The organism is Adonisia turfae CCMR0081, from assembly GCF_011009555.1.
GTDB lineage: Bacteria > Cyanobacteriota > Cyanobacteriia > Phormidesmidales > Phormidesmidaceae > Leptothoe > Leptothoe turfae.
On record NZ_QXHD01000004.1, the window covers coordinates 6,621,821 to 6,673,073 of the forward strand.

Genomic DNA, 51,253 nt, shown 5'->3' on the forward strand with positions numbered 1-51,253 from the left:
CCATTACCACCGTCTCACCTATCCAACGTTTATCTCAGGATGTGATCAGCCTGATTGCTGCTGGGGAAGTGATTGATTCCCTGGCGGCTGTTGTGCGGGAGCTGTCGGAAAATGCGCTGGATGCTGGGGCTACCAGGATTGTGATTCATTTGTGGCCAGAGGTGTGGCGGGTCCGGGTGACGGATAACGGCATGGGTATCTCCCGTGCTGACTTAGAACAAGCGGCCACGGCCCATAGCACGAGCAAGATTCGCACCTGTGATGATCTGAGTCAAATTCAGAGTCTGGGGTTTCGGGGTGAGGCGCTGCATAGTTTGGCGCAGCTATCGGACTTAGAAATTCGTAGTCGGGTGGCTGGGGCTGTGGGTTGGCGTGTGAATTATGGTGTAGAAGGAACGGTGACAGATATTGAGGAAGTTGCGATCGCGCCTGGCACTGTTGTCACCGCTGATGCTCTTTTTACACGATTGCCCAATCGTCGACAGGTGTTGCCGTCTGTGGCCCAACAGCTACGCCAGGTGCAACAAACTGTGCAGCAGTTAGCCCTGTGTCATCCCCAAGTTACCTGGCAGGTGGCCCACACTGACCGCGACTGGTTTACCCTGTGGCCGGGGTCTACGGCGAAAACTATTTTGCCTCAGATTCTGCGGGATGTGACGGTCCATGATTTAGCGAACGTAAGTTTGACGGCTGATGATTTGGGGTGTGCGCATGGGCAGTTGAACCTGTTGGTGGGATTGCCGGATCGCTGTCATCGAGGACGTCCGGACTGGGTACGGGTGGCGATTAATGGACGAACGGTGACGGCTCCTGTTTTAGTACAGTCGTTGATCTATAACTTTCGCCGTACGTTACCCCGCGATCGCTATCCCGTGTGTTTTTTGCATTTGCGGGTACCGGCTGAGCAAATTGACTGGAATCGTAATCCGGCTAAGTCGGAGATTTATTTGCAAGATACGGACGTGTGGTGCGATCGCATTGCCCTTGCGGTTGAGAAGACGTTGCGGCTGTCTAATTTGACGGACAGTGCTCAAACTCAGCGTACTAAGCAGCTGTTTAAGGCGGCTGAGGTCGCTGGTAGTTATGGTCCTAGTAATCATAATCTGCCGAGTCAGCTTAAGGCTGTTGCCCAGGTTCAGGAGACCTATATAGTGGCTGAGCACAGTGGTGGCCTGTGTTTAGTGGAGCAGCACATTGCCCATGAGCGGGTTATTTACGAACAAATTAAATCGCGTTGGCAAACGGTTGAGATCGAGCCAGCGATTATTTTGAGTCAGCTTAGTGCCCGTCAGGTTGAGCAATTGAGGCGGTTGAGTTTAGAGGTAGACCTATTTGGTGAAAATCTTTGGGCTGTGCGTTCGGTACCGGTACCGTTGGCGGAGCGAGACGATTGCGCAGATGCTCTGCTGGAGTTGAGTTTAGGTGGAGATGTTGATGAGGCGATGGTAGCAACGGCTTGTCGTACGGCAATTCGCAATGGGACGCCGTTGACGTTAGAGACAATGCAAACGTTGTTGGATGATTGGCAGCGGACTAAGAATCCAAGGACCTGCCCCCATGGGAGGCCGATTTGTTTGACGTTGGAGGAGTCGAGTTTGTCGAGGTATTTTCGGCGGCATTGGGTGATTGGTAAGAGCCATGGGTTGAGGCAGTAGGGGCATGTTTTATACATGCCCTGAGATAACGCCTGCTATTTGACAAAACTCTCTGGTACGAGGGTTGTAGGGCGACGTCCCGCCCTGCCCAGGGGGTGTGGGCTTCGACGTGAGCTCAGCCGAACGTGAATACGGAGGGACCCCACGCAACCGGTTTTGGTTCCAGCCGAGAAGCTACATAAATGAAGACTTACAGCTACCCCTTCAATCAATGCGTTCAGACTACGAGGCTGTACGAAATCCTGACTGATAGCGCCTGTTATCGCAGGGCATCCACAAGGGAATGCCCCTACAAGATTGTCCATTTTTAGGGGCTAAGGAAAGAAGGTCCCCCCATAACCGGTTTTGCATCCAACCCAACAAGCCGATCAGACACATAATCCCAAACCCTATCAATCAAATCAGGTGCATTAGCATCAAACCACTCAATCGCCTTTTCCTTCCTAAACCAAGTCCGTTGCCGCTTAGCAAACTGCTGCGTATGACGAATCACCAAAGCAGCCGCTTCCGCTAAACTTACATCCCCAGCTAAATGTTGTTTAATCTCCGCATACCCTAGCGTGTTTAATAATGGCAAATCCGCACCGTAACGATTGATCAAGGTGTGCACCTCGTCTACCAAACCAGCATCTATCATATGGTGGGTGCGTTGGGCAATGCGCTGACGTAGGTCCTCACCACAGTCCAAGCCCACATATATAAGGGGATAGTTCGGCGGATTTTCGCCTTGTTGGGCCGAAATAGTATGTCCAGTCGCATAATAAACCTCTAATGCACGCAGGGTGCGAACGGCATCATTGGGGTGAATCCGCTGAGTCGCTGCCGGGTCTACTTGGTGTAAAAAGGCATAACACTGGGGTTGACCTAACTCAGTCAGTTGCTGACGCAGGTTTGGTTGAGGTGCAACACGAGGAATAATTAAACCTTTTGCGATCGCATTCACATACAACCCTGTCCCACCTACCAACAAGGGCACCTGCTCTTGCCGTACGTGTATCTGCTGAATTAATTCCTGGGCCTTGGCTTGATAATCAGCAACTGTTAAAGTTTCAGTCGGCTCACATATATCAATTAGATAGTGAGGTACCTGCTGCTGTTCTGCTAAGGATGGCTTTGCCGTACCAATATCAAACTCACGGTATACCTGACGTGAATCTGCTCCCAAAATCACCCCATTTAACCGCTGAGCTATCTGCAACGCTAGGCCAGATTTCCCCGATGCCGTTGGGCCAACGACTATAATAAGGGATGGTACATAAGCACTAAATTTTAAACTGATTTTAGTCAATGAAAATTGTCCGTATATTTTACGTGTAAATTTTTTTGATCCATCCCTAATAAATACGCTTTCTAAAATCCATTCAGAATCGCTTTTAACACCGTTGTGCTAGAATTCGGGGGCACAATTTCATTTCTAATGCTATTGCGGCTTTACGACCGTCTTAGGAGATAGGAACGCATGACAACCGATTATGGTGCTGATCAGATTCAGGTGCTTGAAGGCCTGGAACCTGTGCGCAAGCGACCGGGTATGTACATTGGTAGTACGGGGCCGCGTGGTTTGCATCACCTAGTTTACGAGGTTGTTGACAACTCCGTAGACGAAGCGCTTGCGGGTTATTGCAAAACGATTACCATCGACCTTAATGCCGACGGTTCTGTCACCGTTACTGACGACGGACGCGGTATTCCCACGGATGTCCATGCCCGTACCGGTAAGTCTGCCCTGGAAACCGTCATGACGGTCCTCCACGCTGGCGGTAAGTTTGGCGGTGGTGGCTATAAAGTATCTGGTGGTCTCCATGGTGTGGGTGTTTCAGTGGTTAACGCTTTGTCAGAATGGGTGGAAGTTACTGTCTGGCGTAATCAAAAAGAGCATCTTCAACGCTACGAGCGTGGTGAAGCCCAAGGAGAATTATCAGTAAAAAGCGGTGCTGGTAGTCAGACGGGTACATCGGTCAGCTTTAAGCCCGACCAGCTGATTTTTACGGAGACCGTTGAGTTTGATTACAGCACCCTGGCCGGTCGTTTGCGAGAGTTAGCGTACCTCAATGCGGGTGTGGATATTACGTTCACGGATCATCGCTTAGAACTGCTCAAGGCAGATGAACCTAAAGTAAACCGCTACTTCTATGAAGGCGGTATCCGTGAATACGTTGAATATATCAATAAAGAGAAGCAGCCTATTCACCCAGACATTATTTACGTGACTGGCGAGAAAAACGGTGTCCAAGTAGAAGCCGCTCTGCAATGGTCTGTCGATGCCTACTCTGATAACTTGATGGGCTTTGCAAATAATATTCGCACTGTTGATGGTGGTACACATTTAGAGGGACTCAAAGCGGTGCTCACACGCACCATGAACAATTTTGCTCGCAAGCGTAATAAGCGTAAGGATAATGAGTCCAACCTTGCTGGTGAGAACATTCGCGAAGGCCTAACGGCGGTTATTTCCGTTAAGGTGCCAGAACCCGAATTTGAAGGCCAGACTAAAACTAAGCTGGGTAATACCGAGGTGCGCGGTATTGTTGATTCGCTGATTGGGGAAACCCTGAGCGAGTATCTAGACTTCAATCCCAATGTGGTGGATTCTATCTTAGAAAAAGCCATTCAATCCTTTAATGCAGCGGAAGCTGCCCGTCGTGCCCGAGATCTGGTCAGACGTAAGTCAGTTTTAGAGTCTTCCACACTGCCGGGTAAGTTGGCAGACTGTAGCTCCCGTGACCCCGCTGAATCAGAAATCTTTATCGTAGAGGGTGACTCTGCGGGAGGTAGTGCCAAGCAGGGGCGTGATCGTCGTTTTCAAGCCATTCTGCCGCTGCGAGGCAAGATTCTCAACATTGAGAAAACCGATGACTCGAAGATTTATAAAAACAACGAAGTCCAGTCATTGATTACGGCTTTGGGATTAGGTATCAAGGGCGAAGAATTTGATGCATCCCAGCTACGCTACCATCGCATTTGTCTAATGACAGATGCAGACGTGGATGGCGCTCACATTCGCACACTGCTGCTGACGTTCTTCTATCGCTATCAGCGAGCGTTGATCGATCAAGGCTTTGTATACATTGCTTGCCCACCCTTATATAAGTTAGAGCGGGGCCGCAGTCATACCTACTGTTATAGCGAGCAAGAACTCCAGCGAGGTATTAGCGCATTGCCTGCTAATGCAAAATACAATGTGCAGCGATTTAAGGGTCTGGGTGAAATGATGCCTACTCAGCTGTGGGATACCACCATGAACCCGGAGAGTCGCACGCTGAAGAAGGTGGAGATCGAAGATGCAGCGGAGGCCGAGCGGATCTTTACGGTGCTCATGGGTGATCGTGTAGCACCTCGCCGTGAGTTTATTGAGACCTATGGTCCAAAGCTGAACATGGCGGATCTAGATATCTAAAGTCTGACAACTGTCGGAGGGCTCAGTCGGTGATTGCGAAAATACAATACGGCTAAAGTCATTAGCCATTCCATCAATAGATAATAGAGCTGATTAGAAGCATAGTTGATTCCTTGCTTCTAATCAGCTTTTAGATTGTTAGCTGATGAGTATTTTGATGGTAGAGGTAGTCTGAGTGAGAAAAGACTATAACAAGCTTGTACGGGATAAGGTGCCGGACCTCATTGAGGCGGCAGGTAAAAAGTTTTTGACACTGCGACTTTCTGAAGATAAGTATAAAAGAGCTTTGAAACAGAAACTTCTGGAAGAAACTAGGGAAGTTCAGGGAGCTGAGTCTATAGCTGAGTTGACAGAAGAACTTGCTGATGTGGCGGAAGTGATGGATACATTGATTGTTGTTTTGGGTATTAGTTGGCAAGAGGTGCGAGAGGCCCAAAAACAGAAGAGGCTGGAACGTGGTGGATTTGAGGAACGGTTGAAATTGATGTGGGTTGAAGAAAAGGATTAGGAGTTGAGCACAGATGTGACGTTACAAGATGTAGCTATTCATGAGGATTATCGGAGCGATCGCAACGATCTAATCTGTGATTTTTATGTGCCTTGCCTGAGTCAGTCGGTGCGGTATGACCGAGCGGTGGGCTTTTTTTCGAGTACGTCGATGGCGGCGGTAGCATGTGGGCTGGCGACGTTTATTCGGGCTGAGGGAAAAATGCGGTTGATTGCGTCGCCTCAACTATCGGCGGAGGATGTGGAGCATTCAAAATGTGGATATGATGTTTTGAGGATAGCGTGACTTGAAGAACCTTGAAAGCGTTATGGGTAATACCCTCGAAACATTAGAATTACTAGACTTTTATGGCAAAAAATTTCAGAAAATCCGGGTAGACCGTGCTCATGGTATCGCGCCTCATAAGCCAATTCTATTATTGTCTGTTATTGAACATATTCAAAAACACCAGATTCAGGAAAACAAAATATTCCTACAACCTCAGCTGATTCACACTTTCCTCAAATACTGGTTGTATCTAGGTTCAAACACCCATAACCCTGATATTTCAAAGCCATTCTTCTTTATGAAAAGCGGTAAGTTCTGGCACCTATGGCCTAATCGTCAATTTGAGTCAGTGCTCTCTTCTAAGGTGAAACTTAAAACCTTTGCTGAAGTAAAGCGAGTGATTAAATATGCTTACTTAGATGAAGATTTATTTGAACTGCTTCAACAGCCTATTCCCAGGGAAAATTTATTACGGGTATTAGTCAGCAAATGGTTTCCTGGACAGATAGACAATATTTTTGATATTGCAGCGATTGACAAACTAGATGATACAGAATCTAAGTTGTTGGAAAAATATGCCCGTTTCTATACCCAGGACAATGTAGGGCCTATTCTGAAAACGGTTTTAAGCTGATGTCTTCAGATCTTCTTTACTACGCTAAGAAGTTTTCTAAACTTCGAGTCAATTATAACCGTCAGCGTGGTGTAGCGCCCCATAAGCCAATATTATTGCTTTCAGCAATTGAACACCGTAGCCTCTAAGACTAAAATCAGAGGATTAAATGCTCTGAGGAATGTTGTGAAATATGCCTACGTTGATGACGCTTTGTTCTCTCTTTTAACAGCCAGTGAAACTAGGCGAGAGCTGACTGATGTACTTATCAACAGTTGGTTTAACCATCAAGCAGAGACAGTTGAGGAATTATTGTCCTACGATGAATTTGAACAAACCCAGCTCAAACTGTTTGACAGTGGTGGAGCGACGTATACCGTAGAAGATCTGAAAGATCAACAACGCATCTTTGTCCGCAATGCCGCGTTTAGACGCATTGTTACATCCTTATATAATCAGCAGTGTGCTTTCTGTCACCTCAGAATTGTTAGCGATAATAATCACAATATTGTCGATGGCTCCCATATTTTGCCCTTTGCAGAATTTCGGGATGATCGTTTTGATAATGGTATCTCCCTTTGTAAAAATCATCACTGGGCATTTGATCATGGCTGGTTTGGCATTGATGATAATTATCGAATTATTGTTGCCAGGGATCGTTTATATGAGGAACCCTCTGAGTACACAAGACAGATAAAGGATTTTCATGGTGAACAGATTCTTCTACCTGTTGAAACTGAGTATGAGCCCCGTTTATCAGCCATAGAGTGGCATCGTGAGTACTGGGGAATTGCCAGCTGAAACAACTCAAAGACCTTAGAGGTCTTTGAAATAAAGCGCTTTAAATTCATCAGCGGCTTCTGGCTGAATCTGTTTGAGAGCCTTAATTAGACTAACCACCGTTTCAGAGCTAGGGTCACGCACCTCATTGGCCCAGCGATAAATATTGGATGCACCGATACCCATCACGGCCGCCAATCGTCCCTGGCTAATGCCGTGGTTCTCCATCACCGTTTTTAGTACTTTACCTGCTCTGCCCATGCCTTTGATCCTTACAAAGGTCATAGCGTTTCGTATACAGTCCAATTGGACTGTGATATCTTGAGTAAGTCCAATTGGACTGTGCCTATTCGATGGATAGGTAATGAAAAGTGAAGAGATGGAGAGTGACAGTAGGGGCATTGCATGCAATGCCTGGAGCAGTGGTATGGAGTGGGGATGAAGGGTAGTGGATGAAGTACCGCTAGTGAAATACCTACCCCGTTAGTAAACTATTGAAAGCTTTTCGCTAACTCCCTTATGGCTCGCTGGTTTAACACAACAGGCCCTTGTGTCCAAACAAAGCACTACACATTGACCACAGCTCGCTGGTCAATGCCTGGATTAAAGCGCCTAATAGACCAGGAAAACTACTTTGTCCTCCACGCCCCGCGCCAAATCGGCAAAACCACAGCCATGCTTGCCCTGGCCAAACAACTGACCGACTCAGGGCAATATGCCGCACTGGTCGTCTCCGCCGAGCTAGGGGCTCCCTTCTCAGATGATCCAGGGGCCATGGAGTTAGCCCTACTAAACAGCTGGCGTGGCAATGCCAACATGTACTTACCTGCAGATTGCCAGCCACCCCCCTGGCCAGAGTCAACGGCTGGTCAACGGATTGAAGCAGCCCTAAATGCCTGGAGTCAAGCTATTCCAAGGCCGTTGGTGCTCTTTATTGATGAAATAGACACCCTACAAGATGCTGCACTGATATCAGTTTTACGGCAGTTGCGTAACGGGTTTCGTAGCCGTCCCCACGGGTTCCCCCAGTCTGTGGCACTGATTGGTTTACGGGATGTGCGAGACTACAAAGTAGCATCTGGCGGCAGCAACCGACTGACCACATCGAGCCCGTTCAACATCAAAGCCGAATCCATCACGATGCGAAATTTTACAGCGGCTGAAGTAGCAGAGCTGTATCAACAGCATACGGATGAAACAGGTCAGGTCTTTTCAACCGCTGCCACAAATTTAGTGTTTGAGCTAACCGATGGCCAACCCTGGTTAGTCAACGCCCTGGCCCGTCAGCTAGTAGAAGTGTTAGCACCAGACTCCGCCATTACCATTACGCCAGACCTGGTGCAGCAAGCCAAAGAGATTCTCATCAAGCGTCAGGACACCCACCTGGATAGCCTGGCCGAGCGCTTACAAGAAAAACGGATCAAAGCCATCATCGAACCCATGCTAGCGGGTTTACCACTACCGGTCACGTCCAATGATGATCGTCAATATTTGGTGGATCTGGGTTTGCTCAAGCGTTCTCAAGCCGGTGGATTAGTGGTCACAAACCCAATTTATCGGGAAGTACTGGTGCGCTTTTTAGTGCAAGGCTCCCAGGACAGCTTGCCCATGATCGCTCCCACATGGCTAACGGCTACGGGCGAGCTGGATACTAAAGCGCTGTTGGATGCATTTTTAGCCTTCTGGCGACAGCATGGTGAGCCATTGCTCAATAGTGCGGCTTATCACGAAATCGCCCCCCATTTAGTATTGATGGCATTTTTGCACCGGGTGGTCAACGGGGGTGGCACGTTGGAACGAGAGTATGCCATTGGTAGCGATCGCATGGATCTTTGCCTACACTATGGCAATGTCACCTTGGGCATTGAGCTAAAAGTATGGCGAGACAAAAGGGCAGATCCGCTGGAGGCAGGTCTAGAACAGTTAGACAGCTATCTAGACCGATTAGATCAGAACCATGGCTGGCTAGTTATTTTTGATCGCCGAACCCAGGCACTTCCTATGGCAGAACGCCTAGCCACGAAGACCATACAGTCAAACGGACAGAGATTAATTACCGTCATTCGAGCATAGTATTTGTTCGTTCTCAATCGACTGGCTGGCCAATACCATGAACATTACCGTTATTTATGTTGAGGCAGATGTCCCAAACCTGATTACCCCATAAAGGTTTATGACTAAACGCTGCTATGCCGATACAGTGCCCCTATGTCATTTAGTCCACACACCACAGTTTACAAATTTGAGGTACTGTCAGCTTCATGAATCAGAACAACATGGCAGAAAACGTTAGCCCTTTGCCCTCGCAAGTTGAGGACGTGATACAGCAATGCAAAAAAGTCCTTGAGCAGCATTATCAGCAGCGTCTTACCGATGTGTTTCTGTATGGTTCAGCAGCTCCCTAAACATCGGCTATCTGCTGGAGAGCAACAGCTCTTAGCCATTGCCCTGCTGTGGGGGCTGGCCAATGCTTCAGGGCGACAGCTTCCTGTTGCTATTGATACTCCCCTGGGACGGCTAGATTCGGAACATCGTCAACACCTGGTTGAACGCTACTTTCCCCAGGCCAGCCATCAGGTGTTGTTGCTGTCTACGGATACTGAGATTCGAGAAGAAGAGGTGGGGGTGTTGCGATCTCAGTCCTCTATTGCCCGTGAGTACCTGCTTGATTATCATCCCAAGAAACGACAGACCACAGTGAAACTAGGATATTTTTGGTAGACATGCAAGCCCCCAGTGACCGAATCAAACTCTCACAGCCCGCAAAAGATCAGCTGATTAAACTCAAGCGAGTTACCAAGATCCAAAACTGGAATGTTCTTTGTCGCTGGGCACTTTGTCGATCATTGGCTGAAAAGTCCCCACCATCACCTGTGCCTATTCCTGCGGACAGTAACGTAGAAATGACATGGCAAGTATTTGGTGGTCCTATTGCTGATTTGTTACTAATTGCCCTTAAGCAGCGTTGTCACGATGACGGTATAGATACCGATGATGAAACCCTTGCTCAGCCACTAAGGTTACACCTACATCGAGGAATCGGCTATCTTGCTGGTGATCCCAACATCAAAAAACTTGAAGATTTTATCGAGCTAACAACGTTGTAGAGATTGAATGAAACGCTATAGTCTTTCAGAAACCTTCTTCTGCTCATCAGTCGATGACTTTTTCTCATAGAAAATAAGCCCGACTCGATTAATGTGATCAATCACATCTGGATCTTCAATATGGCTAAAAATCGACAGGTCAAATAGATACGGCAACAATAAATCATCTAACTGATGTTCAATGGATAACAACTGCTCGTGAGAAATTTGCTTACCTACGAGAGTTAAATCAATATCTGAACCGGCTCGATAGGTACCTTTAGCTCGTGAACCGTACAAAATAACCCGTTCAATTTCAGTATATTGCTGAAAAATACTTGAAATATCCTCAATAGTCTTCGATTCAAGGCCAAATTTTAGGTTTTTACTCTCCATTCTGTAGTTCCTCAGTCTGTAGAGCCTGCATCTTGACTTGCAGTTTTACAAACAAATCAAAGAATCGACCTTTTATATTGGCTGCGATCGCTTGAGCCGTTGTCTGATTGTAAGTATGGCTAGTACGATTTCGCTCTTTAATCATATCCATCCAGCTACCACCATCTTCAATTAGACCCACATTAAAGGCAAGACGGGTGGCATCGCGAGAACCATAGATGTTTTGATTTCCTTGATACTGTAAATAATCTTTCAAGACATTCCAGGCTAGCTCATGGGTATATTCAAACGCCTGGATTAACCCTTGCTCTTCCAGTTCATTCAATTCACCCTTATCAATAAACTTCGTAAGCTGAGCCAAGGCTCGTTCATAGTTTGCAAATCGCTGCTTCCATCGAATATCTGGATCCGTCATAGAAATGAGCCTAACTTACCTCTTGTTTTAGCGCATATCGCTTATCAGGAAGTTTAGTAAACCATGCAGGTGATACCGTCCGCTTTTTCCCTTCACTATCACACCGCCGCTCAATTGCCGAGCGTACAATTTGCCTCGGGCTTTTAGCATTAAATGTATAGAGATTTTTCGCTTGGATAACTTGACGCCCTTGTTTTTTCGCTAGGGTGCCATCTTTACGCAGTTCACCATGTTTTCTTAGCCGATACTGGGGTTGCTTAATTCGCCAATACAAAGGTCTTAGTTGCTGTAACGGAGCCAAATATGCCCACTTAGGATTTGCTACCACACGGTCTAAAGCAGAGTCCTTCTGTACCAGCGGGCATCCAATACATCCCGTTCGAGCATTCATCGGCTCCGTCTCACCTAGCTCATCTTGAGGATCGTGGCCGTATACTTCCGCGATCGCAAACGTCGGATAACCCAGATCCACATCCGCCTGCACCAGCCAGTCCCAAATATGACACACACGCCAGTGCAGCAAAGGAGCCAGTGTATCTGCCACCGCATTGGCCGATGAATGCTGAAACCACCCCTGACCGCATTCACCGCCATCCTTCGTGCAGCTCATGGCAATCCGCTGGTCTCGCGCCGCGCTCTCCCCAATGCGCACACCCGTCAGCATCAAAAACTTTTCACCCCTTTCCTGCCGCAGCGTCTCCAGTTCCCGCTCCATGCTCATCACCTTGAGCTTAGGCGTACACCAACGGAACGTATTACTCGGTGGCGGTACACCACGCCCGAGCATGTAAACAAAGTAGCGATGGTCCAGCTCAGGCAGCACTACACGAGTATCGAACCCTTGAGAACGCAGCTTATCCAGCAGGTTCATTGCCGCATTGTGCAAAGGGGGTAACTCTTGACGAGTATCAGCGTACAAAATCGTGACGCTCTCGGGCTGTGGAATTCTACCTATTTCTAACAAATGAGCAACTAGCGTTACAGTTGCTGAAGAATCCTTACCACCGCTAAACGCAATGGCCCAATGCTTGTATAAAGCTCCATAGGCGGCCAGGGAGTCGATGGTCAGCTCAATGCTGCGCTCCAATGACAGTCGTTCAGTTTCAAATAGACTGAGATTTCGCATCAGGCTCCTAGGATTAGCGCTAGTTTATCTATTAAACGCTATATCTAGAGTGCATTAAAGAATTAGTTCACACAGGAATGTTTAGTTTATCTCAGTTTTAGAACATATGTATTGAGTTTGTAGGACCATGGCATCTTTCCCAGCGATGACGTCTGAGCGGTTGGTTTCTGCGCCACCTAATCTGGTGCAGCAATGCCAGCACAGTACTTTAGGAAAATGCTTGCCAGGGGCCTTTTATGTACACATTTCCACCTTACGTCATCTGGATAAAGCATTACAGCAATACGAGGCTAAGGCTCGCCCCTATCTGCGAGACGATATTCCTCTGACCCTAGTTAAATTTCATTTCGAGCAGCCTAAGCTGTCTTACCTTTACTACCCTGACTTTGATCAGGTAGCCCATCCTGCCCTCCATGCCAGTGTTCAAGTTAGTCTCGCCACTGGGCAGTTGCTCTATCGTGACTATAGCCAAACGCTTAATCCACCCGTCTTACATCGCAAAGAAACCTTTGTTGCTCCTGATTATCCACGCTATCAAGACTTTGTCGAACTGACACGACAACAGGAAGCATTTGGTCTGTTGGATAACTCGCGGGTAATTGGCACACAGCAGGGATGGCAGACTCGGCTACAGCAGCACAAACTGATCATTCATGACCATGCCTTAGCGTGTCCGCTTACGCCTAAACAAGCGATCTCAAAACCAAAAATTGAGCGCCATAAAGCTGCTATCGTCCGTAAGGCACTTTCTAAGCCGATTCGCTTAGCCCTGGAAGCCGGTTTATTTACCTCACAGACAAGTTTTTTTGACTACGGCTGTGGCCATGGGGGGGATGTCAGTCGCATCGGTCAGAAAGGATTTCAGTCCATGGGCTGGGATCCGTTTTATCAGCCGGATACTCCGCAACAAACAGCTGATATCGTTAATCTGGGCTATGTCATCAATGTGATCGAAGACCTGACAGAGCGGCGAGATGCTTTGCTTCAAGCTTGGCAGCTTACCCAGCAGGTCATGATCGTAGCTGCTCAGGTGCTAGTAGCCGACAGCCGCCGAGGTCTGGTGGCTTACGAAGACGGGATTATTACCCACCGTAATACATTTCAAAAGTATTACGAGCAAGAGGAGTTAAAAGCCTACATTGATCAGGTTTTGGGCGTGGATGCGATTCCTGCTGCTTTAGGTATCTACTTAATCTTTCGTGATCCAGCCCAGGCCGAAGCGTTTCGCGCATCGCGATTTCGTTCTCGGGCAACAACGCCTAGGGTTCGTCTCAGTGTTAAACGCTTTGAGGAATACAAGGCACTGCTCCAACCGCTGATGGATTTTGTGACTGAGCGAGGCCGAGTGCCAACTGCTGATGAACTGTCACCCGAACAGCTAGAACCATTGACCCGTGAGTTTGGTTCGGTGAAGCGGGCGTTTAATTTGGTAGTTAAGGTGACGGATACGGGGGAGTGGGATGAGATCGCATCCAAACGTCGCCAAGATCTCTTGGTATATCTGGCCCTCAGTCACTTTGATAAACGTCCCAAACTACGCGATTTAAGCCCACTTGTAAAAAACGATATCAAATCACTCTTCGGCAGCTATCGCCAGGCCTGCACAGCAGCAGATCTGATGTTGCTGAGTCTAGGTAACCTGGAACTACTAGCCAACCACTGCCAACAAAGCACAATTGGTAAACAGATGGCCAATTCCCTCTGGGTACATCTGTCAGCTTTAGAGAAGCTTGATCCACTGCTGAGACTATATGAAGGTTGCGTATCAAGAACTCTAGGCCGTCCGACAGAAGTCACAGTCATCAAACTTAATTACACCAAACCACAAATTACCTATCTGTTTTTCCCAGATTTTGATAATGTACCACATCCCATTTTGCACACCAGCATGAAAGTTGGCTTACAAGATTTACAAGTGCGTTACCGAGACTTTGATCCACAGGACAATCCGCCTATTCTCCTCCAAAAAGAACAGCTTTTATCAGCTGACTATTCTAACTACGACAAATTTGCTAAACTCAGCCGCCAAGAACAGGATTGGGGATTATTAGACGGCTCTAGCTACATCACTTTCAATGAGTGGAATCAACGTCTTGATGAACAGTGCGCTCAGTTGCAAGGATACCGATTAGTATGGCGTAAAGATGCTGATCCCTATACCCTTAAGTTACGCAAGTCTCAGGTTCGTGCTCGGCAGAAAGTGAAGAGTAAAGAGTAGAAAGGAAAGAGTCACTCTTCATCCCTTCACCTGCCTCTGCCAATGCTGTGCACCCTGCTTAGTCGGTGTCCCTTGTTCGGTAAATGCCCAAATCTGTCGCTTATGCTGTGGCCCATAGCTAATGTGGATGGGACGATTTGGTCCGTAGTAGTAAAGCGAGTCAAAGGGTAAGGCCTGGCCTAAGATCCACTCCACCAGGGCATTACTGTCTAGGTCCACAATTCTAAAATCACAGGCAGCCCCTAAGCGATCGCAATAATAACGACCATGACGATTTTTCTCACAGGCCATGTGTTGATCCACACTGGGGGTAGATTTGCCATTCTTTAGGCCTGTCAACGGATCTTTTTGGGCCAAAAATCGCTTTAAATCTGACGAACAAAATCCATAGGTCAGCTCAAATTGTGTCTGTCCATACTGGTCTATGACAGGGTCAATAATGTAATTACATAGTGCCTGTACAGCTGGAATAGTTTCTTCCAGATTTTTAGGAAATGGTTCAATTGAATCTGACCATCGTCGATAGGTCTGTGTGCATGTGCAAAATTCTTCTAGATTCAGATAGCGCCCCAAACGAATCGATCTTTGAGCTTTCATTGCAATACACTGCTAGGCTAGCCATATCTTAGCTCTACACATCGTGAGCTTTCGAGTCTTGGACGAGCACTAAACATTCAGCATCAACTTTGCTAAGCATCTCTTGAAAAGCAGGTGTGTATTGGCCGTTTTCATCAACGACCCGGCGTAGAATATATTCGCCAGCTCTGGGTAAACCGCCAAACCAGAGATTTTTACGTTGCCACACATCGCCATGTTGAGCATTTTCATCCTGGCGCAGGGTTGCATTAATAATCACCTTTGGTACAGGAATACCAAAGGTGATAGGCGTAATTTGAGCCAATTTCAAGTCATTATCCTGAAATTGAATTTTGTACCGAAATCTAGAAATTTGAGCTGCCCGTAACAACAGCCATCCTAAAAATGTGTGATGAAAGGTCCATTGAGTTGGCCCGGTTACAGGTAACGTGAGGCAATTCATTTTCTCATCCCACTCCAGGTTATACATGGTAATGCAGTCATCCGGTAGGGGGTTGCCATCCATATAAAAGATGCCTTTCAACACAGTTGGGAGATTTGTGGGGTGTGTGGCTGTCATCCAAGTGGCAATATCCTCAAACTTTTGAGTAACTACGGTACTTTTCATGCTTGTTAGTCCTATGGCGAATGTTGCGATGACTGTTCAGTGACTAGAAGTTGTTATTGTCTGCTGTTGGAGAACAGAGAATTTACAAATGCCTATGATCTCTCGGCCAAATGTCTCCGTAGGGGGATGCATTGCCATGCGATCTTCAACATCGAGGCACATGACTCTTTATGCCTTAGCCTTAAACCCCTGCAATTCCAAATCATTAGGAGTAACGGCAGTCACTTTTTCAAAATCCCATTGCACTTCTGTAAACTGTTCCCACTGATAGCGCTTCAAAAGGTAGATGCAGAAAACTTTGATCAGCTCAATGGATAGGGATTTACCTGGGCAAACGCGTTCATGGTCATCACCATTCCACGATAAAAGGTCAGAAAAATCTCGTTGGGTGGAAAAGCTATCTGGTTTTTTATATCTATTGGCGTCCCGATTAGCGGTGAAGATGGAGCCAAGCAGTCGCGTACCCTTTTGGAAAGGACATTTCTGACTGCCGACTTTGACCTCCCCTGCCTCTGTTGCCAGTTGGCTGACAAAGCGTACGGGGGGATATAGCCGAGCTGTTTCTAAAATAACCTTATGGAGAAGGGTGGCCTGGCGCAGCATATCCCCTGGGATTGGTTCTGTTCCCTGCCATAGGGTATTTATTTCTTTAATGACATCCTCGCGCAGAGAATTATTGACACATAAAATACCAATTACAGATCCTAATAAAGCACTTGTACCGGCTGTACCGGCAATGTGAATCATATCAAACAGGCCATTGGCAATTTGCTCTGAATTTAGCTGGTACTGCTGCCCTATTTCTACATAGGTCGCCCATTTGGGAGATGTTTGATATCGCTGAATTAGATGTTTGCGATGTTTAATAATGGGACCCGTCTTAAAGGCCAGCAGATAGCGACTCATAAAGTTGGGTAGAGATGCTAGTGGTAAGCCTTTTATATAGCTACGGGAGGCTGTGACTTCTTCTTGAGAAAGAGATATTTGAAATACTAGATGGTGCAAGATTTTGACCATAAACCGGGGGAGATCATTGCCAATATGCAAGGTCCCCTGGCTGGATGCTTCTGATAGAAGGCTGTCAATATATTGGCCTATGTCATCCCCATGTTCAAAGGGATCAGGTAAAGCTTGTTGAAAGATGGCTCGAATCCCAGTATGTTCTTTGCCATTTGTCCCCAAGCTCAGCGGGTGATTCAGCATGTAGCTAGGAGCAAGAATTCTAATGATGCCCAGGTCATTGCTGCGCACCTGCGGCTCAATCTGCATTAGCTTCTTTACCTGGGCATGATCAGCATGCATGATGGCATGATCGACGGCAAAAAATGTGTTACCGATGTGATTTTTACGAATGTATAGAAAATCTCGCCATGCTTTTAAGATGGTGAACCCCTCTTTGTAATAGGCCATTAAACGTAGCAACTTTCCACGGGGGCTGTTATATCCGAATTTTTCTAGCTTTTTAGAGAGCTTGATTTGGTTATCGTGGGTTTTAAGAACTTTTTGAGTTAGTGCATTGATGTCCATGATAATTGCATTAGGTAGGGGGTATCTAGCTGATGTTCGACGATCAGTGCGCTGAGAAATTGGGCATGTGCCAGAGAGAGAATACAACGGGTGTATCTAGATATTGATGCTTTGGGGAATATTCTTGGGTAATAGATATTCGTAGGCGGGACGATTGCGATTTCGCTGGTAGATCACATCTGTGATTTCTTCTAATCGATTCTGGAAACGTTGCAAGGGGGCTTGTACTTGAGTGTCTTGAAAATGTCCCTTTTCGTACTGGCCTAACTCTGTAAAATGCACGGAGCCAAGCAAGTGCAATAGCTTGAGCTGTTCTTGGGCTTGGTTTAAAGGCGGTAACAAACTCAGGTAATCTTCTTTTGTGGTCTGTTCTCCCAGATTTAGTAACTCATCATAGCCAGCGGTCGGCATTGCTGGGGTGAAGCTCATGATGTCCTTTTGGGGAAAATTCACAGCAGCGTGTTGAGCACTGGCGGTAAAAATAATTAGAGTAATGGCATCAATGAGATACGTCAGGGTTTGCAGCAGCGTTTGCAGTTGTCCCTCAGTTTCACCAAACTCTATGACGCGACCGCCATCATAAGCAATGAGTTCCTGTGCCCAGGCTTGCAAATTAGCGTCTTGCTGTACAGCAGCGTCATCGGCATAGTACAGCTTGAGATAGTCCTCTACCCAATGGTGGATGGCGTCCCAAATTAAGATGCCGTCATCACGGTAGGGGTAGATGGGTAGGCTGTTTGTGTCGTCTACACCGCGCTGTTGGAGCTGCTTGGGGAACATGGCGGCATTGAAGCCATAGGTTTGTACCCCCAGGACGGCAAATACTCGGGACGCGTCGATGGTTGCTGAGAGAATTTTGTTAACGCCACCACCGGCAGCAATCAGCTTGGCCTGGGCTTCGTTGTTGATGGCCAGCATGCCTTGGAAGTGGGGGCGCAGGAGGAGACTGAGGGGATGATTGTCGGGTAGCTGGCGGTGGGTGGCGATCGCAAATGGCCCAATGAACAAATGAGTCCGCGCCAGATGGGTAACCGCCTCATGGAAGTTCGCGTCGGCAACCTGCACAATGGTCTTAGCGCAGAGCCATGCATAGGGATTGGAGTTGGGTGTATGGATGGGAAAATCATTAGGGTTTTGCCCACATTGAATGGCCACCGGACGCAGACGACGATCGCCCACATCGGCTTTCGGTACAGCAAATAAAGCTAGGGGGGCGTAAAGATATTTCTGATCGGCGGGAAATGAGCCATTGATTGCCCCCTCTAGAATGGCGTAATCCGTCAGGTATACACGTCCCTCGGCATAGGCCTCTGTCAGAGAATCCGCTGCTCCCATGACGGCTTGATATTGAGTCTCTGTGATCGGCAGCCGTGCCTCAGGTTCTGTCAGTCGCTGTAGCATGACCGGATTAGGCCCAGCTACCCGCATGGATGCAAATACCTCATCCTCCTCATAGGTATAAGCGATAGCAGGTAGATCAATGGTTTGGAATAGCTCCTGAAAATCTTTGATGTCATCCCCTTTACCTTTAGGAGAGTCCAGTATTAATTTTTGCTGTACGTTAGCTGCAAAATCTCGGAGGAAATCAGCGCTGACACTTTTGATAATGTCTGTAATCAGATCTTCAATCTCTTCTACATTGATAGATAATCTGCCGAATAAGAGTCTAGGGGTATATTTTGCCCCTTGCCAGAGAATCTTTAAGCGAGAAAAACCTTTATAATCTACCAATGTTTCCTTAACCGTTTCTATCAGAAACATTTTGACATCATCGGCTGCTCCAGATTTACCCTGATCTCCACGATTAGCAATAATGGTGTTAACGAGTAGTTCAAAACCAACCTTGGCCACTAACAACCGCCATCTAGGAGCAAACTCCTCCTCTTCTGACAGTTTGTCTACCATGGCCACAGGTGGGATATGGGTATAGTTATACTGATATTGCTGCTTTTTTTCTTGCAGATTTTGATTTTTATAGCTTGCAGTCATTATAGTCCCCCTCAAAAAATGAGTTGTTTTCTGCAAACACCCATTGATTGATGAAAGTATGGAGATCTGAAAGGTCTCCTGAGAACAGGCTTCCAGATCTTTAAATACACTTTATTTAGCCCATATTCCGCACTTAAATTGATATATTCAAATCCTCTTGAGAAAATCTATGTATTAAAGGTTTTCAGGTGTCAGAAGATTATTAATGTATGTAAAACAGTGGGATGTGAGATCAGATAAGGAACTCATTAAGAGCTCAAAATACTGTTTTCACGAGTGTTTATGTCAAGGATGTGAGGGCAACACACACATGACAAGATATTCAGTAGTCAATACCTATCTAGCCAAAGTATAAGCATTCAGCTGTGATCTGTATCAAAATGTTGCAAGGTCGCAATAAAGTCTGAGGTACTAACTGACCTATGGCTTATCGTTCATCCCAACGAAAGCGATAGAAGAAGTAACCATCCTGGAAAGCTTGTTCATCTAGAACATGATGGATCCAGTTTTCATTGATTAAACGTTGGCCAACCGTGACGGCATCTGGTCGAGAAATCTTTAGATGAGCTACTAGCCAATCTACAGCTTCACTGCCGACAAAACATTGCGGATAGCTCTTGAGATGAAACTGACGTTCTTTAATATGGATGCCGCCAACGTTTCTCATTGCCGCAACTAACTCTTGTAAATCTAGAGTAAGCAGGGGACTCACCTTTTCCACAGTCTTATCGTGATACCAGAGGGTGATGGTATCGTACTCTTCGACAAGAATCATCGGTTGGCCTTTAAGTTCTAAAACCTTTTGTCGAGCTTTTTGAATAGCGGTTAACCGATCTTGCTGTTCGTAGGTTTCACCTTTGATATAGAGCTTGCGCTGATATTCTAGGCCCGGTATCTGAACAATTTGGTTGCCAATACGACTATTCAGGGTACAAAAATCAACTTGTTCAGCTTGAAGTATAAACATAGATGGCTCCTGATAATCATGGGGGTTTAAAGAAAATGCCTCAGTTTGAGTGAAAGATAATGTCTCTACTGCTGTGAGAAGCCACAAGATGGTTGGATCAGTGAGTGTTGAATTAAATCCTAACGAACTACTATAAACTGAGTTGTTGAATCTGTTGTTGTAAGCGAGTCAGCCTTTGACTTAAGCCAGGATTGTGACGTGTTTGAAGAATGCGTTGGATGCGATCACACATCAAACGATGGTGCCGTAGGGTAGTTTCTCGATCAGCTTCTAAGCCATACCGTTTCTGATTAATTTGGTCTTCTGGCAAGCCATGGAAAACGCCACCATCGGTGTACTGAAGACTGCCCTCAAATAAATCAAAAATACGAGCGTTCCCCGTAATTGGCCCCTGAGCGTCTTGACAGCCATAAACATGCAAACTGAGAAACGGCTCACGACCAGGGTTGCCCATGTGGTGAATTAGACTATGGTCCACTAGGTGAACCATGCCAGGGCTATAGTGAGCCGGTTGTAAGGTGTATAAGACTCCTTGCGTAAAGGTGTAGATGAAATGTTCTGCGGCCCCAAAGCATTGCACCGCGCCCCATTGGGTGGCTCCATGATCGTGGATAGCACTAAAATCACCAGGCATCCAGGACATCACCATGATTTCAAAATGCCCACCGTCAAAGACGAGCTGACGACCATAGCTATCGGTGACAGGATGATTAAAATCAGCCCACGGCATCAAGTCTTGGGCTGAAATGTCAGCCTTTACGACCATGGTTTGAATGTCTTCAGGGGTGAAATCAGGTGTTTCTTGAAGACTATAAATCAGTTTTTGCAGATTAATGGGGTAGGTGGCAATGGATATATCCGTTGACGCTGGAAAAGCAGCTTGAATCATTTCAAAAACCTCAATTAGGTCTAACAACAGAATGCAAACCTGACGAATGTTATTATTCGACCGTGGGCGAATGCCCTCAGTGCCTCAACTAAGGGCATGTTATCGAGTCGAAATTATTCAAGAATGAGAGAACTCTAAAAAGTAACTATAGAAATTCCTGATGGAACCTGAGTGACTCCTAAGAGCTGGATAAAATGCACTGCATGATAACAACGTCATGCCAGGTGTCATTCATAAAGCCAATCTCTTTTTGAATACCAACGATGTCAAATCCGTAGCGTTGATGAAAACGAATGCTGCCTTGATTAGCCGCTAAAATTTTAGCCACAATGTGGTGATAGCCATAGTCTTTAACCTTCGCCATGAGGGCCTTTTGTAACTCGCTACCATATCCTTTGCCGGTGGCTGAAAAACTTAGATAAGTAGAGGTTTCGCAACAGAATTGGTAGCCGATGCGATCGCTATAGCGTTTGATAATGCTCCAACCGATAACGCTGGACCCTGCATCAGCCACAATCAAGGCTTCACGGGGGTGCATTTTTTGGACGATTGCCTGAATATCCTGTACTGTCTGAGGTTGACCATCCATGGTGATACCGCCATGGACAATGGCTTCATTGTAGATAGATGCGATCGCAGCATAATCTTGAGGTTGTGCTGAACGAATATTCAAAACCACTGTGTCAGCCTGAATGATTTTAGACATTACGCTACTCCAACCATTGTTGATGAGTCAATCTGCGCATCAGTGCGTTTGGCATAGTCCAGCATCCAGCTAATTAAACGATCCATCACTGGTTGCCCGGTTAATAGTTCCAAACGGGCAAAACCACCAATATTACCGGCATTGATTTCACTAATACGCCAGGTACCGTCGTCATCCAACAAAAAGTCATAGCCCAGGGTATGCAACCCTAGTGCCTGATACTTGCCGACAGTACGGTGGATGGCATCCACCTCATCAGTTGTAATATCCGCCAGGGTACACCCCCCATCGCTGCTGACATTATTGACCCAGTGACCACTTTGAGAACGGCGTAAATAGCTGCCATAAATTTCGCCGTCTACCACCACCACACGTTTATCTCCAGCGTTGGTGCGCGATAGATATCGACAGAATTGCAGCGGTTCAGTTTGATTAGTCTGTAGCTGCGCCATGACAGCCGCAAATGTCGACCATGATTGTTTCCCGGTCACAATATTGTCAACATGAAAAGTCCCATCCCCATACCAGATTTTGAAAACACCCCGCCCGCCACAGCTGTTGGCCTGTTTAGCAACGATGACTTGAAACTGCTCAAAAAATGCCAGCGCTGTGGTCCAGTTGGCTGTAACTATGGTTTCAGGGATATAGTCCCGAGCAATTCTCAGTAAAAACTCAGATTTCATCTGTTCTTTTTTGCCCGATGGTCGATTGACAAAACGCACCACCTTTTCCCAGGTGACTAAGGCATCTAAATACCCTATGGGAAAGGGCTTGAGGGTACGGCAAAAGACCACATCAATGTCGTGTAAGCTAAGCCAGTGTTGAGCGTGCTCGCCTAGCTTTAAAAATGCTTTATAGGGTAAGTCTCCGACTGATGGGGCTGTTTGCACTTGCGGAAACTGGCTGGTAAACACCTGGGGTGTGGGAATGTGGTAAAAATCTAACTTGGGATCGAGAGAAAGCTTTTGGTAAAAGGTGGGGACATCCAGCGGAGGACTGCCATATTGTGTGGGGTCGCAAATACTCAGAAGTTTCATAGATACTTGAAAGGTCTTTAGCTAAAGAACCGTATCAAGATGAAGATAGCCTTTAAGGGCTATGATCAAACCCTGAAAAATTTCGAAAATCAGCAGTTTTGCTGGACAATGCCTTAAAAATTGTAATTTTTAGTTGAGAATCAGCTCACTCTAATTTAGGCTTGCTTAGATAGCGATCAGGTTTATATTGTTCTTGTTAACATGCATCCTGCTAACGTTCTTTTGATCCTGGCCTTCGCAGATGGTGCACTGATGGTGTTTTCCCTAAGTGGTTCGATCAATAGTTAGATGATCGAGGGAGACGTCTATGTCCAAATCATATTCCATCACAAAGTTACAGAACCATGCAACGGGTTCGACCATTTGTAGTTTGCGCCAGCGTAACCCGATGGTGCGACTCAAGCTTAAGTCAGTCATAGATACATAGGTGATGGCGGTCAGATCTGCCCAAACAGGCATGATGCTCATGCCCATGCCTACCTGAATCAGGGAGATGACCCATTCTTCATTGTTGGAAGAATAGACAATGTTTGGCTGGATACCCGCGTCTGCAAACAATGTGTCATAAGCTCGCCAAAATTCACAATTAATGCGCTCAATGTAGGGCTGTCCATCTAAATCTCTAAGGCAAGCACTTGTAGCTTTAGCTAAGGCATGATCACTAGGGACCGCTAAGGTGAGGGGTTGATGAAATAACAATTGAGAATTTTCATCGCTATCTTGTTCCTGTAACCAGGTGATGGCTACGTCAATTTTTCCCTGCTCTAGCCAATCTTTTATATCTTGCAAATAGCCGTTTAAAACAACCACCGTTACATTGGGATATTGCTGCCGAAATGCGCCAATAAGTTTGGCAATATGATGGCTGCGTAATGTATGTAGCGTGCCAATGCGTAATGTAGGCTGCTCTTTTAGTTGTTGTAAATCCTGACGTGCAGCTTGATAGGCCGCCAGAATAGATTTAGCACTTTCCTGAAATCGCTGACCTGCAGGTGTTAATAAAGTGCGCCGCCCACCTCGTTCAAATAAGATGACATCTAATTCTTGTTCTAGTTTTTTGATGCCCGCAGAGAGAGAGGGTTGGGATACATATAACAGCTCTGAAGCTTTAGTAAAGCTCTGAACGTCTGCAATGGTTAAGAAATACCGAATCTGGTAGAGATCCATAACTATAGATACCGTCTATCGGTTCAATCAGAAAAAACGCCTTGTTGAGTTTTGGAAACCGCTTGATGATAGTTCCTGAAGTGAATGAAACGCAAGTTGTTATTAATTTGAGGCTACCATGGCACATCTGCAAAATCTTAACGAAGCAGGGGTTGCATTACAAGGATATGATCCAGTTGCATATTTTTCTAATCAGCCTGTTGAAGGCGATGCCAACATTGCTGTCACCTATGAAGGTGCAATCTATTACTTCAGCAGTGAGGGCAATAAATTAATCTTTGAAGGATCTCCTCAACAGTATGTTCCTCAATATGGTGGCTTTTGTGCAGTTGCTGTGTCCGAAGGTAAAACATTTCCCATTAATCCCCATGTCTATTCGGTAGAAGATGGTCGACTATACCTTTTCTATAATGGCAAGCTAGGTAACACAAAGCCCCAGTGGGAGGCTGATGCAGACATGCGTAAAGCCAATGCCGATGAGCACTGGAAAAATGGTGATTTGACCGTAGTATACCCCACAGTAGAGTACTAGAAATATGGATTATGGTGCAGATGCAGCGTTTTTAGGTTCCTCCATTACCATATCCATCGTTGTTTTTGGCTTTTTACTCTGTCCTCCGAGGCTGGCGATTAACACCCCAACAATCACAATTGCTAATGTTACAACCTGAATGGAGGAGGGACGTTCTCCATTTAATAAGAATGCATAGGTGACACCAAAAATAGGAGACAGTACCGTTAAACGTCCGATGGTGCGAGAATCTAAGTTGTTAACGGATGCATACCAAAGAAACTGGGCAAATACAATTACAATCAATGAATAGATTGCCATGAGAATCCACAGCTGACCACTAAAGGCATCTCCAAAGTGATCTGGACCAAAGAGGCGTATAGCGATAAAGAAAAAGAGAATTGACGATATAAAGTTGCGTGAAAATACAACAACGGGTAATGTGGCGGTTTTGGCAATCATCAAACGATTGACCAAGGAGGTGGCTGCAAATACCACTGTCGAAAGCAGAATATATAGATCACCTTGATTAACTTGGAAATTGCTAGTTTTCAGGGCAATGGTGATGACGCCAACTACAATGAGAGAAAACCCCAACCATTCGAGGTTGCGAATCTTTTTACCCAGTAACATAGCACCGACTAAGGCAAATAAAACAGGTCCCAATCGCCCTAGTAAGACAGCATTCGTGACCGTGGTGTATTGCAATCCGGTAAAAATCAATCCAGATAGTAGTGTGGCTAAACATCCATTCAGGATGAGTCCCGCCATGACCATCGGCTTGAGCGCTTTGAAGTCGTTGAGAATATTGCCAAAGCCAAACCAGAAGCCTACCACCAGTGAGGCACAAAAGTTGCCCACAAACAGCACATTACAGAAGGATATTGCATCAGCAATGCCGCCGCTCAAGACAGCTGCCTGGGCTACTAAAAAGGCAATCAGGGATGGACGCGATGCAGCCAGGGCACGGGAGGCCACCAGCATGATTTTGGGGTTGGCAAAGTTGGGTTGGTGAGCCGGAATTTCACTCATTACAGGAAGTTAGGATCGGTGACAGCTTAGGCAAGAGTGTACTAAATTCCATAGGGTTAGAGATGAGCTAATGCTGAACTGAGATGAAATAATGCCAGTAGTTAAGCTTATATTTTGTGAGCGATCGCAAAGGATATAGTTTGCTCAGTTTAGGGGTGTTTTAGACCATTCATACAGAGTCAATAAGCTGAGCAATGTTCAGTCTATGATCAACACTTAGTGAGTGTAGAGTGCTAGCTAGACCCATGAGCCGAAAACGGATTCGCTATCAATGGTTTCAGGATATCCCCCGTAACGTAACGCGGCGTGAGTATGAGCAATACCAGTTGCGTAATTTCGCGACCATTGCTTTGGGGGGCATGGCCGCATTGATGGCCATTGGTGGGATATCTGGACTGACGCTACAAACGTCGCGGAAACTGGCTGAGATTGAGGCAATGTCAGTTGAGGATGCCGTTGCCTATGGGGGCGATCGCATCGAGCTGATCCAACTAGAGGGCTATCTGGTGACGGATGACCCTTTGGTGATGCCAGATGATGAGGCCCAGAAAGTGATTCGCGGTCGGGTGAATCTGGTGGCCAGAGCTGACACGGACTCTGATACGACAGACCCCGAGGCACTTGTGCGGCGAGAAACGCTGTTTGAGTGGGAAGAGACAGCAGCGTCTGTCTTGTTGTCCGATGGCGATCATCGTATTCCCTTAGCCTTTGACCTGGCTGTGTTGCCGATGGAAGATGATTCTTTTGGATTCTCTCCTCGTACGGTTCGAGAGGGAGAGTCTTCTAGAGTTAGCCGTCCTGTTGCGATTGAATATGGTGATGAGGTTTATCCATTACCTTTAGAACAGTGGGGGGAGGTGGATAGTGTGTTTAAGGATTTTGAACGAGAGACATTGCCCTATGGACAGTCGGTAGTAGTCGTTGCAAGTTTGGAGACAACGGTTGACGGTAATCGACTGATTGATCCCCTAGGTAATCGGTTACAGGTGCTGATGGGGACTGGAGAGGAGATTCGTCGGGAAGGGCAGCAGGCGCGAGTGATGTTTTTGCTGTTACCGATACCGTTAGGGTTTGCCAGCTTTAGGCTGGGAAAATCAGCGCGGCAGTTGCGACAAGGGTTTATTGAGCGGTCTAACCAGTAAAGAGGACTGCTGCACTACCGCACGAACTAATGGGATAGTTGCCTAGTCAGTATTGATAGGCCATACTGGTTGACCTTGTAGAATAGATGTACTTTCGAATAATTCGGTCAGTACGTGATTGGGTGCAGACATTCATGTAAAAATTCTATGTCACGCTAGTTCCAGTTGATTTGAGAAACGACAACTGCTGTCAGAAACTGCGTTGATTGTTATGCTAGATAAGAACTTGGTTGGACGACACCATATTCTCCGGTTGTGAGAATCGTATTACGATGTGTCGTCGGTTTTAAGAACCATTGACTTTTTGCTATTGACGCTGTGATTAAGGGGCTGATGAAACGACTTTACAGGATTATTCTGAGCTGTGTGCTGCTAGTGGTATTAACTCTCTTTGCTCCAATCCATGCTGAGGTGGCTGCTCTAACAATAGAGCCTGTTATAACCGAGGCCAAGGCTGGGTTTCAGAAGCCGGATGTCGATGCGTTGAAGGCCATGCTGACAGAGCAACAGTATGCCGTTACCCAGCAAGATGACACCGAACCGCCCTTTAGAAACGATTACTGGAACAACAAAAAGCCAGGTATCTACGTTGATGTGGTATCTGGAGAACCGCTTTTCTCGTCTCTAGATAAGTTTGCATCGGGGACAGGCTGGCCCTCATTTTTTCAACCGCTTGAATCTGTCAATGTTGTTGAGCGAAAAGATCGGTCATTTTTCATGGTCCGGACTGAGGTGCGCAGTCGCCAGGCTGATTCCCATCTGGGGCATGTTTTTGAGGATGGGCCAGCACCAACGGGGCGGCGTTACTGTATTAATTCGGCGGCGTTACGCTTTATTCCATTGGTTGATCTAGAAACGGAGGGATATGGTCAGTACGTTGCCAGCTTTGAGGCTGATGATATCTAGCTGTCCATGGAGTCTAAGTAACGAAACCCTCTTAAATTCATTTGCTTGTAACCAACGCCCGCTAAGGCAGCTGGGGTAGTCATCTAGAAGATAGGACCATCAACGATGCGGCTACTCCGCCTGCCAAGGACAACAACCAAAATAGTTTGATGATTTGAGGATTCGTTGGGTTACCCCGCAAGCAGCCTGGATGTTTGACTAGCATTGTAGTCGAGATACTTACTGCCGAACTTGCCTTCGAGGTAAGTCTCTTCGGGAAGAATGGCTGTGATCTGGACAAGTAGGCAAGAAAGCGTTGTTGGATTAAGCTTACCCTGCCCACAGACAATCCCCTGCGCTAGGCTTTCAACACATTCTGCCATGCCTTTGCTGCTACTGCCTTTGCATCCATTTCGATCAAGTTCCCGTGTGCAATAATGATACGTTCAAATTCCCATGAGAGAATTTTTTCTAGCCCTTTTCTCACGATCTCTTTGTTACCCCATCCCAGCTGATATTCAGGCGCGGGTTTAGGGGTGTTCCACATGTGGAATACGACTTTCCACCAGAATTTCAATAGAAGACCTGCTTCATGCGTATAATTATCGCCAATGTTCTCCAATAGATCCACAAGAATGAGTGTTCGGGTTGGTTTGTGGAGAAAGGCGACTTCGTTCATAATACGTGTGCCTTGGATAACGACCTGCTCGAAATCTAACGCCCAACGCGGATCGGGTCGGTTTCCCAAGATCCAGTCAAAACTGAGATCAGCGCGCTTCTTTTCCAGACCTGGGCAGAGAAAGGTTTCAGCGTTGGGGTAATCGGCTTGGAGGTCGGAGACATGGAGGTGGTGAAAGTTGCCGGGGGCAATAATGTAAGCGACTTCGCCGAGTTGATCAATTTCTGATTTGAGGAGTGCATCCAATTTGCACGGGCTATGTAGCCACAGTTTGCCATCGTTTAGCCTCACTATGGTCATACGGCTGAAGAGATCCATTCCGCCGAAACGGATGCCATACTCCACAATGTAAATCGTGCCCGGAACATACTCATCTATTGAATAGGCCATGATGGCGATCCCTCAGTCGGTTTTTCATAGCGATGCCGAAACTCACTTGACACGTTCACGGCTTCATATTCGAATTCTTGCACTCCGAGACTTGGTACGGCGCTGCGTGTTAAAGCAAGTCTCTCCCGAACTCCTTACTGGTGGCGTATTTCAAATTTCTTTCGGAATGAAGTTTGAGGAAGATGGCCCAGTTCCTGTTCCCGAAACTGACTCAGCGAGCGAGCGTGTGATTGGTCAGCTAGTTGCAATCATCTACAACAGTATGATTGACGGCACTTGGGCGCGGTTCAAATGCTGTGCGCTGCCTACATGTGGTTGGGCTTATTACGATACGACCAAGAGTCGGACTAAGCGCTGGTGTTCGATGCGAACTTGTGGAGCTCGAAGCAAGGCTAGGCGATATTACGAACGGCCTCGATAGTTGATTAGGTGGCTGACAGCAATTTATCCTGCGTGCTGATGTTTGGTTAGATCTTGCACCCTGCGCGATTGTTCTTCCGTGGCTTCCGAGACTTTATCACATAGCACCAAGCATTTGTACTATTACTGCGGAGGAACTTTGGAGCTCAACGGCGGTAGTAACTTTAGCCTCTTATCAACTGCTTACGCTCCGCCGTTGCAACGCAGTGTTGGGCTGCTGATAAATACAGGTGGAGATTTAACCCTCTAGAAGATTAGAGGTGCAAGCAAAGGTTGAACCTCCTCAATCAGTTCTTCTGGTACAGTTTCAACGAATTGAACTTTACGAGCTTTCCAATCCAGACACTTGATTTGATCAGCAAGTACCACCCCTTGAACCTGTAGCCCAGGTGGTAAAAGAACTTCGAAGGGATACCCTTTCTGCTGTCTAGTAACAGGCATAAACAGTGCTAAGGAGCTTTTAACGTTGTAACTACGAGGCGAAACCACCAGAGCAGGTCGATGTCCTCGCTGTTCATGCCCTTTAGTTGGATCAAAGTCTAGATAAACAATATCTCCTCGCCCTGGGGTATAGCGTTCTGTTGGATTTACCAAGCTTCATTCCCCACAGCCACACCACTTTCCACCTCAGAATGCAAATTTTCTGGTGTAATACCAGCGACTAATTCCTCCAAGGAATAACGCCTACGAGGTTTGGGTTTGACTACCAAGTTACCATCAAGCACCATAAGCTCGACTTCAGTACCTTCAGTTATCTGAATTTCTTTGACAATGTATTGGGGAATCCGAAGAGCTAAGCTATTACCCCACTTAGCAACCATTGCAACCATAGGAGCTCCTTGCATCTAGGGCGTTTAAACTATCACAATCTAATCTTTTAGATGTAGATACACTGTATCTACATCATAGTCGCTGATCACAATCTTTGGCAATAGTTAAAACGCATCAAACATGAGGTTCGAACTGCCTACAATCATCTAAAAGGTTTACTTACAGTATTGCTGAAGCTGTTCACTGTATGCCACCAAATTCATGTACCTCATGATGCTGACCATTGAAATGATCACGGCAACAGTGTTGATAGCCCATAATATCTTGGCTCTATGCCAAAACCTGATACACATACTAAATCCCAGTATCAAAGCTGTTGTTAACCAAATTATCCACATGCTGAGTGCGGTGAAAAGCTCGCCAACGGTATCACAGTCTGGAACAAATATGCTTGAACCTGTGTATTGGTTGGGCGCAAGCAAAAGCGCCCAAAATGCCCACCATAGCAACCACAGTAGCAGAGGAATCTGAAGCAGAAAAGGTGTTCCGGTGCAGCGAGGTTGTTATGTCGCGATAACTAGCTAAAAGCAGGAAGACAAAATTAGACTCAAGATGAACTTCAGTGGCAGAATTATGCAATTGCTTGCTGCTGCTGCTGCTGCTTTACGAACGATAAACCTGCAGTTAGAGCTTGTAGGCGATCATCCATCCAATGATCATTGGGAATAAGTTTGTTGATTCCCAGCGTTTCTAACCGACGTTTAACTTTACCCGTTGCCCCTACGACAAGTACCTCTCGACCCTCTTCGGTGGCTTCTTGAATGGCGTTTTCGATGGCTAAAGAAGAAGTGACGCCTAAAACCGGAACTTCTCCGAGGTCAACAATGAGTACATCATAGGAGTCAATAGCATCATGCTCTCGGGAAATAGCCTTGGCTACGCCAAAAATCATCGGTCCACTGAGATGGAACAGTAGCACCCGACCATTGGCTGAATCTAACACCTGCTGTTCTTCCGGTGTCATCACAATTTGGTCATCTGCATCCGTAATCGCTTTTACCGATTCAGATTGCATTTCATCTAGACGGGCAATGGTCAGAATATTGGCAATAAACACACCTACGCCGACTGCTACCATCAAATCAACAAAGACCGTCAGTGCCACGACGCTATAAACAATTCCAGCTGCCTTCCAGGAAATCCGATGAACTCGCTTAAGAAAACCCCAGTCGATGATATCGATGCCCACCTTTAAGACAATGCCGGCCAACACTGCTAATGGAATTCCTGATGTCAAGGGAGCCGCCCACAGTACGACCACAAATAGAATTAGGGCACGGCTAAGGCCAGATAATGCTGTACGGCCTCCGCCTTGAATATTCACGACCGTAGCCGTCGTAGCTCCTGAACCTGCAATGCCGCCACAAAGACCGGTAATGATGTTAGCAATTCCCTGACCAATCAATTCTTTATTGGACTTGTGCTGAGACCGGGTCAAACTATCCGAAACCAAACAGGTTAATAGACAGTCAATGGAGCCGACCATGCCTAGGATCATGGCATTCACAAATATGAGCCTTAAATTACCAGGGGTAAACGTCGGCAGTTGCAAGGTTGGTAAACCTGGCGTGATTTCTCCAATTGTGGCAATGGTGCGAATATCGATATCCCGCAAAAGCGTCAATGATACTAGCGTTCCGATGACCAAAGCCACCAGTTGAGGGGGTACTACTTTCTTGAGATTGTTGGGATAGAAAAACAAGATCACTAAGGTCAGAATGCCTAAGGCTGTTTCCCAGGGATTTAAATTGGCGATTAGACTAGGCAAATTGTTAATCACGCCAATGACCCCACCTTTGGGGGCTTCTTGACCGAGAAAGGGCGCAGTTTGCATAAAGATTAAAATCACGCCAATGCCAGTCATAAATCCTGAAATGACGTTGTAAGGCAGCATCGTAATGTATCGCCCTAGCTTCAGCAGCCCAAAGCCAATCTGAAACACTCCCGCCAGCATGACCACGGTAAACGCCATGGCTAAGCCATTTTCAGGATCGCTGGCTGTGGTTTCAGCAATGACCGCAGTAATAATCACCGTCATTGGCCCCGTTGGCTCAGAAATCAGGCTGGGGGTACCACCAAATAAGGCAGCAAAAAAGCCGACCAAAATGGCCCCCCATAACCCTGCAGATGCCCCAGCACCAGAGGCAATACCCAGTGCTAATGCCAAGGGTAGAGCAACGACTGCAGCTGTCAGACCGCCTAAAACATCGCCTCTAACATTATTGAACTTGATACGATTCGTGATTGGCATAGGTTGCTTTTGGATGAAAATAGGGCGAGTTTGACCTAAACCGAGTGGGACTGAAACTCGCAAAACAGCTGTGTGTCTGCAACATTCAGATGAAGTTTAGCTACTTCATCATCTCCCGTTTTGGCTAAGGTCACAATGCGCAAGTTGCTGCCGCTAGCTTTTTCTAGATGCTGGAAATGAATGATTAACGAGTCAACGGGCATGTCAATTAATTGTCTCGCTGGGTAGAACCATCAGCCTGGACGAGAGAATTAGGCATGCAATTTCTGTACTGAAGCGCTTGTGTGTTGAAACTATCGAAGACACGTTGGTTCTGCAACATTTGTTCCGCAAGAGAGACGCTTCATGACTGACTCTTCTCGGCTTTCATAAGTAGAGTTGTTTGAGTAGAGTCGACAACAACTTTCCTATGACGCTTTCTCAAAAAATAACAAATGTTGCTGAGGCAGCCGTTCATCTGTTTTTATCCAGGTGAGTCCCACAGCAGCCATTTCTTTTTTGGCTTGTTTTTCACTCATCTTGTGTAGGCGCTTGATCATAATTAACGGATTCTCTGCCCGATATTCTGCTAGCACTACACGACCGCCAGGCCTCAACCCGGCTACCACCGCTGTCATCACCTCCCGAGGGGATGCAAACTCATGGTATGCATCCACCATGAGTACCAAATCCACCTGCTCAGATGGCAAATGAGGATTATCTTCTTCTGCCTGAATTGTTTGCACATTAGTAAGGCCCTGTTCATCGCCAGCTGCTTCTAACCGCTGAATCATCTCTGGCTGTAGGTCTACTGCCAAGATCTGTCCATCAGGCACTTTTCGAGCCATGCGAAAGCTTATATAGCCGGTGCCTGCACCGATATCGGCCACTGTATCCGTTGGACTCAGACCCAGGGCATCCACGGCCATATCAGGTCGTTCCTCTGTTTCGCGGCTAGGACGCTCTAACCAATAGGCTCCCTGGTGACCCATTACCTGGGAGATTTCGCGGCCCATGTAGACTTTGCCGATGCCGTCACTGCTGGGCTGTTTGTAGCTGTAAATGCTATTGACGGTGCTGATATCAGCCTGGGTGCAGCCCAGACAGAAGATTGCAATTAATAAAGGAATCAGACGACGTAGCGATACGAGCACCATAGCAATTGGTAAAAAATAATGTAGGGGCGTTCCATGGAACGCCCCTACATTGTGATGTAATGCCCGTATTAATGGGTATTTGGGTTTTTTAACGCTTCGCCTTCGCCCTTTTCGCTTCCAGGTTAAACAATACTTGCAGCGTTTCCATGGCTTGCTTGCGGGACTCAGCATCTTCCTGCGCCCGTAGTTGGGTCATGGGGTCATGCAGAATCTTGTTGACAATGCCACGGGATAGGGCCTCAACTACACTGCGGTGCTTGTCAGAGAAGTCTGCACCCAGACGAGATAGGGCTTTTTCTAGCTCTTGCTCGCGGATAGCTTCTACCTTAGTGCGTAGACTGCTGATGGTGGAGACAGTATCCAGGGAACCAAACCACTTGATGAATTGTGCTAACTCCTGCTCCAGAATACCTTCAGCTTCCTGGGCCATCTTGCGACGGCTTTCCTGGTTCTTGGCCACGACTTCCTTGAGGTCATCAACGGTGTAAGCCTTCACTGCATCGAGTTCCTCTACGTTCTTATGAACATTACGGGGAACAGAGATGTCAAAAAGGCTTAAAGGACGACCGGCCAAGCAAGGCTTAACGTTGTCATGATGCAGCACAGGCTCTTCTGAGGATGTGCAGGTAAAGACGACATCAGCTTTGGTGACAGCGGCTTCCATGATGTCCATGGTGCCGGTCTTGATGTTCACATGGCTGTATTCAGCGGCTAGATCATCGGCTCGCTTGATGCTGCGGTTAAGCAAGGTGATGTTTACAGCTCGCTTAGAGACTAGGTGTTTCACTAACAGGCGACCCATTTTGCCTGCGCCGATGATGGTGATATGGCAATTGGTAAAGTCAGGCACCTTCATCTGAGCAAGTTCAGCAGCAGCAGAACTGACAGAAACTGCCCCTGTACCAATGCTGGTCTCGGTACGTACGCGCTTACCAGTTTTAATGGCATCTTTAAACAGGCGGCTTAAAATGCGACCTACGCCCTTGTACTTCTGGCTTTCTGCTAGGGCGTGTTTCACCTGAGCTAAAATCTGGCCTTCACCCAGTACCAAGCTATCTAGACCGGAGGAGACGCGTAGCAGATGCATGATGGCATCTTGCTGAACCAAGATGAAGAGGTGGGGACGCAGGTCTTCGATGGATAAATCACCATATTCGGCTAGAAACTGAGTGACTTCGCGAATGCCGTTTTCAGTGTTGCTTAAGACTATGTGGAGTTCTAGACGATTACAGGTGCTGAGGATGGAAACTTCTTTGACGTGAGGATAGCTGGTGAGTCTTGCGATCGCACCTTCAACCTTAGGTGTGGGAATACTGAGCTTTTCCCGAACCTCGACTGGTGCAGTCTTATGGCTAAGGCCAATAACGGCAATATTCATTCTTCCTCCAAAAAAGATCCTTTATTAAATGCCCGACGTGCCGGACGATCGCAGTAAAAGTAAATGTCTTCAACAGTCATGAAATAAGCGCTTTAGCGATACCGTGCTAAATGCGCTACCTATTGAAACTAGAGAAAAACGGACCCCCAACTCAAGGTTTCTCAACAAAAGTCCATCATTTGGTGCTAACCGTTACCAAATGACACATAGACATAAGAACACCCTAGCCATTTGTCAACAGCTAGAGTGTTTTTAAAATATGTAAGGTGCGTGGTAACGCACCTTACCCATGGGTGACTTAAGGCCTAAAACTACTTCAGGGAAACGTAGCTGGGGTTTTCAGCCATGTGGATGGTGTCCACAAAGCGAGCAGTCTTGGACTGGTTGGAAATTACCAGGGTCTGAGTCCGAGCACCGCCCTTGAAGAAGCGAACGCCATTCATCAATAGACCAGGCGTAATACCACAGCCAGCAAATAGGACAGTCTCACCGCAGGCGAGCTCTTCAGCGCTGTAAATCTTATCGGGATCAGTGATACCCATTTCATTCAGTCGAGCCAGGTTAGCTTCCTTGCTCTCACCGATGAGGCCGGTCTTAACAATGGCAGGATCGTAGATTAGCTGACCCTGGAAGTGACCGCCCAAGCAGCGCATGGCAGCAGCGGAAATGACACCCTCAGGAGCTGCGCCAATACCCATCAGAGCATGGGTGTTAGTACCGGAGAAACCACAGGAGATAGCAGCAGAGACGTCACCGTCGCTAATGAGGCGAACGCGGGCACCCGCATCACGGATTTCCTTAATCAGGTCGTCGTGGCGTGAACGCTTCATCACCACAACGACAAGCTCGTCGATGGCGCGGTCCAGGCACTCAGACAAAATCTTCAGGTTCTCAGTGGCAGACTTGGTGATGTCTACCTTGCCCTTAGCAGCTGGGGGGGCAGCTAGCTTGTTCATGTAGAAGTCAGGTGCTGCAAACAGACCGCCCTTCTCAGAAATAGCCAATACAGCCATGGAACCGGGCTGACCATAGGCACAAAGGTTAGTACCTTCGCAAGGGTCAACGGCAATGTCGATTTCGATTAGCTCGTCAGGGTTGCAAACCTCGTCAGCATTGGGCTGGGTACAAACACCCACTTCCTCGCCGATGTAAAGCATGGGAGCATCATCACGCTCACCTTCACCAATCACGATCTTGCCGCGCATGTGAATCTTGTTCATGCGCTCACGCATGGCTTCTACAGCCACCTCGTCAGCGATATCCTTTTCACCCTTACCCATCCAGCGAGCAGATGCGATCGCAGCCTGCTCGACAACTTCAATAATTTCTAATCCGAGGGTACTTTCCACTGCGTATTTCCTCCAAACTGCCTGCTGTTATTAAGGCGGCACTGCTGATTGTCGGCGCATCTGTGGCGGGCACTGATAGCCCATCCTCCAGAATCGTTCCTAGAACCACCAGTGGCATTAAGACTATATGAGCGCCTTTAATAGCTTCAGAATATCAGACCGAGGGGGCACCTTTCTTACTGTCTAGGCCACTCCAAACGGTTGATTCAAGCTCCCTGCGCGCAATGTGTGGCATACAAAAATGGTCTAAGCATCCCCTATTAAAGAGCCTAAAGCCTTAGCTCATCAGAGGTTGGGAATAAGCATTTGTACTTATGCCTTGCACCATGATTTTGGCTTCACGTCCGAATTCAGCTGTCAAAAAAATATTCATGTGACGTATTAAGTTGCCTTGATACCAGAAAAACAGCTGACGATGCTAGTCTATTGAAACTAGCGGCGAACGCAGGCAGCACTTATGGAATGGCACGTCACGGATGCAAGGAGCTTACGCATAATCGATCAGGAAATTGGTCAGCATACATTTGCTCCAGCCGAATATGAGATAGTGCGTCGAGTGATTTACGCTACAGCAGACTATGAATATAAGGATTTAATTCAATTTTCTGATCAGGCCCTCCCATCTGGAGCTGCTGCGTTGGCAGCGCGTACTACAGTCGTTGTCGATGGTCCCATGGCTCAGGCTGGCATTACCCCCAGGCTGCAAAGTACCTTTTCCAACCCGGTGTACTCCGCTATGGATGCCATTACGCGACCTCAAAAAGATCAGTCTCGGGCCGCCTGGGGCATTGAAACCCTGGCAAAGCGTTATCCAGAGGCAATTTTTGTGATTGGCCATTCTCAACCAGCCCTGGATAGTCTGGTACAGCTGATTGAAACCGATGTGATTCGGCCTGCTTTGGTGATCGCTACACCTGCGGGGTTTTTGGAAGCAGAGGTGACTAAATCTCGGTTAAAAGACAGCTTAATGCCAAGCATCTGTATTAGTGGCCGTAAGGGCAGCACCGTCGTCGCTGTGGCCATTGTGAATGGGCTGATTGATTTGGCTTGGAAGGCCTATGGTGGTAAGCAACGGGGATAATTGGTGCTTGAACGGGCAATGCTGGACGGTGGGCCCTGCCCGCCCTACCTGACCTACTTGACCAAAACCTCCATTCGTTCGGCGATCAAGGCATAAAACGGATCGCTACTGGCCATGCCCATCATTTGCAGAATGGGATTGATGGGGGGACCCTGGTTGGCAATGACTTCAGGTTGACTAAAGCCTTTGACTGACGCGAAGTAGCTTTTGACGAGGGCAATGTGGTGAGCATCGCTGCTGTCGCGCCAGGCTGAGATCGCTTTTTGGTAAAACATCCGATTAGAAAAGCTGACAATGGCGATGCCACCGGGCTTGAGGACGCGATAGATTTCAGCGAAAACAGTTTCAGGCTGTTGCAGATACTGCACGGATACGGTGTTGAGTACGGCGTCAAAGGTGCAATCCTTAAAAGGCAGCGTCTGATTGTCGTTTAAATCCTGGACAAAGTAATGATCGAGTCTGGGATTTTTGGCCAGTTCCTCGGCATTCATACCGTGGCCTTCTACCTGCGCAAATTGCATATCCGATGGCAGATGTGATACCCAACTGCTCATCATGTCTAGAATGCAGCTGTTCGGGGTGAGTCGTTCCTGATATAACTCAGTCAGCTGCTCAATAAACCGTTCGTCCACATGGGTTACAAAACGGGGGTGTTCGTAGAACAAAGTATCGTTAGATTCGTCAAGTTTCTGACGCTGACTAGCGGCAAGCATAAATGTGAAGTCGTATTCGAACAGCAGGCCAAACTACATCCAGTTCTAAACGTTGCTTTGGTGGCAATGATCATAGGGTTCTGGATGTGGTTACATTTATTTTCTAACCTACTTCCGGGTTTCTATGGATTCTTTACCGCTACTGCTGTTGATCTTTGTGCTTGGCCTGGCCACGTTGGTTAAAGCCTCTGATTTTTTTACTGATGCTGCTGAAAAACTAGGTCTTGCCATGGGGTTACCCCCCTTTATTGTGGGCGTAACCATTGTCTCCATGGGGACGTCGCTACCGGAATTATTGTCCTCATTGTTTGGCATCTTTCAAGGGGCAGCGGAAGTCGTGGCGAGTAACGTCATTGGTTCTAACATTGCCAATATTTGCTTGGTGGTTGGTACGGCGGCCATCATGAGTACTAAAATCTTGCGGGTCATGTATAACCTGATCAGCGTCGATCTGCCGTTGTTTGTGGGGTCAGCATTTCTGTTCTCCTTGATGGCCTCATCAGATCAGACGTTTACCCGTGGAGAAGCGCTGATTCTTGTCATTGGCTACATTGTCTATCTGTTTTACATTCTCAAGAGTAGTGATGAAGCCACTGATGATTCTAACCAGGAGGCTGTGGATCCATCTGCCCCGGCCTTTACGACAGCTCAGTTAATGAGGGAGGTGCTGATCCTGGTGCTCAGCGGAATTTTTATATTTCTAGGGGCCAACTATACGATTGACTCGTTGATTCAAATCTCTGATCGTCTCAATATTGGCAGAGATATTATTGCCATTAGTGCTGTTGCCCTGGGAACATCATTGCCTGAGCTGATGGTAACCATTAATGCCGCCCTTAAGGGTAAGGCAGAGTTAGCGGTGGGTAATGTGATTGGGTCCAACATTTTCAACATTTTTGTAGTCGTGGGTATTCCTGGGTTAATTCGGCCACTGCCGGTATCAGATGCGATTCTTACCCATAGTGTGCCAACGTTATTGGCGGCCTCATTGTTGATGTTTTTTATTGTTCAAGACAACAAGATCACCATTTGGGAAGGGTGGTTATTTATCATGTTGTACATCTGGTTTATGGGCACTACATTTCAGGTGATCTAGGCCAGGTGATCTAGGCGGTCTCGATAGAGACTGGCGGTTTGGGAGGCCTGGTCGAAGATCTTGTCTAAGATAAAGTAAGACCGCTTCGATCTAACTGCTTCGATCTATCTAATGCACTATGGCGACTCTGCAAGACCGGCCTCTGCAAGGGGCTACCCCACGACAATCTGCGAGAGCCTCTTGGACATGGGGACTGATTGCGATCGCACTTTTCCTCAGCGTTGATATCCTCACCTATTTTGCGGCAGAAGGTCTGTGGTTTCGCTCAGTTAACTATCTGGATGTTTTTTGGCTGAGGCTACGCACCCAGGTGGTGTTGGGCACAATGACGTTTTTAGGCAGCTTGTTATTTGCCGGTCTAAATCTTTGGCGAGCCCGGCAGCTGAGTTTTGATGACTATTGCATTGTTCCCAGTGCTGAAAATCGACGCAGAGGCATTGGTTTAGGGCGGCTACTGCCCCTGGCCATGGGGTTGGCACTGCTGCTTTCAGTTTCTTTGCTGTATCACGGACAGCTAGCCCTGACCCGCTGGCATTCCATTGCGGCTGACCCCCTGCCCACTTTGCCCCTGTGGCTGAATGTGGATACTGGCTGGCGGATTATACAGCAGCTTATGGCTCAACCCTGGCAGTTGGGGCCGCTGATGGTCATTATGTTGGGGGTGATGATTTATCCAGGGGTGGGCAGTGCGATCGCAACTTTGCTCCTCAGCCTTAGCTTTAGTTTGGTCCTGTCCTCTAAGTGGTCACGGGTACTGCCAGCCCTCAATCCCACCAGCTTTGAACAATCTGATCCCCTGTTCAATAACGACATTAGCTTTTACATTTTTCGCCTGCCTGTGCTAGAGCTGGCAGAATTCTGGCTGTCTGGCCTGTTTTTATTTACGTTAGTGGCGGTTGCCCTGATTTACTTGTTAGCAGGCAAACGTCTCAGTCAGGGACGATTTCTAGGTTTCTCTGCCCGACAACAGCGGCACCTGTATATCTTGACAGGTCTACTGCTGTTAACCACCAGCATTAACCATTGGCTGAATCGGTATGAGCTGCTTTACTCTCGCCAGGGGGTGACCTACGGCGCTAGCTACACCGATGTCATGGTGGATTTGCCAGTACAGACAGCCCTGAGCATCATTACCCTGAGTTTGGTGGTCATAGCATTTAGTAGATATCTCTTTGGGTTTGCCAAACATCGATCCAGGTTGAGAGTCCCCTCCTTTGCAATTCTGATTGCGACGTATTTAACGGTTGCTCTACTGGGTGAAACCCTGGCTCCCTGGTTAGTGCAACGCTTGGTGGTGCAGCCCAATGAATTTCAGCGAGAGCGGCCTTATATTGAGCGCTCCATTGCGTTTACCCGTGATGCGTTTAACCTTACCGATATTCAAGAAGAGAGTTTTAATCCTCAAAATAATCTCACAGTCGAAAAGCTAAACAATAACGATCTGACGGTGCGCAATATCCGAGTTTGGGATACGCGCCCCCTGCTTGAAAGTAACCGGCAGTTGCAACAGATTCGCTTGTACTATGAATTTTTCGATGCTGATGTAGATCGCTATACCCTGACCAAGAGTGACGGCACCACCGAACGTCGTCAGGTGCTGATCTCTGCCCGTGAACTCAATTATGAGCAATTAGAAGATACGGCTCAAACTTGGGTGAACAGACACCTCAGCTATACCCATGGCTATGGCTTCACCATGAGCCCGGTGAATACGGCAGCCATTGGCGGTCTGCCAGATTACTTTATTAAAGACATTGCCCATGTGCCCAGTAATGAAGATGTTGCCCGCAGCATCCCCATTGGGCAGCCACGAATTTACTTTGGCGAATTAACTAACAACTATGTCATGACTGGTACTCGGGTGCCCGAACTGGACTACCCAGGGGAAAATGACAATGTTTATACCACCTATGCTGGTACCGGTGGCATCTCGCTGGGGGCTTGGTGGCAGCGATTGCTGTATTCCAAGCATCTCAGCGACTGGCAAATGTTGTTTACCAACGATTTTACCGCCGATACAAAACTGTTGTTTCGGCGCAATATTCAAGAGCGTGTCAAAGAAATTGCACCGTTTCTGCAATTTGATGGCGATCCCTACCTGGTGGTGGCCGATGCCAATGCCCAGGCCGCCTCTGATACCTCTAATCCGATCGATCCCGAGGGTAGCTATCTCTATTGGATCATCGATGCCTATACCACGAGCGATCGCTATCCCTATTCAGACCCCGGTGGCCAACCGTTTAACTATATTCGAAACTCCATCAAGGTGGTGGTGGATGCCTTTAATGGCTCAGTCTCGTTTTACGTTGCTGATGCCACTGACCCCATTATTCAAACCTGGGCTGAATTGTTTCCCAAAATGCTTCAACCTTTAGAATCAATGCCTCCGGCGTTGGTCGCCCACATTCGCTATCCCGAAGACTATTCCCTGGTGCAGTCAAATCAGCTGTTGGTCTATCACATGACCAACCCACGTATTTTTTATAACCGCGAAGATACATGGCGAGCCCCGAATGAAATCTATGCCAATGAATCTCAGGTGGTAGAACCCTACTATTTGATTATGAAACTGCCCAAGGAAGCGGAAGAAGAATTTGTTCTGCTCCGGCCATTTACCCCATCGCAGCGGAACAACCTGATCGCGTGGCTCGCATCGCGTTCCGACGGCAATCAGTATGGTCGGATGTTGCTCTACCGCTTTCCTAAGCAGGAACTGGTGTACGGCCCTGAGCAAATCGAAGCCCGGATCAATCAAGATCCAGAAATCTCTCAGCGGATCTCCCTATGGAATACCCAAGGCTCACGGGCCAATCAAGGCAATTTGCTGGTCATTCCCATCGAAGAATCATTGCTGTATGTAGAGCCGTTATATCTAGAAGCTGAACAAAACCGGTTACCAATTTTGGCCCGTGTGATTGTGGCGTATCAAAATCGTATTGCCATGGCAGAAACCCTGGAGCAATCTTTGCAGGCAATCTTTAATCCTCAGCGTTCAGGGGGCTCGACGATTTTACGAGACTTGAATGCCGAGCTTTTGAACTAGTACCCCGATGGCAGAAATTTAGCAGCCTATGGCATCCCCCATCCACTCTCCACCCATCCTCCCATCGACCCATCCACATTTGATAATGGACAAACGTACGCCATAGAGTCCCCGTGAGCTATCAAGTTTCGACCGCGTCAACAATTCAAGTAACCTTTGATAAAATCAATCCAATCAATAGAGGTTGCCTATCGTTTTTGGAGAAATTTGCCTTAACCATTCAGGCTCCTATAAGGAAAGTGCGATATATACAGTTTTGGAGGTTGTCAATCATAGAATGGTAAAGGTGAAAACTATCAATTGTGATTTTGCCGGATGTTGCTCGACCCTCATGTAAGCGTGCTTAAGGCTCCTTTATTTTTGATATGCATTCTCGACAGAGCCTCATCGAAATCTTTTCAACCTTTATTGAATTTCGGTCAGATCGCTTTAATCGTTGGGTAGTAGATCCTAGATTGCGGAGAAATTTTGAGCAGCACCAAGATCAGTTGGCCAATACGGAGCCTTCAGAAGATTTTTGGTCACTTTATTGGCATTCACGTTGGAAAAAGCAGCCAGACGATATTGCGCTTGGGCATCTAGCGGCCTATTTGCAGGAAGCCTGGTACTGGTCTGCTCAGCGGTCAATGCGCATGCTCAGCCGCACCTCGTATCGATTGTCTGACTGTTTTCAGCTGGCCAATATAGATCTAGCGAAAGTTTTAGCAGGGTATGATCCCCGACGCGGTGCCAGCTTAAAGGGGTATGCCAGAATTGTCTATGCTTCTTTGATTAGGGATACGCTACGCCAGCGTCAAGAAGCGGATATTTGTACCGTGTGGACGCTTTTGCGGCGGGTGAGTAAACAGCGCATGGTAGAGGCATTGCGCCATGCCGGATTATCACCTACGGCGATTGCCCAGTATCGGTTGGCCTGGGTTTGCTATAAAACCCTCTATGGTGCTGCCAAAGCCCATAATCGTAAATTGCGAGCACCGGATCGGGAGCAGTGGATTGCGATCGCAAACCTTTACAACGCCGAACGGCTCATGCAGCTATCTGAACCCGGAGCTGTCCTGACACCAGCAGACCTGGAGCAACGGTTGGCCCAATGTGCTGCCTGGGTGCGGGAATACATGTACCCGACTGTCCAATCATTAAATGTCCCCAGCCCTAACCGAGAGGTGGGTGAACTCCAGGATGAGCTTTCTGACTCACTGCAATCATCACTTATTAACGCCATTATTGAGCTAGAAGATGGTCAGCAGCGCCAGATGCAGCAGGCTCACATCAACACAGTCCTGATCGCCGCTATCGGTAAATTGACCCCAGATAACCAGGCGATGCTGCATCTGTACTATGGTGACGGCTTGACCCAAGTACAAATTGCCCAGCAGCTAGATATTAAACAATACACAGTGTCCAGGCGTTTGACCCGTACCCGCGAAAACTTACTGCGGGCCTTGATAGCCTGGGCCAAAACCATGCATATTTCGCCTTCGCCAGACCTAATCACCAACATGAGTGTTGCCCTGGAAGAATGGCTGACGGTTCACCACCGCAATCAGTCTTAGATTACTAGATTAATAACCAACCGTTGCCAGCGATGGAGTTGCGCGCATGAGCCTCACATTTGCCCAGCCTACTGAATGGTGGCTAGAAATCCCACCCAATATCCAAACCCAATGTTGGCAAGCCAGGGAGACCTTAGTCACGCCTGGTCGTCGTGAGGAATTCTATCTAAATCAGCTTTGCCTGCGGGTGTTTTTACCCTGGTTTCAGCAAGAATATGCCCGAGAGACATCCATCTGGCCCAATGTAGATAGCTTGCCGAATATTTGGGAAATGGTGAGCGGTAGCTGTCTGACCATGGGGGCTAAACGGCTGGTGCTACTCCCTTCAGAGACATTGGATACAGGCGGATTAGACATTCCTCAAGAATGGGTAGATATTCCAGATTGGGCCGCCGATTATTATTTAGCAGTCCAAATTGATTTAGAAAACCACTGGCTCAGGGTGTGGGGCTATACAACCCACCAGCACATTAAAAAAGTGGCTGATTACGATGGGTGCGATCGCACCTATTGTGTGTCAAGCCAGGACCTAAAACGCGATCTCAATGCCTTCTGGAATATCTGTCAATTTTGTCCAGATGCTGACACTCGGGCGGTGATACCGCCGTTACAGCCCTTATCTCCCGCTCAGGTAATTCAAGCCATGCAACAGTTAAGCCAACCCAATACAGTATTTCCTAGACTCATGCTCCCGTTTACCCACTGGGCGTCGCTAATCCAGGGTGAAGACTGGCGTCAGCAGCTATATCAGCGACGCATGGAAAACCAGCAAGCAAAGTTGGTTAAGGCCACGACAAACCTGAGCCAGTGGTTGCACAACCTATTTGGTGAAGACTGGCAACCCCTTGACTCATTTTGGGGCTTGCAGCATCCTGCCTTTGCATACAACATGCGACGGGCCAGAGAGTCTAAAGGATTTTGTGCACCAAGAATTAAATTCGTTACATTAAATGCTGAAGTAGAACCCCAGACGGTAGCATTACTGATGGTGTTAAATTCAGAGTCCGATGGGCGTATGGGTGTGCGGGTACAGGTACATCCAGCCGTTGAGAATAATCATGTGCCGACTGATCTCATTCTCTCTATTTATTCCAAAGATGATGAGATATTGCAGTCTGTTCAAGCCCGTACTCAAGAAGACTACATGCAGTTACCGTATTTCAGGTGTCAGCCGGGTACTCAGTTCCGTCTTCAAATTGACCTTAGTGATGACACCTTTAGCGAAACCTTTTCGGCTTAATAGATTCTCTGAGATGCTTCTATGAATCCACTGGTTGTCTTAAATTTAGGTCCAGGGAATTGTCAAACAGGCATTAACAGCGTTAATGCCCAGCTCTTATTTCCAGATAGTGAGCTGCCTGTACAATACCGTGGTCGTGGTAGTCTGCCTGCGGCTAAAAATCTCCCTGAGCTTTACGAGCAATGGCGTCGTCTGTATGAAGCCTTGAATAACCGCTTTCGCTCGCGGCTATCGGCAAAAGATCTGATTGAATTTGAACCAGAACCCATTACTAATGTTTCCAGGGTCGACTTGCTAGAGTTGAGTGAGCGTTTAGAGGGGGAAATCAATCAGTGGCTAAATTCTCCTGGCTTTCGTAAGATCGATCAGCAATTACGGGTGAAACTTGATCCTAAAGAGAATGTTAGGGTCATTATCGAAACGGACGATCCTCTAATTCAGAAATTACCCTGGCATCTCTGGCGATTTTTTAAGGATTACACCAAAGCAGAGGTGGCTCTGAGTTCTCCAGAGTATGAGGTTGCCAGCCAGACCACCACGGCCATCAGTCGTCGGATGAGAGTTTTGGTGGTTTTAGGGCATAGTGAGGGGATCGACACTCAAGTCGATCGCCTGATGCTTGAAGATGTTGATGCTGACACTATTTTTTTGTCGAACCCTAACCGAGCTGAATTAGACCGACAGTTATGGGATGACAAGGGCTGGGATATTTTCTTTTTTGCTGGCCACAGCACGAGCCATGCCGTTGATGAGAAGGGCAAATTTAAGGAGCAGCTGTTTCTAAATTCGGATGAAAAGCTCTCTATTGATGAATTGCGGAATGCTCTGAGTGCATCTATTAGCCGTGGTCTCAAACTAGCTATTTTCAACTCCTGTGATGGTTTAGGTTTAGCGCGGGCGTTAGCTGATCTAAATATTCCTCAGCTGATTGTGATGCGAGAGCCGGTGGTTGATCCGGTGGCCCATGCGTTTTTAGAGAACTTTTTACAGACCTTTTCCCATGGAGAGGCGTTCTACACTGCCGCTAGATATGCCCGAGAGAAACTACAGGGGTTAGAGGGAAAATATCCCGGTGCCAGCTGGTTACCTGTGATTTTTCAGAACCCAACGGAAGCGCCGATTGTTTGGACTAAAGGAGCAGCGCCACCTCAATCACAGTCGTTATTGCCCGAACAACGAGAACCAAAGCCCCAGCCAGTTAAGTCTAAGACATTATTGGATATTAACTGGCGTCATCTGTTGGTCACCAGCTTAGCTGTTACCCTACCGCTTGTCGGTGTCAGGGCCTTAGGGCTTTTGCAGCCGTTAGAGCTATCTGCCTATGACCATTTAATCCGGTCTCGGCCCGTGAACTGGGAGCAGCCTGCTGTTGATCAGCGTCTGCTGGTGATAGAAATTGATCAAGATGATACTGATAAATATGGCTATCCCATTAGAGATGGCGTGTTAGCTGCGGCATTGGACCAACTACAGCAACGCCAGCCTCGGGCCGTGGGCATTGATATGCATCGCTATCAGGTGAATGAACCTGGTCGAGAGGAGCTGCTTGAGCAGTTTGAAAAATCGCCTGATCTGATCACAGTGTGTTCTTTTGATCAGAATGATCGAGAGATTTTGGGGCATCCTCCTGAATTCTCTCGTTATCAAGCTGAACATCAAGTGGGTTTTAGCGATCTCGAAATTGATGATGACTATCAGCGTAACCGTCCGGTTGTACGTCGTCACTTATTGTCTTACGACCCCCACTTAGGTCCTGTTTCGTCGGCTTGTTCCACACCCTATAGTTTGAGTCTCAATCTGGCCCTACGTTTTTTAAGAAAAGAGGGGGTGCAACCTCTGAATGCGAATACACAGCAGAATTGGCACTTAGGCCCTGTTGTGTTTAATCGGTTGGCTGTACGGACGGGTGGTTATCAGCAGTTGGATGGTCAAAGTAGTCAAATTTTGTTGAACTACCGATTTAAGCCTAAGCCTGCGCACCGCATTAGTTTTACGGACCTGCTGGAAGGACGATTTAATGATAATTTGATTCGCGATCGCATTGTGCTCATAGGGGTGACCGATCCCATTGCTAATGATATTCGTGAAACACCTTTTGGCACATTGCCAGGGGTCTGGGTTCATGCCCACGGGGTAAGTCAGCTGCTCGCGGCTGTCTTGGATGAGCGCCCCTTAATTTGGGTATTGCCCCAAGTCGGTCAGTGGCAGTGGGGGGACATGCTCTGGATTTGGGGATGGGCCGTTGTGGGCGGTGTGTTGGTGTGGTGTATTCGCCGCCCAGTGATGGTGTTACTGGTTGTGGGCGGGGCCAGTGTGGGCCTGCGTCAGGTTTGTCTCTTGCTTTTAGTGCAGGGGGGATGGGTACCCCTGGTACCCGCATTATTTGCATTAGGTGGAACTGCTGGAGTTTTGTTAGCGTATAAGCATGGTTATCTGCGCGTTATTACGAGTGCAGTGTCAAAGTTAACAATACGGGTTGGGTCCTGATAAAGAGTGCTGCGTCAGCCTTAGCGAAGCAATGCCTTTTAGGCTATTGCCTCCAGGGCGATGGGGTGAAGTGTGGCTCTTCATCCCTTTAGATTCTTTACCAGCTTTGCCTGAAATTTTCAGCTTGACAGACCATTAAACTACGGACTACTAAATCACTGTCGAATCGTTGGACCTGAAAACGTTCTAGATATAGAGGAGTTGATAAATGCGATCGCAAAACCGTTTAGCCCTCGTCAGTTTTGCATGGGTAGCACTTTTGAGCCCCCTGGGTTTCATGCCCATTGCTTCAGCTATTCCCAATCCGATTGACAATGGTCGTGGCCGGAAAGCTGAGCTACCCGATGCCCCATCAACACCACCACCATCGGGTAATCGCCAACCCGGCGGTAGCCTCAGCGGTGGTCCGGCGGTGTGTCCTCAAAAAAACCAGAAATTAACGGCGATTACCCCGGCCAATGTCCATGGCAAAACCCTGGCGGGATATCCCACAACCTTTTGGTTTTACATGCCCTATACCGTGGATGAGGTGGAGAGTGGAGAGTTTTCCATCTTGACTGAATCTGAAGATGATCGGGTGTATGAAACCTCATTTGAACTGCCTACCCAGCCAGGGTTTGTCAGTATCACGTTGCCAGCTGATATCGCCAATAGCCTGGAAGAAGGTCAGTATTATCACTGGTATTTGAATGTATCCTGTATTGCCAGTGACGAGGCTGTAAGCGACCTAAATATTGATGGCTGGGTACAGCCGGTGGCGGCGGCATCACCCGTGCAGGGCAATGCCCCATCGTCTGATATCTGGTACGACAGGGTTGACCAGGTTGCATCACAGCTGCAAACAGCGTCTCCCAATGATGGGGATATTAGACGTACCTGGGCTGACTTGCTAGAGTCCGTTGACTTGGGCGAGTTTACTCAATACCCGGTGGTCGGTCCAGTAACGTTGACAGATGGTTAGTTGACAGATGGTTAATTGCAAGGGGATTGAATAAATTGCTTTGAAACTGCCTAACCCTTGTGGGGGTGTTGCCTTGTGCACACCTTGCCCTAGGCAGTTGTGGGATCATTTGATTTTGTTAACGCCAATTGCCCACCAATACATAGGTGGCCCAAAGGTGGGGGGCACGATACCCCTGTGCAATCAGGGCCAGCTGAGCATTTTGTAATGCTTTTGCTCGGCTAGTGCCTGGCTGTTTTAGTTCCTCATAGAACCGGATCATCAAGGCTGTGTTGGGGATGTCCTGCGCTTCCCATAGGGTGGAAACGGTGCTGCGTGCCCCCGCCTGTACGGCAATGCCAGCCAGGCCCAGGATGGCTCGATTATCGCCGGTGGCGGTGGAGCATGCGCTTAGTACCAGCAGCTCGATGGGGGTTTCGCCCTGCACACTGGCCGATTGGATCAGATCCCCAAGTTCTTGACCACGGATTAGTTTTTGGTGGGCCACGATAAAGGTTTCTTCTGGATCGGAGCTAAAGACACCATGGGTTTTGATGTGAATGCCTGAGAAACCGCCCGTACTCAGCTGTTGCTGTAGTGCTTCTTGCTGAAAGTTTTCATTGGTTAGGGGGGGCTGGGGGCCAAACAGCTCACTGATTTTGTCTAACTCAGCATCGAGCTTTTCAATGGCAGGAAACTGTCGGTTTTCGATTTCCTGGGGGATGCCCACACCCCCTGTAAATACCCTGAGTTCTTTGGTCAGGGGTCTGGGGGTGAACAGTTCCAGCTCAGGGGCGATTGCGATCGCATACTTCTGCACCAGATATTGCTCCCCATCATTTAAAACCGCCATGGGAATATTTCGCAAAGTACCATCCAACACAAAGACCAGGGTTTTTATGTCAGAGTCCTGTAGCGCTGCCTCAATCGTTTCTGGAAACACCCACTTATAGATTTCTTTAGCAGCCTTTCTAACTTCAGGGGTGCGGTTGGGTGCATTACTGAGATCCCGCCGCAGCTGTTCTAACTTGGTTTCAGCCGTTTTCTGGGGGATCTCAAAATCAGCAAAAATCTTCTGCCCCTGAAGCTGTAGAATCACCGCAATCCGATCTGGCAAAATAATCGGATACAGAATCGCAGCATCGGTATCCGTCTCAAACTGGCTGATGGTGGTGGTGCTGGCTAAGTCACAGCGCAGAAAGTTTTCCAGCTCACTCAGCTGTAGGCTATCAATCTGTTGGATGGCAAGGTTCAATGTTTCGTCACTTAAGCTGGCCTGATCGCCATGGCTCAGCAATAACTCCACAAACTCACGATAAACAGGCTCAACATTATCCCGAAACGAAAATTGCACCTCGGCATCGATAAAGAGCAGATTTTTACGGACCTGTTCTAAGGTTTTGACGGCAGCATCATAGGCCTTAACAGCTTCATCCTGTTTGCCTTGTTTCCTTAACAAACGCCCCTGTTGCCATTCCCAACGATAGCGGCCATCTAGAAATTGCGTCTCATTGGTGAGCCACAGGGCTTTTTGGGTCAGCGCTTGAGCTTGAGGCCATTGCTGGAGCATTTCGTATAGCTCACCCCGCTGGCCAATGCCATAGGATTCTGCAATGGTGTCATCCAGGGCCTGGGCCTGTTGGATGGCAGTGACCAAAATTGCGTCAATATCTTGCCAGCTGGGAGTGCCTGTTTGGCTGATCTGAAGGTTCTTGGGCTGTGCCTCGCTGACCTGCATCAAGGTGGCTAAACTCTTGGCAAAGTTGAGTTGGGCATAAATAGCAGTGCGGCTGGGCGGTAGCTGGGGAATGGTGGATAGCAGATCTGGCCATAGGGCTTGGGCAGCGGACCATTCTTCAAGGTCTATTAAAAAACTGAGCCGGTTAAGATTGGCCTGCACCTGATTGAGTGATGCGGTTCCAGTGCTAGCAACTTCTTCATAGGCGGCAAGCGCTGCCGTTTGATGTACCAACGCCTCATCTTTTTTGCCAATGGCGCTGGCACTATCACTGAGGGCGCGTTCAGTATTGCCCAGATCCAGTAACACTGAGGACTTGAGCCTGGGTCGGTTAGCTGTCTTGGCGATGGCCAGGCTCTGTTGCAGGTTTTCCTGGGATGCCGTTAGTTCGCCAAACTGTCGTTGGGCATTACCCAAATGCCAGAATCCTGTGGCCGTTAATATGGGGTCCAGCGCTCCATTTTGCAAAATTTGAGAGATTTCCTCATTCAAAATGGTTTTAGATTGCACGTGCAAGCCTAAGGTTTGCAGGGCTTTTGCCTGGTTGATCAGACTCAGTAAAACACCTCGCTTATGGTCTGCCTGCCGATAAGCCGTTGTCGCCTCACGCCAGCTCAGTAGGGCGGCTTCCATATTGCCCTGGCCCCAATACAGGCGGCCCTGGGTGTTTAGGGCCTTGGCCAGGGTTTCTGAATAGGCGGCTGAATCGCTTGGGGTTTCTAGTAGGCTGAGACTTTGGGCAATTGTTTCGGTGGCTTGGGGCCATTGCCCCAGATGTTGGTGGGCCAGGGAGAGATTGCTAAGCAGTAGGGCCTGGGTAAGCGTGTCTGAGGTGGTTTGGTCGTTTTGTAAGGCCTGGCTCCAGCTGGTGATGGCGGCGGCGAATTGCTCTGATTCATATTGCCGGATGCCTGTTTGTAGGAGGGAGCTGGCTGAGGAGGTTTGGGCTGTTTGTTGGTTTGTGTTGTTCTTGAGGAGGCTACCGTGTATACACAGCTCGGCAGGGAGTTCAACATTCTGCATGACCCCCCTTAATCCCCCCTTGGTAAGGGGGGAAACTCCGGTCCTCCCCCTTACCAAGGGGGAGTTAGAGGGGGTTAGACAACCGCAAACGCTAGTATCCAATCCTTGTGTATACACCGTAGCCTTAGTAAGGGGGGAAACTCCGGTCCTCCCCCTTACTAAGGGGGAGTTAGAGGGGGTTAGACAACCGCAAACGCTAGTATCCAATCCTTGTGTATGCACCGTAGCCTTAGTAAGGGGAGAAACTCCGGTCCTCCCCCTTACCAAGGGGGAGTTAGAGGGGGTTAGACAACCGCAAATGCTAGTATCCAATCCTTGTGTATGCACCGTAGCCTTAGTAAGGGGAGAAACTCCGGTCCTCCCCCTTACCAAGGGGGAGTTAGAGGGG

Annotated in this window: 47 protein-coding genes and 1 pseudogene; 22 read left to right on the forward strand and 26 right to left on the reverse strand. The window is 47.7% G+C overall.

Annotation, left to right across the window (positions count from 1 at the left end; all coding sequences use genetic code 11):
- Positions 1 to 2 precede the first annotated feature (2 nt).
- Positions 3 to 1,655, forward strand: coding sequence for a DNA mismatch repair endonuclease MutL (mutL, locus tag DXZ20_RS32080; protein WP_163671873.1), 1,653 nt, complete (start codon positions 3 to 5; stop codon positions 1,653 to 1,655).
- Positions 1,656 to 1,962: 307 nt separating this feature from the next.
- On the opposite strand, the gene miaA is transcribed toward mutL, so the two are convergent.
- Positions 1,963 to 2,943 (reverse strand): tRNA (adenosine(37)-N6)-dimethylallyltransferase MiaA, encoded by a 981-nt coding sequence (miaA, locus tag DXZ20_RS32085; RefSeq protein ID WP_163671034.1) that lies wholly within the window; start codon positions 2,941 to 2,943, stop codon positions 1,963 to 1,965.
- Between the two features lie 171 nt (positions 2,944 to 3,114).
- On the opposite strand from miaA, the gene gyrB reads away from it, so the two are divergent.
- The 5 genes from gyrB (at position 3,115) to DXZ20_RS37940 (ending at position 7,241) form a co-directional block, all read left to right on the forward strand.
- Positions 3,115 to 5,052 carry a DNA topoisomerase (ATP-hydrolyzing) subunit B gene (gene gyrB / locus DXZ20_RS32090; RefSeq protein WP_163671035.1) on the forward strand — a complete coding sequence of 646 codons (1,938 nt, stop codon included), beginning with the start codon at positions 3,115 to 3,117 and terminating at the stop codon, positions 5,050 to 5,052.
- Positions 5,053 to 5,227: 175 nt separating this feature from the next.
- Positions 5,228 to 5,560, forward strand: a complete 333-nt coding sequence (locus tag DXZ20_RS32095; protein ID WP_163671036.1) for a pyrophosphohydrolase domain-containing protein — start codon at positions 5,228 to 5,230, stop codon at positions 5,558 to 5,560.
- 15 nt (positions 5,561 to 5,575) lie between these two features.
- On the forward strand, positions 5,576 to 5,845 hold the full coding sequence (locus DXZ20_RS32100; RefSeq protein WP_163671037.1) for a phospholipase D-like domain-containing protein: 270 nt from the start codon (positions 5,576 to 5,578) through the stop codon (positions 5,843 to 5,845).
- 22 nt (positions 5,846 to 5,867) lie between these two features.
- A complete protein-coding gene (locus tag DXZ20_RS32105) occupies positions 5,868 to 6,461 on the forward strand; it encodes a hypothetical protein (RefSeq protein WP_163671038.1) in 594 nt (197 codons plus the stop codon).
- Between the two features lie 165 nt (positions 6,462 to 6,626).
- On the forward strand, positions 6,627 to 7,241 hold the full coding sequence (locus tag DXZ20_RS37940) for an HNH endonuclease (RefSeq protein ID WP_348918279.1): 615 nt from the start codon (positions 6,627 to 6,629) through the stop codon (positions 7,239 to 7,241).
- A gap of 15 nt (positions 7,242 to 7,256) precedes the next feature.
- Here DXZ20_RS37940 and DXZ20_RS32115 read toward each other — a convergent pair whose 3' ends face one another.
- Positions 7,257 to 7,505 (reverse strand): helix-turn-helix domain-containing protein, encoded by a 249-nt coding sequence (locus tag DXZ20_RS32115; RefSeq protein ID WP_348918744.1) that lies wholly within the window; start codon positions 7,503 to 7,505, stop codon positions 7,257 to 7,259.
- Between the two features lie 234 nt (positions 7,506 to 7,739).
- On the opposite strand from DXZ20_RS32115, the gene DXZ20_RS32120 reads away from it, so the two are divergent.
- From DXZ20_RS32120 to dndE, 4 genes and pseudogenes are all read left to right on the forward strand, one after another.
- On the forward strand, positions 7,740 to 9,293 hold the full coding sequence (locus DXZ20_RS32120) for an ATP-binding protein (protein ID WP_163702842.1): 1,554 nt from the start codon (positions 7,740 to 7,742) through the stop codon (positions 9,291 to 9,293).
- 188 nt (positions 9,294 to 9,481) lie between these two features.
- Positions 9,482 to 9,625, forward strand: coding sequence for a hypothetical protein (locus DXZ20_RS37945; protein ID WP_163671040.1), 144 nt, complete (start codon positions 9,482 to 9,484; stop codon positions 9,623 to 9,625).
- Positions 9,612 to 9,941, forward strand: a pseudogene (locus tag DXZ20_RS32125) (DNA sulfur modification protein DndD); the annotation flags it as partial. The gene DXZ20_RS37945 and the pseudogene DXZ20_RS32125, both read left to right, overlap by 14 nt.
- Positions 9,942 to 9,943: 2 nt before the next feature.
- A complete protein-coding gene (gene dndE / locus DXZ20_RS32130) occupies positions 9,944 to 10,327 on the forward strand; it encodes a DNA sulfur modification protein DndE (protein ID WP_163702843.1) in 384 nt (127 codons plus the stop codon).
- A gap of 15 nt (positions 10,328 to 10,342) precedes the next feature.
- Here the strand turns inward: dndE and DXZ20_RS32135 are convergent, their stop codons facing one another.
- The 3 genes from DXZ20_RS32135 to DXZ20_RS32145 are packed head-to-tail and all read right to left on the reverse strand — an operon-like array spanning position 10,343 to position 12,243.
- Positions 10,343 to 10,702: a nucleotidyltransferase domain-containing protein gene (locus tag DXZ20_RS32135; protein WP_163671042.1), complete on the reverse strand. Its 360-nt coding sequence runs from the start codon at positions 10,700 to 10,702 to the stop codon at positions 10,343 to 10,345.
- Positions 10,692 to 11,117, reverse strand: a complete 426-nt coding sequence (locus DXZ20_RS32140; RefSeq protein WP_023071818.1) for a nucleotidyltransferase substrate binding protein — start codon at positions 11,115 to 11,117, stop codon at positions 10,692 to 10,694. The genes DXZ20_RS32135 and DXZ20_RS32140 overlap by 11 nt, the downstream gene beginning before the upstream one ends.
- A gap of 10 nt (positions 11,118 to 11,127) precedes the next feature.
- Entirely contained in the window at positions 11,128 to 12,243 is a 1,116-nt protein-coding gene (locus DXZ20_RS32145) for a phosphoadenosine phosphosulfate reductase domain-containing protein (protein ID WP_250566000.1), read from the reverse strand.
- Positions 12,244 to 12,370: 127 nt separating this feature from the next.
- Between DXZ20_RS32145 and DXZ20_RS32150 the strand changes: the two genes are divergently transcribed.
- Entirely contained in the window at positions 12,371 to 14,461 is a 2,091-nt protein-coding gene (locus DXZ20_RS32150) for a DNA phosphorothioation-associated putative methyltransferase (protein ID WP_163702844.1), read from the forward strand.
- Positions 14,462 to 14,479: 18 nt separating this feature from the next.
- Here DXZ20_RS32150 and DXZ20_RS32155 read toward each other — a convergent pair whose 3' ends face one another.
- The 9 genes from DXZ20_RS32155 to DXZ20_RS32195 all read right to left on the reverse strand — a co-directional run bounded on the left by DXZ20_RS32155 (position 14,480) and on the right by DXZ20_RS32195 (position 23,947).
- Positions 14,480 to 15,058 carry a hypothetical protein gene (locus DXZ20_RS32155; RefSeq protein WP_163702845.1) on the reverse strand — a complete coding sequence of 193 codons (579 nt, stop codon included), beginning with the start codon at positions 15,056 to 15,058 and terminating at the stop codon, positions 14,480 to 14,482.
- 34 nt (positions 15,059 to 15,092) lie between these two features.
- The gene (locus DXZ20_RS32160; protein ID WP_163702846.1) at positions 15,093 to 15,665 is read right to left on the reverse strand and encodes a hypothetical protein; all 573 of its coding nucleotides are present in this window, start codon (positions 15,663 to 15,665) and stop codon (positions 15,093 to 15,095) included.
- Positions 15,666 to 15,833: 168 nt separating this feature from the next.
- Positions 15,834 to 17,192 (reverse strand): cytochrome P450, encoded by a 1,359-nt coding sequence (locus DXZ20_RS32165; protein ID WP_163702847.1) that lies wholly within the window; start codon positions 17,190 to 17,192, stop codon positions 15,834 to 15,836.
- 96 nt (positions 17,193 to 17,288) lie between these two features.
- The gene (locus DXZ20_RS32170; RefSeq protein WP_163702848.1) at positions 17,289 to 19,181 is read right to left on the reverse strand and encodes a lipoxygenase family protein; all 1,893 of its coding nucleotides are present in this window, start codon (positions 19,179 to 19,181) and stop codon (positions 17,289 to 17,291) included.
- Between the two features lie 427 nt (positions 19,182 to 19,608).
- Entirely contained in the window at positions 19,609 to 20,148 is a 540-nt protein-coding gene (locus DXZ20_RS32175; protein WP_163702849.1) for a mechanosensitive ion channel protein, read from the reverse strand.
- Between the two features lie 130 nt (positions 20,149 to 20,278).
- Positions 20,279 to 21,037 (reverse strand): cupin domain-containing protein, encoded by a 759-nt coding sequence (locus DXZ20_RS32180; protein WP_163702850.1) that lies wholly within the window; start codon positions 21,035 to 21,037, stop codon positions 20,279 to 20,281.
- Between the two features lie 178 nt (positions 21,038 to 21,215).
- Entirely contained in the window at positions 21,216 to 21,743 is a 528-nt protein-coding gene (locus DXZ20_RS32185) for a GNAT family N-acetyltransferase (RefSeq protein WP_163702851.1), read from the reverse strand.
- A complete protein-coding gene (locus DXZ20_RS32190; RefSeq protein WP_163702852.1) occupies positions 21,743 to 22,780 on the reverse strand; it encodes an ATP-grasp domain-containing protein in 1,038 nt (345 codons plus the stop codon). The genes DXZ20_RS32185 and DXZ20_RS32190 overlap by 1 nt, the downstream gene beginning before the upstream one ends.
- A gap of 264 nt (positions 22,781 to 23,044) precedes the next feature.
- Positions 23,045 to 23,947 (reverse strand): LysR family transcriptional regulator, encoded by a 903-nt coding sequence (locus tag DXZ20_RS32195; protein ID WP_163671050.1) that lies wholly within the window; start codon positions 23,945 to 23,947, stop codon positions 23,045 to 23,047.
- Between the two features lie 118 nt (positions 23,948 to 24,065).
- Between DXZ20_RS32195 and DXZ20_RS32200 the strand changes: the two genes are divergently transcribed.
- Positions 24,066 to 24,479: a YHS domain-containing (seleno)protein gene (locus DXZ20_RS32200; RefSeq protein WP_163671051.1), complete on the forward strand. Its 414-nt coding sequence runs from the start codon at positions 24,066 to 24,068 to the stop codon at positions 24,477 to 24,479.
- Positions 24,480 to 24,488: 9 nt separating this feature from the next.
- Here DXZ20_RS32200 and DXZ20_RS32205 read toward each other — a convergent pair whose 3' ends face one another.
- On the reverse strand, positions 24,489 to 25,490 hold the full coding sequence (locus tag DXZ20_RS32205) for a DMT family transporter (RefSeq protein ID WP_163702853.1): 1,002 nt from the start codon (positions 25,488 to 25,490) through the stop codon (positions 24,489 to 24,491).
- Between the two features lie 245 nt (positions 25,491 to 25,735).
- Here DXZ20_RS32205 and DXZ20_RS32210 point away from each other — a divergent pair, with 245 nt between their 5' ends.
- Positions 25,736 to 26,632, forward strand: a complete 897-nt coding sequence (locus tag DXZ20_RS32210) for a hypothetical protein (protein WP_163671053.1) — start codon at positions 25,736 to 25,738, stop codon at positions 26,630 to 26,632.
- Positions 26,633 to 26,965: 333 nt separating this feature from the next.
- Complete coding sequence (gene msrB / locus DXZ20_RS32215) at positions 26,966 to 27,538, forward strand: peptide-methionine (R)-S-oxide reductase MsrB (protein ID WP_163702854.1); 573 nt, start codon at positions 26,966 to 26,968, stop codon at positions 27,536 to 27,538.
- Positions 27,539 to 27,708: 170 nt separating this feature from the next.
- On the opposite strand, the gene DXZ20_RS32220 is transcribed toward msrB, so the two are convergent.
- Together DXZ20_RS32220 and DXZ20_RS32225 are read right to left on the reverse strand one after the other, a co-directional pair.
- Positions 27,709 to 27,900, reverse strand: coding sequence for a hypothetical protein (locus DXZ20_RS32220; RefSeq protein WP_163696640.1), 192 nt, complete (start codon positions 27,898 to 27,900; stop codon positions 27,709 to 27,711).
- The gene (locus tag DXZ20_RS32225) at positions 27,876 to 28,586 is read right to left on the reverse strand and encodes a DUF4336 domain-containing protein (protein ID WP_163702855.1); all 711 of its coding nucleotides are present in this window, start codon (positions 28,584 to 28,586) and stop codon (positions 27,876 to 27,878) included. The genes DXZ20_RS32220 and DXZ20_RS32225 overlap by 25 nt, the downstream gene beginning before the upstream one ends.
- Before the next feature lie 262 nt (positions 28,587 to 28,848).
- On the opposite strand from DXZ20_RS32225, the gene DXZ20_RS38800 reads away from it, so the two are divergent.
- On the forward strand, positions 28,849 to 29,007 hold the full coding sequence (locus tag DXZ20_RS38800; RefSeq protein ID WP_431732109.1) for a CGNR zinc finger domain-containing protein: 159 nt from the start codon (positions 28,849 to 28,851) through the stop codon (positions 29,005 to 29,007).
- Positions 29,008 to 29,252: 245 nt separating this feature from the next.
- On the opposite strand, the gene mazF is transcribed toward DXZ20_RS38800, so the two are convergent.
- The 7 genes from mazF to glpX form a co-directional block, all read right to left on the reverse strand.
- Positions 29,253 to 29,600, reverse strand: a complete 348-nt coding sequence (gene mazF / locus DXZ20_RS32235; protein WP_163702857.1) for an endoribonuclease MazF — start codon at positions 29,598 to 29,600, stop codon at positions 29,253 to 29,255.
- Positions 29,594 to 29,836 carry an AbrB/MazE/SpoVT family DNA-binding domain-containing protein gene (locus DXZ20_RS32240; RefSeq protein WP_163671058.1) on the reverse strand — a complete coding sequence of 81 codons (243 nt, stop codon included), beginning with the start codon at positions 29,834 to 29,836 and terminating at the stop codon, positions 29,594 to 29,596. The genes mazF and DXZ20_RS32240 overlap by 7 nt, the downstream gene beginning before the upstream one ends.
- Positions 29,837 to 30,408: 572 nt before the next feature.
- Positions 30,409 to 32,088 carry a bicarbonate transporter BicA gene (gene bicA, locus DXZ20_RS32245; protein ID WP_163702858.1) on the reverse strand — a complete coding sequence of 560 codons (1,680 nt, stop codon included), beginning with the start codon at positions 32,086 to 32,088 and terminating at the stop codon, positions 30,409 to 30,411.
- A 35-nt stretch (positions 32,089 to 32,123) separates the two neighbouring features.
- Positions 32,124 to 32,291: a hypothetical protein gene (locus DXZ20_RS32250; RefSeq protein ID WP_163702859.1), complete on the reverse strand. Its 168-nt coding sequence runs from the start codon at positions 32,289 to 32,291 to the stop codon at positions 32,124 to 32,126.
- 204 nt (positions 32,292 to 32,495) lie between these two features.
- Positions 32,496 to 33,224 carry a class I SAM-dependent methyltransferase gene (locus tag DXZ20_RS32255; RefSeq protein ID WP_163702860.1) on the reverse strand — a complete coding sequence of 243 codons (729 nt, stop codon included), beginning with the start codon at positions 33,222 to 33,224 and terminating at the stop codon, positions 32,496 to 32,498.
- Between the two features lie 88 nt (positions 33,225 to 33,312).
- Entirely contained in the window at positions 33,313 to 34,602 is a 1,290-nt protein-coding gene (locus tag DXZ20_RS32260) for a glutamyl-tRNA reductase (RefSeq protein ID WP_163702861.1), read from the reverse strand.
- A gap of 311 nt (positions 34,603 to 34,913) precedes the next feature.
- Positions 34,914 to 35,951 (reverse strand): class II fructose-bisphosphatase, encoded by a 1,038-nt coding sequence (gene glpX, locus DXZ20_RS32265; protein ID WP_163671062.1) that lies wholly within the window; start codon positions 35,949 to 35,951, stop codon positions 34,914 to 34,916.
- Between the two features lie 457 nt (positions 35,952 to 36,408).
- Between glpX and DXZ20_RS32270 the strand changes: the two genes are divergently transcribed.
- A complete protein-coding gene (locus tag DXZ20_RS32270) occupies positions 36,409 to 37,032 on the forward strand; it encodes a precorrin-8X methylmutase (protein WP_163671063.1) in 624 nt (207 codons plus the stop codon).
- A gap of 53 nt (positions 37,033 to 37,085) precedes the next feature.
- On the opposite strand, the gene DXZ20_RS32275 is transcribed toward DXZ20_RS32270, so the two are convergent.
- Entirely contained in the window at positions 37,086 to 37,745 is a 660-nt protein-coding gene (locus DXZ20_RS32275) for a class I SAM-dependent methyltransferase (RefSeq protein ID WP_163702862.1), read from the reverse strand.
- A gap of 124 nt (positions 37,746 to 37,869) precedes the next feature.
- On the opposite strand from DXZ20_RS32275, the gene DXZ20_RS32280 reads away from it, so the two are divergent.
- The 6 genes from DXZ20_RS32280 (at position 37,870) to DXZ20_RS32305 (ending at position 48,125) form a co-directional block, all read left to right on the forward strand.
- Positions 37,870 to 38,841 (forward strand): calcium/sodium antiporter, encoded by a 972-nt coding sequence (locus DXZ20_RS32280; protein ID WP_163671065.1) that lies wholly within the window; start codon positions 37,870 to 37,872, stop codon positions 38,839 to 38,841.
- A 118-nt stretch (positions 38,842 to 38,959) separates the two neighbouring features.
- Entirely contained in the window at positions 38,960 to 41,884 is a 2,925-nt protein-coding gene (locus tag DXZ20_RS32285; RefSeq protein WP_250566001.1) for a UPF0182 family protein, read from the forward strand.
- A gap of 365 nt (positions 41,885 to 42,249) precedes the next feature.
- Positions 42,250 to 43,437, forward strand: a complete 1,188-nt coding sequence (locus DXZ20_RS32290) for a sigma-70 family RNA polymerase sigma factor (protein WP_163702863.1) — start codon at positions 42,250 to 42,252, stop codon at positions 43,435 to 43,437.
- 46 nt (positions 43,438 to 43,483) lie between these two features.
- A complete protein-coding gene (locus tag DXZ20_RS32295) occupies positions 43,484 to 44,677 on the forward strand; it encodes a DUF1822 family protein (protein ID WP_163702864.1) in 1,194 nt (397 codons plus the stop codon).
- 21 nt (positions 44,678 to 44,698) lie between these two features.
- Positions 44,699 to 47,164, forward strand: a complete 2,466-nt coding sequence (locus DXZ20_RS32300; RefSeq protein WP_163702865.1) for a CHASE2 domain-containing protein — start codon at positions 44,699 to 44,701, stop codon at positions 47,162 to 47,164.
- Positions 47,165 to 47,372: 208 nt separating this feature from the next.
- The gene (locus DXZ20_RS32305) at positions 47,373 to 48,125 is read left to right on the forward strand and encodes a DUF928 domain-containing protein (protein WP_163702866.1); all 753 of its coding nucleotides are present in this window, start codon (positions 47,373 to 47,375) and stop codon (positions 48,123 to 48,125) included.
- 118 nt (positions 48,126 to 48,243) lie between these two features.
- On the opposite strand, the gene DXZ20_RS32310 is transcribed toward DXZ20_RS32305, so the two are convergent.
- Positions 48,244 to 50,865: a CHAT domain-containing protein gene (locus DXZ20_RS32310; RefSeq protein ID WP_163702867.1), complete on the reverse strand. Its 2,622-nt coding sequence runs from the start codon at positions 50,863 to 50,865 to the stop codon at positions 48,244 to 48,246.
- Between the last annotated feature and the right edge of the window lie 388 nt (positions 50,866 to 51,253).

Bases quoted from the DNA above. Each gene is read 5' to 3' on its own strand.
- DXZ20_RS32190 (WP_163702852.1), bottom strand. From the start codon at position 22,780: ATGAAACTTCTGAGTATTTGCGACCCCACACAATATGGCAGTCCTCCG.
- DXZ20_RS32310 (WP_163702867.1), bottom strand. From the start codon at position 50,865: ATGCAGAATGTTGAACTCCCTGCCGAGCTGTGTATACACGGTAGCCTC.
- DXZ20_RS32180 (WP_163702850.1), bottom strand. From the start codon at position 21,037: ATGATTCAAGCTGCTTTTCCAGCGTCAACGGATATATCCATTGCCACC.
- DXZ20_RS32255 (WP_163702860.1), bottom strand. From the start codon at position 33,224: ATGGTGCTCGTATCGCTACGTCGTCTGATTCCTTTATTAATTGCAATC.
- gyrB (WP_163671035.1), top strand. From the start codon at position 3,115: ATGACAACCGATTATGGTGCTGATCAGATTCAGGTGCTTGAAGGCCTG.
- DXZ20_RS32260 (WP_163702861.1), bottom strand. From the start codon at position 34,602: ATGAATATTGCCGTTATTGGCCTTAGCCATAAGACTGCACCAGTCGAG.
- DXZ20_RS32200 (WP_163671051.1), top strand. From the start codon at position 24,066: ATGGCACATCTGCAAAATCTTAACGAAGCAGGGGTTGCATTACAAGGA.
- DXZ20_RS32150 (WP_163702844.1), top strand. From the start codon at position 12,371: ATGGCATCTTTCCCAGCGATGACGTCTGAGCGGTTGGTTTCTGCGCCA.
- DXZ20_RS32220 (WP_163696640.1), bottom strand. From the start codon at position 27,900: ATGGCAGAATGTGTTGAAAGCCTAGCGCAGGGGATTGTCTGTGGGCAG.
- DXZ20_RS32275 (WP_163702862.1), bottom strand. From the start codon at position 37,745: ATGCTTGCCGCTAGTCAGCGTCAGAAACTTGACGAATCTAACGATACT.
- DXZ20_RS32135 (WP_163671042.1), bottom strand. From the start codon at position 10,702: ATGGAGAGTAAAAACCTAAAATTTGGCCTTGAATCGAAGACTATTGAG.
- DXZ20_RS32185 (WP_163702851.1), bottom strand. From the start codon at position 21,743: ATGTCTAAAATCATTCAGGCTGACACAGTGGTTTTGAATATTCGTTCA.
- DXZ20_RS32300 (WP_163702865.1), top strand. From the start codon at position 44,699: ATGAATCCACTGGTTGTCTTAAATTTAGGTCCAGGGAATTGTCAAACA.
- DXZ20_RS32170 (WP_163702848.1), bottom strand. From the start codon at position 19,181: ATGACTGCAAGCTATAAAAATCAAAATCTGCAAGAAAAAAAGCAGCAA.
- DXZ20_RS32280 (WP_163671065.1), top strand. From the start codon at position 37,870: ATGGATTCTTTACCGCTACTGCTGTTGATCTTTGTGCTTGGCCTGGCC.
- DXZ20_RS32295 (WP_163702864.1), top strand. From the start codon at position 43,484: ATGAGCCTCACATTTGCCCAGCCTACTGAATGGTGGCTAGAAATCCCA.
- DXZ20_RS37945 (WP_163671040.1), top strand. From the start codon at position 9,482: ATGAATCAGAACAACATGGCAGAAAACGTTAGCCCTTTGCCCTCGCAA.
- dndE (WP_163702843.1), top strand. From the start codon at position 9,944: ATGCAAGCCCCCAGTGACCGAATCAAACTCTCACAGCCCGCAAAAGAT.
- bicA (WP_163702858.1), bottom strand. From the start codon at position 32,088: ATGCCAATCACGAATCGTATCAAGTTCAATAATGTTAGAGGCGATGTT.
- DXZ20_RS32225 (WP_163702855.1), bottom strand. From the start codon at position 28,586: ATGGCCTATTCAATAGATGAGTATGTTCCGGGCACGATTTACATTGTG.
- DXZ20_RS32165 (WP_163702847.1), bottom strand. From the start codon at position 17,192: ATGGACATCAATGCACTAACTCAAAAAGTTCTTAAAACCCACGATAAC.
- DXZ20_RS32205 (WP_163702853.1), bottom strand. From the start codon at position 25,490: ATGAGTGAAATTCCGGCTCACCAACCCAACTTTGCCAACCCCAAAATC.
- DXZ20_RS32175 (WP_163702849.1), bottom strand. From the start codon at position 20,148: ATGTTTATACTTCAAGCTGAACAAGTTGATTTTTGTACCCTGAATAGT.
- DXZ20_RS32145 (WP_250566000.1), bottom strand. From the start codon at position 12,243: ATGCGAAATCTCAGTCTATTTGAAACTGAACGACTGTCATTGGAGCGC.
- DXZ20_RS32285 (WP_250566001.1), top strand. From the start codon at position 38,960: ATGGCGACTCTGCAAGACCGGCCTCTGCAAGGGGCTACCCCACGACAA.
- DXZ20_RS32290 (WP_163702863.1), top strand. From the start codon at position 42,250: ATGCATTCTCGACAGAGCCTCATCGAAATCTTTTCAACCTTTATTGAA.
- DXZ20_RS32105 (WP_163671038.1), top strand. From the start codon at position 5,868: ATGGGTAATACCCTCGAAACATTAGAATTACTAGACTTTTATGGCAAA.
- msrB (WP_163702854.1), top strand. From the start codon at position 26,966: ATGAAACGACTTTACAGGATTATTCTGAGCTGTGTGCTGCTAGTGGTA.
- DXZ20_RS38800 (WP_431732109.1), top strand. From the start codon at position 28,849: ATGATTGACGGCACTTGGGCGCGGTTCAAATGCTGTGCGCTGCCTACA.
- DXZ20_RS32270 (WP_163671063.1), top strand. From the start codon at position 36,409: ATGGAATGGCACGTCACGGATGCAAGGAGCTTACGCATAATCGATCAG.
- DXZ20_RS32240 (WP_163671058.1), bottom strand. From the start codon at position 29,836: ATGGTTGCAATGGTTGCTAAGTGGGGTAATAGCTTAGCTCTTCGGATT.
- DXZ20_RS32140 (WP_023071818.1), bottom strand. From the start codon at position 11,117: ATGACGGATCCAGATATTCGATGGAAGCAGCGATTTGCAAACTATGAA.
- DXZ20_RS32210 (WP_163671053.1), top strand. From the start codon at position 25,736: ATGAGCCGAAAACGGATTCGCTATCAATGGTTTCAGGATATCCCCCGT.
- DXZ20_RS32115 (WP_348918744.1), bottom strand. From the start codon at position 7,505: ATGACCTTTGTAAGGATCAAAGGCATGGGCAGAGCAGGTAAAGTACTA.
- DXZ20_RS32120 (WP_163702842.1), top strand. From the start codon at position 7,740: ATGGCTCGCTGGTTTAACACAACAGGCCCTTGTGTCCAAACAAAGCAC.
- DXZ20_RS32250 (WP_163702859.1), bottom strand. From the start codon at position 32,291: ATGCCCGTTGACTCGTTAATCATTCATTTCCAGCATCTAGAAAAAGCT.
- DXZ20_RS32195 (WP_163671050.1), bottom strand. From the start codon at position 23,947: ATGGATCTCTACCAGATTCGGTATTTCTTAACCATTGCAGACGTTCAG.
- DXZ20_RS32155 (WP_163702845.1), bottom strand. From the start codon at position 15,058: ATGAAAGCTCAAAGATCGATTCGTTTGGGGCGCTATCTGAATCTAGAA.
- DXZ20_RS32305 (WP_163702866.1), top strand. From the start codon at position 47,373: ATGCGATCGCAAAACCGTTTAGCCCTCGTCAGTTTTGCATGGGTAGCA.
- DXZ20_RS32160 (WP_163702846.1), bottom strand. From the start codon at position 15,665: ATGAAAAGTACCGTAGTTACTCAAAAGTTTGAGGATATTGCCACTTGG.